Genomic DNA, 57,671 nt, shown 5'->3' with positions numbered 1-57,671 from the left:
CAAGGCTTGCATAAGTTCTTGTCTGAAAATGAGTATCCAATCCCACGGACTGAGCTCAACAAATATATCTCGCAATCTCGTTCTGAAATTGATCATGATCGTGTCTTTGCAGCGCAAGTACTTGGTGCAGCGAACAGTACAGTCTTTAGATCAGTTGTATTCCGTGATTATCGACAAATGTTGCGTAGTCAGTTTGCGATATGTGCACTCGACTTCATCAAAGAAAACAGCCCTAAACCATTGTCAGATGAACACTTAAAGTTAATTTCTTTAAGCTTACAGACGAACGATCGCTTAACATCAACTAATCAATCTCAGCTAAAAACTGATTTCTACAAAAATGCGATGGTATTAGAGGGCTTAACAAGTGCTAAGAAGCCGTATTGGACGACCGCACATGAAATGTTTGCCCGTAGTGGTGAGCAGTACTTACAAGTGACCTTAGCAGAAATGAACTTGCGTAATGATTGGCTTGTTTACCCATGTCCTGAAGGTGGTTCATCTTCTGTAACTCAACCGCATGGTATAGAAAAAGATGCAATCATGAAGGAGATTCGCGAATTTACGGTGAAAGGCCTGGACTATATTCAGGAAAATATTGCTGAACTGCGTTTTGCTGATCATCAGCAGTATGTCAGAAATGCAATGCACTTCTTCCAACCGGGTACAGATCAACATGAGAACCTAGTTAAATGGAATGAAGTCATTAATGAGATGTCACAAGCTGAATACGATGAATATTGGACTAAGCTCATGACCAACATTGAAGTACAAGCAGATCCAGAATTAAGCAAACAAAAGAATAGCGATCCTGAATTGGCACTATAAGCAATTTTGAGATCTTGGATGCTATCCCCTGTGGGTGGCATCTTTTTTTTATTTAAATCTTATAAATGGAATCAGGGGGCACTATGGCAATAGCAATTCCAAAGCAATTTGCTGGTTTTGGTCTAGCAGTTGCAATTATATCTGTGGCTAATCATTTCGGATTGGTCGATCTCTTTGCTCAAAGTGCTACACGGGCAATATCGAAACAAGCTCAATCAGTAGAGTCAGCCAATCCAGGCCAACCGAATGAACCTGAAAACGGTCTACAAATGGCAAAAGACTATGCTGAACATCAAAAAATGGTAGCCAATAGTGCAGCCATGCCATTTAAAAAAGAAGTGATTAATGTTTCCAGTATGGAAAACACACAACATTTTGGTCCTGTTTCAATGGAATCTCAAAATGTTGATACTGTGTTTATCATTCGAGATAAGGCCACTAAAAGGTTACGAGCCGTTGTTCAGGTACCCAAAAAGCAAACTGTCAATATATCTCTTCCAATTGGTCAATACACCATTCAATATGCCCAAAACAATTATATTAAGGATGCTCCATGGCAAGGATTAAATAAGTTTTGGGGATACGGCACTACCTTTTTAGAAAGTAACCTTGAGCATAATGTTACCTTGGTCCAATATCCGAATAATAGTGGCTACTTTATTCGTGGTACTGGAATTATTGTAGGTGTAGAAGATGGCACCCAACCAGACGAACTCGCTAAAAACGAATTTGTTAAAATGTAACCATCAGCTTTAAGCAAGATGTCACCTATACGGTGGCATTTTTATTTATAAAAAAAGAAAGAATAGTGCACGGTTTTAGATGGTTTTATTAAAAATGATAGGTATTTAAACAGTGCTATTTACTCGGTATATACTATTTTAAAGAATAACGCCTAAACCCTCCCTCAAAGTTAATTTTTTAGTTTAATATAAGCACATATAAGTACTCGTAAGAGTCGTTTTAAAGTCTTGGATCATGCTATGTGACCAAGTAGGAGACTATAAAGTGAATGAAGTTAAATGGCCTAATTTAACTGGTCTTGGTGCGCGTCTTGTAGTATCGCCAGCCAACAATTTTCGCCCAAAAACGGCGATGCTTGTTGTTAATGAATTTGAGCAATTCAAAAAATCTATTGAACAAAACAGTTCTAAGCAATTTGAACAAGTGTTAATGGATGCCCATTTTTATGAAGTGCAAAATGATGATGGTATTCATGCGTACTACTATAAGAACCCGGCAAAGTCTGGTATCGATCTAAACGATCTTCAGAAGGTCTTTCCAGCGTTTACCAACGATATGAAAGTACCGACTAAGCAAGAAGATATTTATCTCACCAATCTACCGTTTAAGAAGAACATTCCGAACTGGAAAAGTTACTTCGCATCAGCGACCGAACGCCTTTCTGCTTTCCCTGAAGTGTATGTCAGTAAGCTAAACAATGGATCTAATATCCTTGATACGCTGAAAACCAGTCTTCAGGAATCGAACAAATCCTACTTGGCTCAATTTCAGTCTTCAAAAATTCCTTTTAATCGTCTTCAAGATTATGGCTATGAAAATATCTTCTCTAAAGTCTATCTAGATGAAGAATCGGCGATGGCCAGTGGCGAAAGTCTAGATAATCTAGCCAAAATTAAGTTGTCTCCATTTGCAGTACCCGTCAATTACGAAAAAGATGGTTCGTTACTGATTATTGATGACTTGCGCCATATTCCTGAAATCTTTGCTCATGATCCGTATGAAGCATTGGGGTTAAATGACAATATTAACCTGGTGCATTTTGCTCATGAATACGAGTCCACTTTTAATCAGCTGATTGAGCATGGCCGTGGCAACAGAATGTTTAACATGAGCTTTAAAGATGTTGATGCTTATGTACAAAAATTAGCTTCTGATCTTGTTGTGATAGACCGTGTGTTTAATCAACAGCAATTGCCGTATCCAAAGCTATTAGAATCAGCTAAACAAGGTATTCCAGCTTTTTATAAAGATGAACACGGCACATGGATGGCGTCTAAACAAGGTATTGAAACACGCCTTGTAGATAAGATGGTGTATGACGCTGCCATGCTTCGCCATGATGTCTTACAACAAATGGTACGCCAGATGCCAACAGGTAAAGTTTTCTTTGCCGATCTGAGCCAAGAGTTCTCTGAATTCTCTGTAAACATCGTTCCTAAGTTTAATGCGCTCTATGATCACCAATCTGCTGAAATCAAACAGCGTAAACTAGAAGAACAACTCAATGAATCAAATGTTAACGAGATCTTGAATGACCTTGATGTTAATTTTGAGGCAACTGAGAAGGCATCTATTACTGAGTCTGATCTACTCAACATTGCAAATGACCTCCCTACTCCAGAAATTGATGATGTTGCCGTACTTAAAGAGCTCTTAAAGTTTCCTGAAGAATTATTGGATGCAAGAGGCAATGACAAGGTGCGTGATTTCGCGCCGTCTATGCTTGAAATTAGACAGATCTTGGATGTCTATGTCATTCCTAAGGCTACTGAACAAGCTCAACAAATTGAGAAGCAATATAGTGATTATCTAAATCAGAAATATGCTGAAATTCAAGATGTCGTGCGCTCAGCTACACAAACAAAAAACTTCAGCGTAGATGATATTCAAGCGATCTCTGACGAAATCGACACACACAATGTTGAGATCTCAAAACAGTACAATGAAGTTAAAAAAGTCTTATGGCAAAGTGAAACTTTGGTATCTGGCATTACGTCTGCAACAAATACCTTTTTGTTTAATAAAAACAGCTTCTACTACGCTAAAGATGAAAACGGCAAATTTGTAGGTTTTGAATCTGAAGTAGAAAGCAATCAACATAAAGCGGATCTGTTCAAATTACTATCTAAGCAATTCGACAATCAATTGGTTTCAATTAACACGCCTGAGCTTCAGGAATTTGTGAATAATGAAACTGCAGTTGATATGTTGATGTCACGCACGAACAATTATGTTGAGCAAAATATCAATGATTTTGTTGCTGGTGATTTTTCTGCGCCTTTAGAGCTAGAGCAAGATGTACAGCGTTTAGAGTTAAGCGATCTGTGCACGGCTGATCTTGCTAATAACGATAAATTAGCTTCAGCGTATTTTGAAGAGTTTACTCGGCTTCTTGATGAATCAAACTTTGATGAAGCATTTTTAAAACAATCTCTATCACAAACTAAAAGTGCGTCATTCTTAAAGAACGGTGTAAATGAGATTTTATTCCGTAATTTATTGGTGCCAAATGCAAGTGAAAACTTCAATCGTAAGACTAAATCTGATTCTGTTCCTGAGGATATTCTTGCTAAAACTTCATCACATACAGATGGGTTTAGTCTGGACCGTCAGTTCAATCGCTTTGTTGAAGTTCAAAGCTTCCAAAAGGCATTAACAGCCAAATATCCGCAACAAGACTGGTCATTTATCACAAAGGATGACCGTGGCGAAAACATCAAGTCGATTGCTGAAGATATGCAGTCTGACATGGAAGAAGACCGTAAAGATGCAAAGGATCTGTTGTCGAGTATCGAACGTCAGTTTTATTCTAAAAATTCGACCTTATTTGTCTCGAACATGGATCTCGCTGCAGATGAAATCTATGTTCAGATTAAACCAACGGGTGACATTGACGATTTAAAAGTTAAAACCGTTAAATCAAATGAATTTGATGAAAACAAACATTTTTCATTGTCTACCGATGGCTACAAAGCAACAAATCAAGCGTATGCGAACATTGCCAAGTATTTTGTTGAAAAAACCCTATATCTAGAAGATGGCGATTATGACAAGGCACAAAAACTAGCTGCCTTAGTGATTGCTGGTGAAGATAAAGAGCTCAAACAAGAAACTAAGAAAGTCTTTGGTGTAGAGCTGACTGCAGATGACTTGAAGCAAGTCCAAAGCATGCAGTTAGAAGATGGTAAGCTCCAGTTAAACAAAACTGCCCTACCGAACCACAACTACAACAACATTCAGCTATTCAACTATCTGAACCTGATTGATATTAATCAGCGTACAGTTTTTGGCAAATTTGATGTTGAAGTACAAAAAGAATTTGAGGTGATTAAGGATCTTCTCAAACCTAATGTAGCTTTTCAGAATAACGTTAAATATTTTTCTCTAACAGCTGAAGAAGAGAACGTACAGTTCAATAGTGAATCTGAATACTTTAACACTCAGCTAGAAAATGCTGTAAAGCACTATGAAGATCACCACGGCGCAATCAAGATCCCTGATCATGATTTGTTTATAACTGTGTTTCAAAAGAATGATCTTCAGTATATACGCCTCTACAATCATAAAGACAAAAATGCGCCGTTTATTGGGCATTCAGTTTCCCTAGATGCCAATATACATAAGGCTACTGGCTTTAATGATAGAGATGCGGTTAAAACGTCTGCGAATGCTTTGTTTAAGTTATCGACTTCACGCAACAGCATGACGTTTATGCCTCCAGCTAAGTTCACTTTTGAAAAATATTACGAGTCAGATCTCAACTTCTTCAAAGCTAAAGATAGTCAGCAAACTTTAATCAATAAAGTGTTTACGTCTTTACCAAACAAGATGTTCCAGTACATTTCTGATCATCCATCTAATTTCAACTCTAAATTAGATTTCATCAGCAATCTTAATTCTGCAACATACGAAAAGTTTGAGGATCTTAGCTACGATAAAAAACCGAATGAAGTCACTGAGCTTCTGAGCAACATCTCTCCAGCGTACACCTATGTTATCGCTCATGTAGATGGCCAGACAGCAATCATGCCTAAAAACTTAACCAAAGTTTTTGATGTTCAGGCATTTGAAGAAGTTCATCCGTTTGATTTGGTGAACTCTAAACTTCAGAAAAGTGATCTTAAAGAACTTTTTAGCAATGGTATCAATGGTGAACCTGATCCGTTCATTAATAAGCTCAAATTTAGTGTTGTATTAAACCGTGTAGGTAATCCAGAACTTGAGGATATTCAGCCTAGATTTATGTTAGAGCAGATCGCCGTGAATGAGGCGTTTGCAGAAAAATATAAAACCTTAACCGCTTTAAATGAAGTCAATGCCGTCATGCTTGAGCATGTCAAAGCATTACAAGATACGATTAAACAGGCTTATGCTGAGCATTTTGTAGGTTCCAACCCTAAAGTTCACCAATACAAGTTGCTAAACAAATCATCTCAACAAGATGAAACACCGCAATTGTTTATGGTTGATACGGACTATGAGCCTCAATTAACTGCCGTGCTTCTTCGTATACCGTCTCATGACTATCAGTATCAATTGATTACTGGTTTTGATGATGTAGACCAGTTTAGTCACGAAATCTTAAATGCTATCGAATCTAAGGTTAATTTCGGTACCACTTTAGAGCAATTAGCACTATCTAACTTGCCTGAAATTCAGATTAAACACAAAACTGACTTTGAGAATAAACAGTTAGCAAGTTTGCATTTCCAAACTTTGATTACGAATACGCTTGGTGCTCTATACGATCAAACCGCACACATAAAGCCGTATATCAAAACTGAAAATCACAAATTGTTTTTGGCCATCAAGCCATCGACCGACAATGAATATGCATCGGTTAAACTTTTTGGTGATAAGTCCGATATTCACGGTGATTACAAGTCTCTGTGCGTTTTTCCTGTTAAAAGTATGCGCTCAGTTGAAGATGTCTTACAACTTCAAAACCGTGTGTTTACTGACTTCACGTTTATCGATCAATTGGTACCAAAAGACAAATATGTGCCTGTTGATGTAAAGGTAGAGCCAAGTGACTCCCCTGCTATGTACTTAGGTGATGTAGGTGCCAAGTTTGGCGGTGCACATAAAGATCGCTACGGTGAATACATTTCATTGGAATATATTTCAGCGACATCAGCCGATCAAACAGCTACGGACTATCGAAAAGCAAAAATCGTTGCAAATAAAGAATTCCAAGCTTGGTACACCAATACGCCACTCGGTATTGATGACAAAATATTCGTAAAGGCAATGTATGACTACTGCCCAACTAAACCGTTATTCTCTAAAAATGCGTTGATGCTTGATAGCCAACGAGCGACAGAATTACGTGCGTATGTGGCTGTTGTTTCTAACATCAGAAATTTGATGGTAGATACTCAAGAAGAGTTGATTCATGCGGTAAGAAACAATAAAAGCTTATCTGCTGAAAGTCTTGGTATGACTGATCGCCAACGTAAAGACTATATCGGGCTTTATAGTAAAGGTACCAAGAACAACTACAAAAACTACTTCGAATTGCTTAGCAATTTGAATGAGTACTACATTATGCCAGAACATACAGGCGGTATCAGTGTTCAGCTTGAGAAAATCATCGAAAAAACGATTGATAAAGAACTCAGTGAGATTCTATCAACAGGTAAGATCTTTGATTTTTACGGTAAGTCGAAAGTCACTAAAGATGTGAGCGATGCGATCAGCAACATGCAACGTACTGGCTTATATTCAACTGTGCTTGAACCATACGTTCTGAAAAGTGCGATTGAAAGTGGTTTAGTTAAAGCTGAATCTGCACCTATTTATGTTAAAGATCCTGTTGCACCAGTTATAGAAGCAACGACTGAAGCTGTGAATACACCTAAAGCACCACGTTTGCCGTCATTTACCAGTGAAGTGAAAAAACTTGAAAATGGCTTTGTGACTGAAAAAGTCCAATCAAGTATTTACGGATTGTTAAATTACTCTCGTACTGGTCCTGATCATCGCCAAGGTGCCGATGTGGATTCATTCAAGCTTAAAGATGACTTTTCTATCCGTGGTGTTGAAGTAGGCAATAAAGTTAGTCCTGTGGCTCAACAGTTGGTTAATGCCGTGTATGACTCATTGGCTGACTTAAAACAACTCATGGGCTTTAAATCAAACAATGGTTTATTGAACTTGGGTGTTGCTTTGGCTTCACGCGGAATTAAAGGATCTGCAGCGCATTTTGAACTGTCTAAGAACGTGGTTAACTTAACTCGTGATAGCGGATCTGGAAGTTTGGCTCATGAGTATGGCCATGCGCTAGATGCACACTTGGGAATGTTGGAAAAAGCGGAAGTATATAAAAATCACGCTCAAATGAATCGTTCTGTACTTCAGGACTATTATGAAGACATCCCTAATTTTGAGATACCAGGTGCACGACACTTCTTATCAAATATGTTGGATGCTGGATACTCCCCTGTTACTGAGTCCGGTCGTGCTTTTGAAAAGGTACATCGTGCGATGATGAATGAGCCAGTTCAGCCAATGAAAAATTACGGTCAAGTACTTCATGAGAATGCTGAGACTGCAATCAAGGCGTACCACACTGTTGCTGATTCAATGCATGATGAAGTGATTAAGAATAAAGAGAATTATCCTAATTCTACGCGCAAAACCTTAAACAGCTTCTTTGACTGGTACCAAAAGCACTATGAAGATCTCATTCGCCGTCAGTTTGAGAAAATTGAAGAGTACTTGAAGAAGTATGAGCGTGAATATAAAGCTGATACAAACCTATCTTTCTTCAGTACAGTTCAAGACAAGGTGGATGTCATTGTCTCTAAAATTAACACTGACATTAATGCTATAAGCTTTAAGTCGTTTGAGCGCTATCAGCAAAAACTTAATGATATGCGCCAGCCAGAACATCATTTACCTACAACCGGTTTGGAAGAAAAAATTACAGGTGTTGCGAACGCAGCGAATGTGGATTTAAAAACACTATCGCAAAACCTATCTGAATACTTGATAGAGTCATCTAAATACAAGTTCTATAACCTGGTAGAGAAGTACATGCCTGAGGGAGTTAAAAATCCTCATACTCAAATGCAAAACTTCTTTGATAAGTCGCAAGACGTTGAAGTTAACGTAGGTGATATTCGTTTTAGTGACAATCTATCGCGTTATAAAAAGGACTGTTTAAATATCGACAGTGCTGAAAATCGTGCAACGCCGTATTACGCGACCAGTACCGAAATGTTTGCTCGTTATTTTGAGACTTATTTGTACTCTAAAGTTTCAAATGAAAATGAAATGAAAAACTCATTTTTAATTGACGGCTACCCTACCGTACAACCTAAAGGTTTAGAGTTTGAGATCTGCAGAAACTTGACTGAACAATTAGTCGAAACTTGTGTGAATGAAATATTTGATCAAGATCTGCAAAACGAAAATACCCAAAAAATTATTGCTGAAGTTTCGATTGAAAAAGAAAATGAAGCTGACCAATTAAGACTTGAGATGTGAGATAACTAAATGCAATACGAAAATATTCATGAAGCAAAAACGCCACTTAAAAGCATGATTACTCGTAGTCATGCCTATATTCGCCTGTTGGTAGAAAAAAGTATGGCTGATGGTATTAAGTTTAAATATCACAACGGTAGACGTTTAACTCAAATTGATGATCCTGAGCGTGTTGTTTCTCAAATCTTCCCTTATTTTTTCCGTTTAGTTTTCTTGGAAATATCAACTTATTACGGTCAAACATTTGATGGTCTTAAGTTTCATTCTAAGAAACGTGCAACAGGAACATTGCAATTAGAGGTCAGTATTCTTGAAGACAAAATACCGAACCAATTAGAGTTTTTCACCTTTATTAGTTACGTTTTTAACTATGGGTTTTTAAAAAATCAATTCCATGAAGACTTAACCCTTTTAACCAAAGCAACAAAGTTTGCCAGTTAAAAGTTAGATCCATTTTAAATCTTAGATTTAGGTATATACTAAAAATAATTTTTAAATATTTAAACTTTCAATGTGGCTTTATAATCAAATAAAGCCATATTGATTTAGAAACAAGTTAGATATTTCTGAATTAAAAGTGTGGCGAAAGTATCAGTTTTATAAGTCAAACAGTCTGCAGTCTTTTAAGTAACTGTTGTAACGAAATAGTCATAACTGAGTCGCTGTACATTTGATGTGTATGCCCTTTTATTAATCCCATTGGAGATGATCGAATGCAAAAACCATTGCATGAAAATCTTGAAAACTTTCTGCCTTACTTGAAAAGTGAACTCGCTGCCAAAGGTATTTTAAGTGCGTCACTCAAAACCATCTTTTTGAACTACATTGATCAGATCACAAAAGAGAATAGATTCGTCAGCCATACCAATACGACCGATCGACAAATTGTATATATAGAACGTGGCGATGATGCATTGATGTTGCGCTTTAAATATTTTGTTGAAAATAATGAGTACTTAGAAGTTGAGTTAATCATCACGGATACTCATGTAAAGTTGGTTTATGCTGAATCACCAGAATTACACTTGCTTTATGATGATGAAACACCAATTTGCTTAGATGCTGGCCAGTTAATCAAGTGTACCAATGACTATGGAACATCACTTGCTACTTTAATTAGCGCCCTATTCCAATGTTTACTCAGTGATGATCCACAAAAAAATATCCAAGACGTACTTAATCAAACTAATCTTTTTGACAAAGTTTCAGATGAAAATGCCGAATTAAACAAGGGTTCACATGATTTCGATAACCGACAAAATCAAGCAAATATCTGGGTTTTCTGATTCAGATTCAGAAGTTGTTAAGGATAGTGTTTTATCCTTATCTACTGCTTTGTGGATCATGAATATACTCATGTCTACAAATTTTGTTATTGGTTTAACCAAGAGAGATCAGAAGCTTTTTGATAATGCCAAAGAAACACTGATTACTGAAATGAAGCGGTTAAATTACAATCTTAGCGATTATAAAGTACTCCCTGTTTCAAAAAAGAATGAACCGCTTTTGCTTCAAATTAAACTTGAACAAAAATCAGATCGGATCATAGATTTAGTCAATGCCAATTTAAAGGATTTATCCAAAGACGAGTCCATGGTTATTGAAGTTCTTTATGCAAATTTAATGAATAGTAATAGTGGTGTTTGCATCACTATAAGCGATATTCATGATAAAACAGCGCTTCAAGTCAGTGAGATTCTTACTGACATTTCAAAAGAATTAAAGGTATCTACTTTATCCGATGTTCTTGATATTTATGCACGACCAATTGAACATAATAATGCCAAGGTGAGCTTTACCCTGGTGAACCCATGGGCATTATCAACCGATAGAAAAAAGACTCTTTGCATTGCTGCACCCATATTCAATGAATACAACAGTCCATTTAAATTAATTGCACTTCTTCAAAATATCATTTATCTAATTAATCAGAAGTGTACTAAAGAGACGGACCTTCTATTCGATTCCATTAACCTACCAAAATTTCAAAATAGACTTTTTGGCCAAAGCTTTTTTTATATTAATTAGGACTAACCATGAAAAACCAAACACGCCCATTTACTGTAGTGTTGTTGGCTCCTATTGCAGAACAACCTATTCATGCTTTAGTTGCGCCATCAGGTGATTCAATTCTGTTATCACAAGATACGAAAGTCTCTACTCTCGCAAATTGTCCAGATATGATCGAATCTGAGTTCGGTACATATGATGAATTTCTTATCGAACATCGCGATCAATTTATGCTGTTTAACCAAGTCGCATCTGATTTAGATCCTGATCTAATTTTTCCTAAAGTGCATTCAGACCTACTTGAAGATAGCTTATGTATTATTCGTTCTATTTTCGCTTTTGAACGTTTCAAATTAGAAGAAGAACAAAAGAATGCTACTCGTAAAGAGCCTAAAGAAATTAATCAAGAATATTTAATGAAACGTGCGATAGACCAGGCAATGACTTTAGAGCAAGATGTTTCTGACCTTTCATCAAATGTAGAGCGCTTACAAAGCCCCATGTCTTAAACTCCATTAAATATATTTAAAATTAACTTTAAACCCTCTCTTAAAACTTATATGCTTATTAGTAATAGTTTAAGGGTGTGGTTTAAAGTATTTTTAGATGGATACAAATTTAGTTTTTTTCGATGACTTTAACGCTACTTCTAACACCTCTTCTGGTGAAAATCACCGTTCTTTAAATAACGTACTATTCTTCTTTCTCAACTATCATAAAGGTACGTTTTTAGCTGATACGATATTTTTTGATACCCACTATCAAACAATTGACAACCGTAATATTGTCGGGGTTTTGCCTGTTCTTTTTAGTATCTGCCAGATTGACCGTTCAGAAGGTCACACCGGGCAAATAGTCGATATTCAACAGGATCTAAATAACGTAGATGAAGATGATTATGAACCTGTAATTGATATAGATGATACGCAAACATTTAACTTGTTCTACCACTTCCTTAAACCATCCAATGATGCACCTGTAAAACCACACCTTAATAAACTAAAAGTATTACCAGACAACTTAATCGATTCGATTAAACACCATGAGCTTTTAAATTACATTCTTGCTCTCATTGAGAATAAGATCTGGACCGATTCTGATGTATTTAAGTATGAGTACAAAAATAGGTTTTTGTTTTGCGTTTTTATCTATTTGTCCAAGACCGTAGATCTAAGTTTTAATAGCTCTCACGCTTCTTTCACGAGCTGGCTTGAACTGCGTAACCTATCTTGGTTTGGTGCTAATGAAGTTGATACCAGTAACTTTGCAACATTAGAGCTTTATATACATGCCCTATCCTACACGCTTAAACTGGCAAACCATATTGTAAAAGCAATCATCAATAATAATGTGACGCCGTTTAAAGTTGCACCGCAAGAAGAATTGTTTTACTTTTTTGCTGAACGTACAGACGCACGTTCTCCTAATGAAGAGACTACACCGCCGTATACGCCAGCGGAAGATGATGAAACTTTTTCCACTGAACTTTCTAGTGCTCCAGTACCAGCACCGTCAAATAAGGAAACACCAAAAGTAACCGATGCTTATTTATTGGTTGGTGCGGATCTTGAGGATTCTGAGTCCACAACATCAGAAAAGAATGTGATTACTCAAGACTTCAACTACCAAGCACGTTTAAATGAATTATATGAGCTGTCAAAATTCATCAAAGATGAAATTATAGATGCTCCAATCATTTCTATTAATCAAGCGTGGAATATAGTGCAAGATAAATGGAAGTTTTATCTCGATACTTTTTCAAGTAGCTACTTCAATATGAATGATTTTGAGAAGACGGCTATTCTTAAACAATTGAAATCACTCAAAGCCAGTATTTTTATGAACTGGTTTGATATTAAGTCGGGTGCTGGCCAGCAAGTATTTATTGATCTAGTGTCATACGACACGTTTAAGATTGAGTTTCTTTCTTCTGAAGCTAAGATGATCCAAACTTACATGAAGAACCGTATTAAAAATCAGATGTATTTTGAAACTACGGCGCCACAACCAAAGTTTTTGAGAAATCTAAACAACTTATTTAATGAACGTGTCGATACGCAAAAAATTAAAGACATAGAAAACACTGAACTTTTGTTGAAGGTGAATGGCATTCTTGACGGTGTTACCAAAGATCTCATTGACAATATCAATCTGCATTTATCAAATGACATTTATCTTGTGAACTACTTTTCTAATGTAGATAAGGAACTGGAACCGCCCAAATATCACTTATTAGATATTTTGCTTCGTACTTCAGTGCTTAACCTTATCTATGTTTGTCCTACAGCATCACTCAATGCAACCAAGGATCTTCTAAATGCAATCACTGATCCTGAAATTGAGGTTTCAGCTTTTGACACATTCGACCGCAAACAATATCAAAATCAAATTGTAAAAGAACTCGCATGTTCATTCCGTCAGCGCATAGATCCATCTGAACTTTTGAAGCTAGATATTACGTAGAGTAAGCGTCCGCTGAACCCCATGCCTATTTTTTAATTCGGTTCAGGTTTCCAGCGGTGTGGTAGCAATTCTTCAATCTGAGTCACTTTATGTGTCGGCAACCTTTTCAGCACATCACTTAAATAGGCATAGGGATCCAGCCCATTCAGCTTTGCTGACTGGATTAATGTCATAATATTGGCTGCTCGCTGACCGCTGCGCAGCGAACCTGCAAATAACCAGTTCTTACGTCCCAACGCCCAGGGGCGCATCTGGTTTTCCACCCAGTTATTGCAAATCGGTAGATTGCCATCATCCAGATAGCGGCTTAAGGCTGGCCAACGCTTCAGAGTGTAATTGATCGCCTTGGCGGTTGGAGAACTCGATGGCACAGTCAGTTGATGTTGGTTGAGCCATTCATACAGTTGTTGCATCACCGGTTGACTATGCTGTTGTCGGTATTCGCGGCGCTGTTCTGCTGTACCATCGGTCTTTTTCCTGAGTTCTGCTTCTATGGCATACAGTTTCTGAATCAGCACTAATGCCTGTTCAGCGACCTGACTTTTTTTGGTCACATGCAGTTCATGGAATTTACGACGCGCATGCGCCATGCAGCCCACCTGTCATTTCCAATGAACTATGCGACATTACAAAGAACTGTGCGACAAAATTAAAAAAGTTAATAACACCTAAAAGAAGAGTAAATTGCTTCAAAATAGTCAAATGTATTCCTAACTTTTAAAAAACTTCAGCCATATCTTTTGTATTTATATTTTTCATTAAATTTATTTTCTACTACGATTCCTCTATTACATGTTCTTGGGAAAGTTTGTTCAGATGCTGAACCATGAAGAAATACTGCCCATGTAAAGTGCGGGTAACTAAACTAGTTATTGGCTTACGCATAGTTGGATCTATTAACTTACGCAATTCATTACTATCATAAGTGCGTGTCTTAAGTAGGCCATCTGGCAGAATATTATTACTATTTAAGTTCTTAACCAATAAGCCTACATTTTTTTCATCACCATATACAGAAAGGCTAATTCCGTAATCTTCTCGTGCAGTCATTACAAACACACCAGATATATGTTTATATTCGTCCGATTGAAATCTATCTGTTGATACAGGGCTGCCATTATCTTTAAATACATCAGTTCTTGTATTCCATTTAAGTTGATAAGGCTCAGTTGGGGATTCTGGAGGCTGCCAATAAGGCCTGTCTAAACCTAATAAAGCTTCTATAACAAGTGGTAAACCACTTGACCCTTTTTGTACCTCTTCAGTTACCCCAACCATATAGACATCTAGTGGATAAAACAATGAGTCATTTACAACAATTACAACTGGCTCATCTTCAGGAATAATTTTCTTCTCAATATAACCTTTTATAATATTAGCCTTAGTTTCTATAACCCCTGTCATTTTCAACAATGCTAAAGAATTCTCTCGACAATTAGTTTCATGTTTTGGAAATAACCGTCCTTGCACATCTTCCAAGATTTGCACCATTTCATCATTTGGATTCGGAGTAACAACTTCAAACCAAACTGTTTTCCCGTTTTTTGTAGCTTTGAAATCAGGTCCGAAATCTTTACTACTCAATTCAAATCCATCTCTTAAAAGACGGTCAGCAACAATTAATTCACCCAATCTTTGATGATATTGTTGTTCTAATAAAATAGCCGTGTCGAATTGGGTATCATTAAGTTCATAACCATAAAAGCGTTCTGTTAATGCTTCAAGACTTTTAAGTGCTAATTCAATTAACTCTTCACAGCCAGGATAACGCCCAAGTAAAATTTTCTTCCACTTTTCCAACAGAATATCTAGAATCTTACATTTCGCATCTTCAGTCATTATCTCGCCTCAAACAATCAAAATTAACTTACCCAAAAAACCCAATCGCCCTTAAACCTGATTTTTATAAGAATAAATCACTTTAACATTCCCAAAAAATGATCAAAGATTTAATAAAGTGGCCTTTTCTAAATACTCAAAAGTTAAGCTACCTCTCACAAGAACACTGATCATTTTCTATCTTTGCCATAATATTCTCATGCTCAAATTTTGATATAAGATTTCAAGTAAATTTAAAAAAATCAAATAAAATGTAAAATCAAAAACACTATATATTGTGCCTGAATAAAAAACTACTACTACATAAAGCAAGATTAGATAAAAATGAAACATTTTAGGAATAATTTGAAGAAAAATTTGCATAAGGTTTTTTGTTCAGTTATCATTCGATTAACTTGATCTGTAAGTCAATGATCTTGGAGGTGAATATGACTCATTTCAATCCTGACATGCTTAGTATTGCACGAAACTTTCGTGGTCTTAGTCAAACTGAACTAATTGCTGAAATGGGACAGTCTATTACTCAGGCTTCATTATCTAAAATTGAAAGTGGGGACTTAAAACCCTCCGATGAAGTTATCCATAATCTATCCAATGCCCTACATTTCCCTATACGATTTTTCGAACATATTGAAAAGCTAAATGCACTGCCAATTAGTTTGCATGCATACAGAAAAAAAAGCTCTACCACAGCTAAAGCATTGAGCCGCATGAATGCTGAAATGATGTTAAAAATGGGCCATGTACAAACATTAGAATTATTCACAAATGTGCCAAAAAGAAAAAACTCCTTACCAACTTTTAAAATTGGCCTAGATGTAAACACTCCTCAAGAAGCGGCTAAAAAGCTTAGATCATTGTGGGCGTTAGGAAATGAACCTCTTGAAAACCTAACTGCCACTGTGGAAGATGCCGGGGTTTTAGTCTTTTTATGCGACTTTAAAGATAATAATGTTGATGGCGTATCCTTAAAAATGCATGGTGTGTCTCCATGCGTATTTCTAAATGCAAACCAGCCAAATGATAGAATACGCTTCACATTAGCACATGAGCTTGGGCATTTGGTCCTCCATGAAGAGCCATCTGAGTTTATGGAAAAAGAAGCAAATGACTTTGCTGCCGAATTCTTAATGCCAGAAGAAAAAATTATTGATCAATTAGTTTCAACCAATTTAGCTCATTATCTAAGACTTAAAAAGGAATGGAAAACCTCAATGGCGGCCTTAATCTATAGGGCGTCAGAGTTAGGAACTATAACTTCAAGTCAAAGTGCCAATTTATGGCGGCAAATGGCTATGCGTGGTTATCGTAAAGTTGAACCAAATGAATTGGATCGAGAAGCGACATATAGAGTAGCTTCAATGCTTTTTGACTACGCAATAGATGCAAAAAAAACATCAGCATCTGTCATTAGTGAGTTATCTCAATTATTTGACTTATATGAAGATGACTTTAAAAAACTATATTATTTTGACCTAGATTCAATGGAGACTATTGAGATGGTTTCGTAAATTAAAAAGCCGACTCTATTGGGTAGAGTCGGCTTGATAGATTTTCACACAGGAAAGGCATATGGCTCTAAGCCCTACGCATACCTCATGTTAGATCTGGCTGTCAGAACCCCATTCTAACATTTAGGCCCGTAAATCTCAAGATTTACCCGCTTATTTTGGTATGCGCCCTGAAAAACGAGCCGCCAAAATAGGAGGGCTAACAATGCCTACCGAAAATCAAGACTTCGTGTTTTGTAAATCTTATCGCCATAAATCTGGAAAAATTATTGTCCATCCAACTGGATATTTTAAATTTCCCAGAACTCGGCCATTGAAAGAAGAAAAGGATACTATCCGTAATAAAAAATCGGATGATCCTGATAACTCAAACTCAATATCGTAAACAAGGTTAAATAACCTACTGCTATGCAACAAAGTTCACAGTAGTAGGTTACTTAATTTTTCTGATCGCACTTAATTTTATGCCCCATTTTAGTACATGGGCTCAGAGAGAATTATGACAACTCAACAGCAGTTTCTTGACCTACTTTCCGATATTGAACCATCTACAACAACAGTTAATGATTGTTCAAGCGCACATAATACGCTTCGTAATGCTTTAAAAGTGCATAATGAATTCAGCAAAGTACATGTGCATACGTTCTTATCAGGTTCTTATAAAAGAAATACGGCAGTACGTCCGACTACTATAGGCGGTATCACACAAAGACCAGATGTAGATATTATTGCCCTTACAAATCACACAATTAACGATAATCCTCAAATTGTCCTTGATGCAGTACATACAGCATTAAAGGATATTGGATATACCGATCTCACCGTTAACCGTCGTTCAGTAAATGTTAAGTTGAAAAAAGTTGATATGGATGTTGTCCCTATCATTTCAGATGGATATGGTGGCTATCTGATTCCAGACATTCATCTTGAAGAATGGCTAGTTACCAACCCTCCAGCCCATACCGAGTGGACTGTTGAGGTGAATAAAAATGCAAATGGGCGATTTAAGCCTCTTGTGAAGCTATTTAAATGGTGGCGTCGTGAGAACTTGTCTGATTTAAAACGACCAAAAGGATTCATTTTAGAATGCCTGGTTGCCAAGCATATGAATTACTACGAATCCAACTATGAAAAGTTGTTTGTTTATCTTTTAGAAACAATCAGGGATTCTTATGGGATTTATGCGTCACTAGGCATAATTCCACATTTAGAAGATCCTGGTGTTGCAGGCAATAATGTTTTTTCTGCGGTCACAGCAGATGAGTTCAAAACCTTTTATGAAAAGGTAAAAGAACAAGCTGCTATTGCACGAAATGCCTTAAATGAAACAGATGATGATAAAGCATTAGCTCTATGGCGGCAGGTCTTGGGTAATCGTTTTCCACGTTCGGCATCACACAAAAGTGCAAATTCTGCTGATATGGCCAGCTCTTTAATCCGTTCAGCTTTAGGTGCAGGATTAACATTTCCATCAACCCCTGTTTATCCAAATAAACCAGGAGGCTTTGCGTAATGGAACTGCTAAAAACACCATTAGAACGCTTAATTCAAGAACGGCAGTTATTGACCGATCTTGAAAATGAGGAAAACAGTTTTAAGATTCAGGAGTGGAACTCAACAAACACTAATGAACTGCATTTAAACTTCTCTCTCAAGATAGGAACTATAGATTTTAATGGTGTTTTAGTATATCCAGAGCTTTTCCCAGAGCTACCAGCATATATACGTCCACAAAAATCTGGTGAAAGATGGAGTATCTTGCACCAGTACGGTGGTTCAGGAGTGCTGTGTCTAGAATACGGTCCAGATAATTGGAATACAAATATCAGTGGAGTGGAACTAATTAGAAGTGCCCGGATTCTTTTATTAACAGACGCAATGACTGTATTGGAGATGGATGTAGAACCTGTGCCATCTAGGCATTCTGAAACAATAGGTCAAAAATTAAGAGGTATTTCAGAAAGGTTCATTGAAACACCAATGTTACGTCACATACTCTTGGGTAGTGACCCTGAAAAAATGGACTTTAAGGTTGCCATCTCAAGCATTCGGGACAAGACCGTTATTGTTCCAACAAATATTCAAAACAAACCTCTACCTGACATCGTCCCATCATTTTCTAATGAAAGATTTGAATTGTCTGGATGGGCAATAAGAGTTGATTCTGTTCCTTTATTAAAGGAATCTGTAAATGATCGACTTTCGTTAGAATCCTCTTTAGGCAATTTATGGCCTACTCAGGAGGAATTCACAAGTTCCATAAAGCCTCTATTGTTATATGACTTAAATGGTAACTTGGAACTATTCTTAATTAATAATACAGCACCACTTTTCGTAAGTTATCCAGCTATTAATCTACATGATGATCAGAATCAAAGATTGCCAGCACAATTTAGCAATATCAATGATGCAAAGATAGTAATCGTTGGTCTTGGATCGTTAGGAAGTAAAATTGCAATTTCACTGGCGCGGTCTGGCTGTAAAAACTTTCTACTTATTGATGATGATATTCTGGCACCCCAGAATCTTGTCCGTAATGAACTCAACTGGTTAGATGTTGGCTTTGCTAAAACCCATGCTGTTGAAAGAGCATTAAAACGAACTGCATTAGACATGCAGATTGAAACGTATGAAATGCAAATTGGTGGCCAGGAAAATCCTCATTTAAATTCCAATATCGCTAATGCCATTGGTACATGTAATCTGATTATTGATGCGACAGCAAACTCACATACATTTCTAACCTTAGCTGCAATTGCTAAAAGAAAACATATACCAATGGTATGGGGTGAAATCTTTGGTGGCGGTGGTGGAGCAATGATGGCCCGTAGTCGCCCAACGTTAGATGCCTCACCTTTAGAGCTTCGCAATCATATTTATGGTGTCTTACAAACGTTGGAACCAATCCCAGAAGGCAAAGTTAATAATTACGGCTTTCAAACACAAAACCAAACATATATTGCATCAGATGCAGATGTAACGGCTCTTGCAGCGTCTATGACTCAGTTCACATTAGATACTTTATGTACAGTTGATGAGCAATCCTCTTATCCATATTCAGCATATTTAATAGGGTTCCGTAAATATTGGATATTTCAATGTCCTTTTGATACTCATCCTATCGATTGTTCAGGTGCGTTAGTAACAGAATCTCCTACGGATAAACAGATATCTGAAAGTGAAAATGGCAATTCTATTGAAGAGCCTGAACCGATGAAAGGTTAATACTAATGCTGAAAATATCCATTCCTACTGATATACAAATTTTACTGATAAAAGCCCTGTTGAAGTCTGGAACCCACGAATGTGGCGGTGTTTTAATGGGTGAGCATATAGGTACAAATCATTTTAGAGTTAGCTCATTAACTGTTCAAAAGAGTGGAACGATCGCATCCTTTGTACGTGGAATTACGGATGCTATTAAAGCAATTCGCCTTTTTCATAAATCAACAAACAATAATTATCAAAAATTTAACTATTTAGGTGAATGGCATAGCCATCCTCTCTTTAGTGTACAACCCAGCAGTAAAGACCATCACACCATGAGGGAATTGGTGTCCGATCCAAAAGTTGGGGCAAATTTTGTAGTCTTACTGATTTTTCATTTAAAAAACAATCATCTTGAGGGCAGTGCCCACACCTACCTACCAGATGGTTCCTGTTACCCATCCACCCTGGATTTAGAGAGATAATAATGAGTGCAAGTCTGTTAGAAAAACAATCAACTGGTGGTGCAATTGCACGAGTAGGGTTTGATTATCAGGATGCCTTTGTATTAAAGAACCTGCCACTATGGCTATCTGAAAGTGCTTTTAGTCACATTGTGAGTGAATCAATAGGTGATGTTGAGGTTTGCTACTTCTCTTCAGAGAAAGATTTCCAGCGTGTCATGTATGAAGCTAAAAATCATTCGCTGACTTCTACAGACTTCTGGAAAGAAATTAAGCGCTTCAAGGAGGCGTTTGATATTCCATCAAGTGAATATACTCGCTTTAGTTTAGTATGCCCACTCTATACCTCTACACTTCACCCATTTCTTGCCCAGATTGAGAGAATTAGAGGCGTTGGCTCTTCATACAGTGCCGATTCTGTGATTTTACAAAAAAGTCGTCAGGATATTATTCAGTGGTGTAGCGATAAGGGATTCGAAACCTCACTTGCTGAGTTTGCACTTGACCATGTTGATTTCCTGTCTTTCAATGCTGAAGATAGCGACTCTGTATTTATAGGCGAAATAGAAGAGAAATTATCCAATATCGAACTCACTACACGTAAAGCCAAACAGTTAAGAGATCAGTTTAAAAAATTGATTTCTCGTTCTTCTTTTGGTCCAATACATCGCAAAGACTTTGAAAATTTTATTTGCCATGCTCTTGAAGAAGATAGAAGCCAATGGCTATCAGATCCTATCAAAATTAACCTTTCTACTTCAACCAGTCAGTACCAAGACTTAAACTTAGATATTCGTGATTTCAATGGTCCTGATCGTGCCCAAAAAACCTCCAGCGACTGGAACAACCTAATCAAAAAAGCGGTATCGATTGGGGATTTCATTCATAGCAGTGGTGACCGTAGAACCCTCCTTATAGACGGTAAACAAAGAATGTCCACCGCATGTATGCTTGGCTATGTATTTAGTGCCACACGTAATTTCCTACTTGAAATAGAACATAATGGCCTCGCTTATCGCACTGATGACCATAAACAGAAAGAGGGACAATTTTTTAATAAAATCGCCCCTGTTGAGCTACAGGGAGAAACTGAAGCCATAGTTACTATCGGATTTCCTACAGCTATAGGTAAAGACATTGACTCTACAATAAATGAAGTAAAGAGCTTACCTAGACTGAATCTAGAAAGCTCTTATGCGATTGATAATATGGAAACTCTAAATCTTGCTGTGAGAGAGGCAAAATCCGCTTTAGTTTCATTCAAATCTGAAAATAAGTTATCTAAATTACACCTCTTTATTAAAGCACCCTCAGTTTTTGCAATGGTCTTGGGACATCGTTTGAATGGTGTTTGTGATATTCAGCTTTACGATTGGGTAGATGGGCAATATATCCCTACGGCCGAGCTGAGCATATAAGAAGAATTGACTAGTCGATAATATTACTAATAGAGAGGTTGACCATGAACAATCATTCTAATGAAAAAAATACTGATAACTCTCCAGATAAAACAAAATCACCGGCATTCAAAGTTCTTGAATCCAATGCTGAAAAGTTCTTAATGGTGTGGTGGTATGGAGCGTTAGCAAAAGCTGATCGTAGAAATGCTCAACCTAAAGTTCATGTGGCTTTTAGGGAACTTCTGGAAGATTACACACCCACAGATAATTTTATTTTTATTGATGCAAATATAACAGATTTGGTGTCTTGGCCTATTGGAACAGTTTGGCACCATGAACGATTAGTTGACTATCTTCCCTTTGAAATAAGGGAGTTTGATATTGACCATACGGATTTTACACATACCTATGTTCAAGCATATAAGCGAGACGAAAAGACAGGGAGAATAGATCATTTCTTCTCAGACAAGAATAAATTTTATATTAATCCAAGCCAACGTGAGAATTGCATTTCTTTCTCCTTAACGGATCAGGAATATAAGGAACTACTCGTACCTTGTTTTGAGTTTCTGGTGAGAGGATATGGTCTCTCTACAGAACTTCCTAGAATTCTGACAACATATGATGAGACCGAAAGACATGAACGGCTCTACACCCCTCATCCAGAAGAAGAAAACACCTGGACGATCCTTATAGGTGATAGCCTCACAACAGATGATCATGTATTTATTGCCTACTATAAATATAGCAAATATACCCAAGATGCCGTAAGAATCTTATTTAGCAGTATTGCAAAACATGATGATTTTATCCAAAGAAACCATATATACCCTAAAGTAATGCCATGGCATAAGGAAACGAGAAAAATTAGGGTTTCAGGTTTTTGTATTCCTGACACCAATGCTTTTTTAGCCTTGACAGTTCTTGGAATAGAACTACCTGATCAAACACTTATCAGACGTGTTCCAAAGGTAATTCACCGCATTAAGAAACCTGTAGATGTCAACTCACCTAATCCTCCTCAGTTGCAACTAGGTCCTGGTCAGATTAACGTATCTGAAGATCAAGGAGGGCGCAAACCATTATTACAATCGGTTATTTTAGGTCATGAATTTACATGGTTAGGTTCAGGCCCTATCGGGGAAAAAAGTAAAACAAAGTATGAAAGAACCATCACCCAGCCACAGAGAAAGAAAAATACTAAAGAAACCAATACAGTTGGTACAGGAGAACCTGATAGCTCTAAGGAAGTTCTAAATGTCCAAATTAACCCGACCACTAATGGAGATACAGAGTTTGAAGCTCCAGATCATGGAAGAATCATGGGCCTATGGAATGCATGTTTAAAGGCACGTTTGTTAAATCCCAGTATTGTCAATGCAGTCCACTATTATACTTTTGAGGAAGAGTTTGATTACAACGATAAACCCACTCTCATGGCCTTTTTCGTTAATTCAGAAACATTAAATAATAAAGATATTACAGATGGAGAAAAACAAGCTTATAAAAATTGGTGTTATGCAAACTCAAATAAAACAGCACTTCGTGGAGCATTGATCATCCGATTATCTCTTGTAAATTGCCCTCCAGTTTATCTTTTCGATATACAACCAGCGACTTACGTTTCCACTGTAGATGGGGATAGTGTTCTCAAGGAGCGTGGGCATGCTGGTCTAATATTTAGGTCAAGAACCGTAGAACAATTTGAGCAGTATATTTCTGGGCTCATGGAGAACCTGCCTTCGTCAGAGGGTTCTTATACGACAACTCTCCTAGGTTCCAATTTGGTTACTCAATTATTTGTTTTTAGACATTCAAAATCTGCTGGCTTGTCAGAGGGTGAATCAACGTTATTGAATGCTCTAAGAAAAATTGGAATTACGAATATCAAGTTAAAGGAGGAAAAGGAGGAAAAGGAGGAAAAATAATTTTCGAATCTTACAATTGTGACCATCTTCTTTTAGCCTAGTCCATAATTCTTTCCTATGGGTAATTTTTTACATATCAAATTGAATTATATATAGTTTAATGGCACTTTTAAGTGCCATTAAACTTGGGTACCACTTGTGTGACTAGATAAGCACCTATATTAGGAATATTTAACCTTTTTAAACTCAGTGTTCTGAATCCTTTGGTATATTTTCAATAATGCAATGATGAATATCATCGTGATTGTTGAGTGATGTTTCAGCCTGAATAGTGACATGCTCAATACCTAGATTTTGTATGACATTCTCCAGATCATGTAAGAGTATCTGCACTTCCTGCATACTCATTTCTTCACTCACAACAATATGGCAGGATAAAATATAACGTTTACTTGTCAGACTCCATATATGTAAATCATGTACACCCTGAATTCGCTGGCCTTGAAGAATGGTTTCTTTGATTTCTGCCAAGTCAAATTTTTCTGGTGTACCCTGCATTAAAACATGCGAAGCCTTTACTACAACTGAATATCCACTGCGAAGAACAAGTATTGCAACTAGAACACTGGCTAAAGTATCTGCCCAGGCCCATCCAAAGAAGTAGATACATAGCGCAGCAGCAATTGCGCCAATAGAACCTAACAAATCACTGAGTACATGCAGGTAAGCACCTCGCATATTCAAGTCGTGTTCGGTATCACTACCTTTAAAAATCATTACTGCAACAATGATATTAATCAGCAATCCAATACTAGCAACGATCAACATCCCTTGTACTTCAATATGTTGTGGTTGCTGAAACCGTAGAATTGCCTCAATAAAGATATACAGTGCGATACCAACCAGTGTAATACCATTCAATGCAGCAGCCAGTATTTCAAAGCGTTGATAGCCGTATGTTTTATTTTTGGTAATCTGTTTTTGACCGATGAAGACTGCTGCAAGTGCAATACCAAGTGCAACAGAGTCACTCAGCATGTGACCGGCATCTGAAATCAAGGCCAAACTATTGGTAATAAAACCACCTATAAATTCCACTACCATAAAAATGGTAATCAGTAAAAAGCTTATGGTCAGAATTTTTTTATTACTTGGGATATGGCTGTGGTCATGATCGTGGTCGTGATCATGACCACCATGACCATGATGGTGTCCTGAGTGATCATGGTTGTGCTTATGGGTGTTACCATGACTATGCTTATGCCCAGAATGATCATGGTTATGATCATGTTCAGAGTGGTTATGTTTGTGATCTTGTGTATGGTTGTGCGAAGACATTTTATAGCACTCCTGATTATGGCTCTAACTGACTACGCAATGGATGATTGTTGTAGTAATCACCGATGTATATAATCTTATTATTTTTAACCTCAAAAAATGAAGCACCTTTAAAAGTGATTACTTTTGCGTCTTTTTTACCAGACTGGTCTTTTTTATTGAGGGTTCCCTGAAGCTGCCATTCGACAGCAACCTTATCACCAACAATGAGTGGCGGGGATGTAAGCGTCATCTTCCGATCAGGAATGACTGTTAATAAAAACTTGGGTACCTCAATTACAGATGCTGTACCTTTACGGTTTTCTTCATTACTTGTATTGAAATACTCAACATTCGTGTCAAGAACTTTAGTCAGGTCATCTGGCTGCGTACCATTCCAGATATTAAGATAGCTCTCCACGGTTTCCAAAGCTGTATTGATCGGTGCTTTTGCATGCGAAATTGAAGCTAATCCTAACGTCATAAGAATGAGTAAGAATGTCATGAAAAAAGGCTTTGATTTTTTCCCTTGACCATCAACATCTTGCTTCAATTGATTGATATAAATAGTGTTCATCATATTCACCTTAGACTTGAATAAGTTCATCCACAATCCGTTCGGCGTCTTCCCTGGTATTGACGATTTCATAAGGAATGCCAAATGCCTTTACAGCCATTTCCGTCATCTTTCTGATGGCAACTCTTTTTTCCTGATCAGGTTCAATGCAGATAATTGCCTTACATAACTGATTAAGTTCATCTTTATGGTTTTTAAGCCAAAGACCACGTTGTTTAAAGTCTTCAGGTGTTTCTTGCATTGATAATTGATCATAAACAATCACAAACGGACTGCTCATTTCCAAGAATTCCTGCATTTCCAACTGCCATTGAGGTGAATAACCTGGAACTGCCTGATCTTGCTTAAACTCAACAAATGGGAAGTTTTCTATATCATGGATAATAAATTTCATTTATATGACCTCATATTCTGTTTCATCTTGTCAGGAATTCATCTCTTTCCATCAAAAGATGAACTCCATCGATGTGCTATTTCAAAGATTTACGTTCAATCTGTACGGTATGTTCATTCCAGCCTCCACCTAATGCCTTGTAGAGGTTGACCTGATTATTCAGGCGTTCCAGGCGGGTCTGTATAAGTGCCTGCTGAGATGCGTACAGTGTTCGTTGTGAGTCGAGGACTGCGAGATAATTATCTTCACCAGCATCAAAACGTAAGGTTGCCAACTTATGAGCATCCTGGCTGGCCGCAATCATTTGCTGCTGCGATTTGATCTGTTCATCTAGCGTAGATTTGCCAGCCAGCCCATCAGCAACTTCACGAAAAGCTGTTTGAATAGATTTGTCATAGTTGATGACTTCAATCTGCTTCATGATATGTGAGCGATCCAGATTTGCCTGATTTAAACCTGCACTAAATATGGGCAAGTTAATCTTGGGCATAAAACTCCATGCACCTGTACCTGCATTAAATAGATTATCCAGACTGGAACTTGCCGTACCCGCCGAACCCGTTAGGGTAATGGATGGAAAAAATGCTGCACGGGCTGCTCCAATGTTTGCATTCGCAGCCTGAAGCTTATGTTCTGCGGCACGAATGTCTGGACGACGTTGAAGTAGATCCGATGGTAAACCAACTGGTATATCCTGTATGACAACCTGATCAGGAATTTTTGGGGACTGGTCCAATTGGACCGCAAGTTCCTGTGTTAATGGCGAACCCAGAAGTAACACCAGAGCATTACGATCCTGTGCAGTAATACGCAAGAATTTTGCATAATTGATTTGTGCTGTGCGCAGTCCTATTTCAGCTTGACGTAAGTCAAATCGGGTTGCATTACCAACATCAACAAGTTTCCTGGTCAAGTCATAGGATTTCTGCTGTGTCGCCAAAGTCGCCTTGGTTAAACCTAACGTTTCCTGATCGGCCTTATAGACCAGATAAGCATTAGCAACTGCGGATACCAGACTTAACTGTGATGCTGTCTGGACCTCTTTAGAAGCCAAATAGTTCTGTAAAGCCTGATCACTCAGACTGCGTACTCGGCCCCATAAATCGATTTCCCATGCGACCGAAGTAACACCAACCTGATACATGCGGGGGTTATAAGCAAGATCAGACGGTAAACGCTGACTGGCTGACTCTGCGGTAACACTCACATGTGGTAAACGGTCAGCACGACGAATACGATACTGTGCTTCTATCGCCTCAACATTTAAAGCTGTCACCTTAAAATCATGATTGTTTTTCAATGCATGATCGATGAGTTGGAGCAAGACAGGATCGGTATAAAAGTCACGCCAGCCAATATCGGCTGCGACTGTTTGCTTTCCATTGTTCACTTGCAGCCCTGGATAAGCCTCTCCTGTTGGATAGTGTTCCGACACAGGAGAGACAGGTCGCTCATATATGGGTGCCATTGAACATCCTGCAAGAATAGTGGCAGTGGTTAGTACACTCATTTTCTTGAGGAAGGTGTATCGGTTTAAATGAAGTGTTAAATTTTTCATTTTGAACCCTCCTGTACCAGTGCTTTGGCCTGTTCTCTACGCAGAATAAAATTACGAATGACGACATAGAAAATGGGTGTAAACAGCAAACCAAAGATTGTCACGCCCAGCATTCCAGAGAAAACAGCGATACCCATGGCATGACGCATTTCTGCACCAGCACCTGTGGCTAATACCAGTGGTATCACACCAGCAATAAATGCAATTGAGGTCATTAGAATCGGGCGTAATCTTAATCGGGCTGCTTCAAGTACTGCATCAAAAGGATTCAAACCCTCATCCTCTTTGGCTCGGGCAAACTCCACAATTAAGATGGCATTTTTTGCAGCAAGTCCCACCAGAACAACAAAGCCAATCTGGGTAAAGATGTTGTTATCACTACCAGTTACCCAAACACCTACAATCGCAGATAACAAGGCCATTGGTGCAATAAGTAATACTGCAAAAGGCATTGACCAACTGTTGTATTGAGCTGCAAGGAAAAGGAACGCCAAAATAATTGCTAGAGCAAAAACCATGACCGCAGTATTGCCTGTATTCTTTTCCTGATAGACCAGATCGGTCCATTCATAGGTCATACCTTGTGGCAATGTTTCCTGCACAATTTTTTCAATTGCGGCAGTTGCCTGACCAGATGAATAACCTGATGCAGCGTTACCACTAATATCGGCTGATGGGAAACTGTTATAGTGCATAACACGATCAGGGCCAGAACTACGCTTAATCGTGACAAAGGTCGAAAGCGGAATCATGTCTCCCGCTGCATTTCTCACCTTTAACAGATTAATGTTCTCTGGTTGCATACGGAATGGGGAATCTGCCTGAGCAATTACACGATAAGTACGACCAAACCGATTAAAGTCATTGATATAGATTGACCCCAGATTGATTTGTAGTGTTTCAAAAATATCGGTCAGTGGTACACCTTGTGACTTCGCTTTTACACGGTCAATATCAACTTCAATCTGTGGAGCATTTGCCTGGAAACTCGCAAGCATACCGACAAGTTCAGGCGTCTGAGAGGCTTTCGCCATAATCTCGCCCTGTACACGTGCCAGTGTTTCAAAGCCTAAACCAGCCCGATCTTCAATTTGTAGCTTGAATCCGCCCATAGAACCTAAGCCAGGTACTGGTGGTGGTGGAAAGATGCCCGCAAATCCGTCAGGAATCTGACTGAATTTACCCATTAATTTTCCAGCAATTGCTCCTGCTGATAATGAGGGGTCCTGACGAGCCTCAAATGGATCAAGCATGGCAAACATCAAGGCAGAGTTTGGTACATTGACTGGACCACTTGGTGTAAAGCCTGGGAATGCCATGACGCTTTCCACACCAGGTTCATTCAGTGCAATTTCCGTCATCTGTTTAACTACAGCTTCTGTGCGGTCTAAAGATGCGCCTGTAGGTAACTGGGCGATACCAACTAGATAATACTTGTCCTGTGCAGGAACAAAGCCTTGCGGCACTTTGTTAAAACCTAACCAAGTTAGGCCAAGAAAACCTACATACAAAATCAGCATGATGGCACTTAAACGTACCCCCTTGCGGACTGCACCTACATATTTGTCCGATGCCTTATCAAAGAACCGATTGAATCCTCTAAAGAACCAACCAAATAAGCGTTCGGTTAAATCACGTTTTTTATTTCCAGCTTGATGTGGTTTAAGCAAGATACCTGCTAAAGCTGGTGAAAGTGTTAAAGAGTTGATTGCAGATAAGATGGTTGAAATCGCAATGGTCAAGGCAAATTGGCGATAGAACTCACCCTGCAATCCTGTAAGAAATGCCGATGGAATAAATACAGCAGATAAAACCGCAGTAATCGCGATAATTGGCCCTGTCACCTCAGACATTGCCTTACGGGCAGCTTCTTTTGGTGATTCGCCTAATGCAATATGCCGTTCTACGTTCTCCACCACCACAATTGCATCATCGACCACAATACCAATCGACAGTACCAGTCCAAATAAGGTCAATGTATTTAGGGAGAAGCCGAAATAATACATAATTGCAAACGTACCAATCAGTGAAACGGGAACGGCAATTAAAGGAATAATGGATGCACGCCATGTTTGCAGGAACAGGATGACAACAAGCACAACCAGTGCAATGGCTTCTAACAGAGTGGTAATGACTGATTTCAAAGAAGCTTTTACGAAAATATTTGGATCATAAGGAATTTTATAATCCACACCGTCAGGGAAGCTTTTCTTCAATTCTGCCATCGTTTCACGGACTTCACTTGAAACATCGAGTGCATTGGCACCTGGTGTCATAAAGATTTGTAAGGCAGATGTTGGCTTACCATCCAGTAAAGCTCGCATGGTATAAGCATCAGAACCCAGTTCAATTCGTGCAACATCTTTCAGGCGTGTGATTTGTCCAGTGTCACCAGCTTTAACCACGATTTCACTGAATTGCTCTTCAGTGGTTAAACGTCCCAGCGTATTAACAGTAACTTGATAGGCCGATGTTGTATTTGGTTGTTGACCAACAGAACCCGCAGCAACCTGCATGTTTTGTTCACGAATGGCTGCAACCACATCATTGGCGGTTAAACCACGGGCAGCCACTTTTTCAGGATCAATCCAGACACGCATCGAATATTCACCAGCACCACCAATCTCGATATTTCCAACACCTGGTAAACGTGCAAGCTCATCACGCACATTTAACAGTGCATAGTTGGACAAATATAGTGGATCATGATTCTTGTTGGATGACACCAAATTGATGACCATGAGAATATCGGGTGAGGTTTTTTCAGTGACCACACCAATGCGTTGAACTTCTTCAGGTAAGCGTGGCAATGCACGAGAAACCCTGTTTTGTACCTGTATCTGTGCTTTATCAGGGTCTGTACCCTGTTTAAAGGTGACGGTCAGTACCATCTTGCCATCGGCTGCGGTTTGAGAACTCATATACAACATGTTCTCAACACCGTTCACGGCTTGTTCCAGAGGGGAGGAAACCGTCTCGGCAATGATTTTGGGGTTGGCACCAGGATAACTTGCCATGACCTGTACAGTCGGTGGTGTAATGGCTGGATATTCACTCAATGGCAGTTTAAACAGTGATAAAGCACCGAGAATGACGATCAGCACAGAGATCACGACCGCAAATATTGGCCGATTAACAAAGAAATGAGGGAAATTCTTCATGGCTTATTTCCCCTGTGCGGCACTTTCAGTCGGAGTAGGCGTTTGCATTGGAACGATATTTGGCTTGACCTGCATTCCTGGGCGAACCAGCCCTTTAATAATGACTTTATCGCCAGTTTGCAGACCACTGCTAATAATCCGCAATCCATCAACGACCGAGCCAAGTGTTACAGGCCTAAATTCAACCGTATTATTCGAACCAAGAACCAGAACAAAATTATTGCCCTGATCTGTACCCACCGCCTGATCATCTATCAGAATGGTGGACTGTTTATTTCCAGTGGTCAGCTTAACTCTGGCAAACATACCTGGTGCTAATTCACCTGAATCATTGGTAATAGATGCCCTAACCCGTAGCGTCCCTGTACGCTGGTCAATTTGAGTACTTACAAAGTTTAATTTCCCTGTATAAGGATAAGTTTCTGTATTTGCCAATCCCATTTCGATTGGCAAGTTGAATTGTCCAGATTTATTTTGTCCCTTTAGATTGAGAAAGGTTTTTTCATCAAGGTCAAAATAAACATACAGCGGATTGACTGAAACGATGGTGGTTAAGGCTGTGGCATTGCCTGTATTTCCACCTGCAATCAAGTTACCACTGGTGACAAGAACACGGTCAATACGTCCTGAAATCGGTGCTGTAATATTGGTATAAGATAAATCCAGCTTCGCTGCACTGACGGCTGCCTGAGCCTCCTGTACTTGAGCCTGACGGTTATTTTTGGTTGCCAGTGCATCGTCATAAACCTTATTGGAGACGGCACCACTTTCGACCAGTTTATTTGCCCGGTTAAAATCCAGAACAGCCTGGCTATACTGAACCTCTGCTGCTTTCAGTCGTGCCTGGGCTGTCTTCAGAGCAACCTGAAAAGGTGCAGGATCAATTTTAAATAATACCTGTCCCTTACGAACATAACTGCCCTCAGGAACACTAACACTATTAATGACACCACCGACTCGGGACTTGATTTCAACGCTTTGTGGTGCCGATAAGTAGCCTGTATATTCGGCAGTTGGATTAAGTTCTTGTGTAATTACTTCCGCAACTGGAACCTGAGGAATAGGCATTTGAGCTGAACTAGCTTGTTGCTTGGGTTGATCCGATATATTTTTTGCTGTGTACAGCAGACCACCTGAGATAGCAATCACTACTGCTACAGCAACCGCTGTCATTCGTTTTTTCATGATATTCACCTTTTATGCAAAGCTACATCACTCTGGATAGGTTTCTGTAGCAGTTGCACACATGCTAATGTTTCCAATAATTGGAAGGTCAATAGGGTGATCTGAATAGATTATACAAATGAACATATATTTATATGAATTATTAAAAAGTGAATTTCTATAAGTTTAATAGTCCGTTTTTTCAGCTTTATAAAACATACCTCCGTCTATGGAAATTAAATTCATGCAATATCCCTCCAGTATTAGACTGTCAAATTATTCATTTTATCCTAAGTAGAAATTTCTCTTAGAATAAGTAAAAACAGTATTACTTTAGAAAATTTGATTCCCTATTAGCTCAAAAATGGCACATGCCATTGATTATATTAAAATTAATAAATTAAATTTGACAATTTTTACATATGAACATATATTCATATGTAAAAATATATACATGTTAGGTTTTTATACATGAGTAATCAACGCGATCACAATCATAAATGTCATGATCATTCGCATGAAGGTCATGATCATTCGCATGAAGGTCATGATCATTCACATGTTCCTGATGTGAGTAACGGAAACGAAAGAAAAATTCTGATTTCGTTTTTTATCATTTTCGGGTTCATGCTTGTAGAAGCCACTGGAGGAATCATCTCTGGTTCACTCGCACTTCTGGCTGATGCAGGGCATATGCTTACAGATGCCGTTGCCTTAGGTTTAGCTTATGCTGCCTTTCGTTTCGGTCGCCGCATTGCAGATAATTCAAAAACATTTGGATACATGCGATTCGAAGTTATTGCTGGCTTAATGAATTCTCTTACATTATTCGCAATCGTTGGATGGATTATTTATGAGGCTATTGAACGCTTTCAATCACCTCAACCTGTCATGGCAGGACCGATGTTTATCGTTGCTATTATAGGTATGCTCGTTAACTTATTTGTTTTATGGTACTTAACAAGAGGCGATACAGAACATGTCAATGTTAAAGGAGCTATTCTCCATGTAATGGGCGATTTACTCGGCTCTGTTGGAGCAATTATTGCTGCCATAGTGATTTGGTACACAGGCTGGACTCCTATCGATCCAATTTTATCTGTTCTAGTTTCTTTACTTGTACTACGCAGCGCATGGTCTTTATTTAAACGTACTCTTCATATTTTACTTGAGGGTGCTCCTGAGAATGCTAATGCCCAAGAGATCACTGAATATCTTTTGAAAAATGTAAGTGGTATTGAAAAAATTACCCATATACATATTTGGATGATTACATCAGGTAGATCTATGGCAACGTTGCATGTCAAACCCAAAGATGGAGTTGACCTCGCGACATTAACTCTCAACATTGAGAATGAGCTAAAATCCAAATTTTCTATTGAACATCCAACTATAGCCATTGATTGGCAAGGCAATAGTACTTGTAGCTTAGAAAACCCAACTCAAATTGATCCACACGCTGGACATAATCACTAACCTTAAATCTTTATTGTTATTCACTGATGAGGAGACTTTAATGTCTGATAAATACTACAATTTAGGAGATTACCAGCGTCAAATAACTACGTCATCTCCTGATACTCAACTTTGGTTTGATCGTGGCTTATTATGGACATATTGTTTCAATCCGAGTGAAGCCATAAATTGTTTTAAGAAAGCTCTAGAACATGATGCAAAATGCGCAATGGCTTATTGGGGCATCGCCTTTGCATCTGGTCCAAATTACAATAAAGCTTGGCATTTATTTGATCCTTCAGACTTACAGAATACCATTCCATATATTAATGAAATTATGGAACAAGCAAAGTTAGCAGCGACTCATAATGCGACACAATTTGAGAAAGATTTAATTGATGCCCTTGCTCCACGCTTTCCAAAACACGTGACTATAGATGAACAAGACTTTCATGAGCTGAATTTTGCATATGCTCAAGCTATGAGATCATTTTATGAAAAATATTCTAATGATCTTGATGCAGCTGCAATGTTTGCAGATGCACTCATGTGCTTGAGCCCTCGTAAATTGTGGGATTTAGATACCGGTGAAGCCATAGGTTTAGGTACAGTTGAAGCTAGAAACGTGCTTGAAGTTGCTTTCACTAAACCTGGGGCAAATCGTCATCCTGTAATTAATCATCTCTATATACATTTAATGGAAATGTCACCTTATCCTGAAGTTGCATTGCCAGCTGCTGATAACCTTCGTAATTTATCACCTGATGGGTCACATTTAGCCCATATGTCCACACATATTGATAATGCATGCGGAGATTGGCGTCGAGTGGTTTATTCTAATCTTGATGCAATCGCAGCCGATGAAAGATATTTTTCTAGAGAAAAGAATCCAGGTGGTTGGAATATCTTGTATCGCGTTCATAATTTAATGGTAGGTGCTTATGGTGCAATGATGGCAGGTAAATCACAGGAAGCGTTATTTATGGCTCATCGTATCAATGACATTTTAACACCCGAAGTACTACATATCACTACACCGCCAATGGCTAATTTAACTGAAAGCCATTGCACAACACTACCACATGTTATGATTAGATTTGGCATGTGGGAAGATATTCTGAAACTTGAGCTACCTAAAGATAAAGGTCTATATAGTTCCACAACCGCAATGATTCACTACGCAAAAGGCATAGCATTTGCTTCATTAAGAAGAGTTAAAGAGGCCGAAAAAGAAAGAGAGTCTTTTATAAAAGCAGTAGCTAATGTATCAGAAGAGCGCTTTAACTCTATACCTGTTAAAGAGGTCGAAGCTTTAAAAATTGCTGCCAAAATGATTCATGGCGAAATTGAGTATCGTAAAGGTAATACGAAAGAAGCATTCGCAATCTTGCGAGAAGGCATTAAATTAGAAGATGCTCTTCCTTATTGTGATCCTCCAGCTTGGTTACAACCAGTTCGGCATGCATTCTGCGCACTTAATATGGAACAAGGAAACTTTGAAGTAGCAGCCCAAGAATATCGGATTGAACTGGGGCTAGAAGGTGACCTTGGACGTCGCCGAATTCGCCCTAACAATGTATGGAGTCTTCATGGACTTTATGAGTGTTTAGCAAAACTAGGTCTAGAGAAAGAAGCTCGAGATATTTCGCTGCAACGTGATATAGCACTTGCCTCGGCTGATATTAATATTGAAGCATCCTGTTTCTGCCGATTAAGTGCATTTGAAGATAACACTACAAGTTGCTGTTAAAAACAGATAGCACTTTCCTCAAATAGATATCAAGGCATATAGCTAGACATTTCTTAATTATATGCCCTTGATCTTAACTTTTTGTAGATGATACTGATAACTTAAATAAATGCATGATATATTTCTTGTTTAGAGTAATAAAAATAAAGAATTCCTATAACCCTCTTTCCCCTTAAAGTTATTTAATTTAGATATTTTTGCAATACATTACGTACTACTATAAATTAGTGCTCCTCACTAATATGACTTGCCATATCTAATAAAACCTGACTAACATGTAAATCATCAATCTCATAAAATACTTGTTTAGATTGTCTTTCGCCTTTGACTAAACGAGCTGAACGCAATAAACGAAGATTATGACTGACTAAAGATTGGGATAAATCAAGAGCATCACTGATTTCACCTACTGAACTAGGCCCCCGCATACAAAAAAGTAGAATTTTAAGTCGTGAAGCATCACCTAATAGCCGAAATGTTTCAGCTAAAGACATAATCTCATCTTGAGATAATGGTATCGGGTGATTATTAAAATTCATACTAATACTTAAATTCCTATTATTTAGAAAATATATATGTTTACATATTCTACCCTTGACCTTCCCATAATGGCAAGGTTTATGCTCTTAATAATTGGGTAAGCACTATAGGTATATCTTATGGGAAAGGCAACAGATAAGCTTTCTAATAATATGAAAGTTACATTAAAAATTGAAGGGATGACATGTGCCAGCTGTGTTGGGCGTGTTGAAACAGCACTCAAAAAAGTTGATGGTGTACAGTCTGCCTCGGTCAATCTAGCGACAGAACGTGCAGATATTGTACTTGATCAGCCTGTGGATCGTCAGGTACTGGTTCATGCCATTGAACAATCAGGTTATGACGTGCCCGCAAATAATATTGAATTATCAATTAAAGGCATGACCTGTGCTAGTTGTGTAGGTCGTGTCGAAAAAGCCCTTAAAGCCGTTGCAGGTGTAAAAGAGGCCAATGTCAATCTTGCGACTGAGCGTGCAACGGTCAGTGGTTCAGCAAATGTCGATGACTTGATTACCGCAATTGATAAAGCTGGTTACGATGCCACAGAAATTCAAGCTTCTATTCCTGACCAGACAGAGCTGCTTGAGAAAAAAGATCAAGAACGTGCTGAACTTAAGCGTGATTTGATTCTTGCAACCCTATTGGCTTTGCCTGTATTTATTTTGGAAATGGGATCTCACCTTATCCCTGGTGTTCATCAACTGATTGATCAAACTATTGGGATGCAGAATAGCTGGTATTTACAATTCATCCTGACCACGTTGGTTTTAGTTATTCCAGGACGAAGATTCTATCTAAAAGGTTTGCCTGCATTACTCCGTTTAGCACCTGATATGAACTCGCTGGTTGCGGTTGGTACATTAGCAGCTTACCTATTTTCTATTGTTGCCACATTCATACCCAACATCCTTCCCACAGGAACGGTAAATGTATATTACGAAGCTGCTGCGGTGATTGTGGCATTAATCTTACTGGGTCGTTTTCTTGAAGCAAAAGCCAAAGGGCGAACATCTGAAGCAATCCAGCGTTTAGTCAGCTTACAGGCCAAAACTGCCCATGTTTTACGCGATGGCCAAATGGTAGATATTGCACTAGACCAAGTGGTTGCAGATGACATTATCATTGTGAAACCAGGTGAAAGAATCCCTGTCGATGGTCAAGTCACTGATGGAAAAAGTTTTGTTGATGAATCCATGATTACGGGTGAACCAATCCCTGTTGAGAAAGGCATCGGCAGTGATGTGGTAGGCGGCACCATTAACCAGAATGGCACGTTGACCTTTACCGCTGTGGCGGTGGGTGGCGAAACTATGCTGGCTCAAATCATTCGTTTGGTTGAGCAAGCACAGGGTTCTAAAATGCCGATTCAAGCTGTGGTGGATAAAGTTACCTTATGGTTTGTCCCTGCGGTGATGATTGCCGCAGTACTTACATTCCTAGTCTGGCTTATTTTTGGTCCATCACCAGCCTTAACCTTTGCGTTGGTTAATGCTGTGGCAGTGCTGATCATTGCCTGCCCGTGTGCAATGGGATTAGCGACACCAACCTCAATTATGGTGGGTACAGGTCGTGGTGCAGAGTTAGGAGTGTTGTTCCGTAAAGGTGAAGCCTTACAACTGTTAAAGGATGCCAAAGTTGTTGCAGTCGATAAAACAGGGACATTAACAGAGGGTCATCCCGTACTGACTGACTTTGAAGTGACCCAATTCTTTGAGCGTGATTATGTCCTAGGCATGGTTGCGGCTGTTGAATCCCGTTCTGAACATCCGATTGCTAAAGCAATTGTTGATGCGGCAAAAAGTGAAAACCTGACTTTACCTAAAGTTGATACGTTTGATTCAGTCACAGGCATGGGTGTCTGTGCAACCATCAATGGTAATGAAGAAATCAATATTGGTGCAGACCGTTATATGGTTCAACTTGGTATTGATGTTGCCCCATTTGCTGCCACAGCTCAGCGTCTGGGTGATGAGGGTAAATCACCACTTTATGTTGCTGTCGATGGTGAACTAGCAGGAATTATTGCAGTTGCTGACCCAATCAAAACCACAACGCCAGCAGCGATTAAGGCTCTACACCAATTAGGTCTTAAGGTAGCAATGGTGACGGGTGACAATGCTCGTACTGCTCGGGCAATTGCCAAACAATTGGGTATTGATGAAGTGATTGCTGAAGTTCTACCAGAGGGTAAAGTCAGTGCGGTTAAAGAGCTAAAAGCAAAATACGGCAATATCGCTTTTGTGGGTGATGGGATTAACGATGCACCCGCTTTGGCTGAAGCTGATGTCGGACTTGCGATTGGTACAGGTACAGATGTTGCAATTGAATCTGCCGATGTCGTATTAATGTCAGGAAACTTACAAGGTGTTGCCAATGCGATTGCCTTGTCCAAAGCAACGATTGGTAATATTCACCAGAACTTATTCTGGGCATTTGCCTATAATACTATGTTGATTCCTGTTGCTGCTGGTATATTGTACCCAGCCTATGGAATACTGATGTCCCCAATCTTTGCAGCAGGTGCAATGGCTTTGTCCAGTGTATTTGTGCTCGGCAATGCATTACGTTTACGTCGATTCCAGCCACCATCCGTCAGTCAGGGCTAAGGAGGATATGATGAACATTGGTAAAGTCTCTAAAGCTTCAGGGGTTACCGCAAAGATGATTCGTTATTACGAGCAGATTGGTCTGATTCCCGCTGCGGGACGTAATAATGCAGGATATCGCTCTTACTCAGCAAATGATGTTGAACGTTTAAAGTTTATCAAGCGAAGTCGTGAACTTGGTTTTTCAGTAGCGGAAATATCAGACCTACTTGATTTATGGAATGATCGCAGTAGACAAAGTGCTGATGTCAAACGTCTGGCTCAGGATCACATTGAGAAGCTGGAAGAACGTATCCATGACCTACAGCAAATGGAAAATATCCTCAAGGACTTAATCGACTGTTGTGCTGGTGACAATAGACCTGATTGTCCGATCCTTGAGGGATTGCAAGAACCTAGTAACGAAATAAAAGATGTTCACCATCATAACGATCTGCTTTCTGTTTCGCCTTTAAACCGAAGGAAATAGTAAAAAAACAAGGGTAAACTAATTTACCCTTGTTTTTTATTAATGTTTAGAACATGTTAGGGTTCTAGAATTTACTATATAAAAATATATTGATATATTTTTACTTGAGACATTAAGTTTCTTGAGAATTTTAAATAACTTTTATATATCTGTATTGATTTAACTACTTGACATCTGAGTTTTAATTTTTTGGATTTTTTCATATAACCATATATATTTTTTTAGAATACTTGGAGCAGTATCTGGTTTTAAATAAGGCTCAATAAAGCTCTCAATATGAGCAATAAAGTTAACATAGTTTTCAGGATTGTCCATTTCACCTGCAAATTTTTCTAAATAGTCTACATAATAATGTCCATCATTATCTTTAGTGAGTAAACCCTTGGGTTTAAATGTATAGTTTTTTTCATTTTCTAGATCGTAGATTCTTTCCTGATCATCAGTTGCTCTTACTTCAGCTAACCATTGTTCATAATCAGCCTCAATTTTATCATGTAAAATAATACGAGGAAATTCAGCAACCTTACTTTCAAGCTCGTAGGCTTCTACCATTGCAGGACCAAAAACCATGTTCTCATCATGATAAATTTCGCCTATGGTCAGTGCACCTCGTAATAATATATTGTGTTGCCATACTAGTATAGCTTGCAACCAAATAAGTGGTATCAAAGAAAAAAACAAATTATTGGTTTGACGTACTGGAAATGAAAAGACAATACAATCTGAAAAAGTAGAGTATTTGACTTGTTGGATTTGATCAGGATGATAGTGTTGTTTCAGTAAATCACCAATTAAATCAAAAGCCTCCTTGATATTATTAATTTTATCTTGATTATTTGGTAGTTCAGTTTCATCAATTATTGCTTTGAAACCTAATATGTCAATAAACGCAACTATGCGTTGTTCATATTATATAATACTCATCAAAAACCCCTTAAAAAATATCTATTTTAACTTAGTTTTACTAAATTGGATAAATTAATAAAGCTTGTTATTTTGTTAGCGATTCTATAATTATTAGTCATATTTGAAACAGTTGCTATTGTATACACGGAAAAATATGGGACAGCCACAATATAAAATTAATATTAGATAAAATCCATTACAAGAGTAGAGCACTATTGCAAATTAACTACAAGTAGATTTCTTTTACTTTAGTAATAAAGCGACTCCTTTGAGTCGCTTTATTATTTTGTTCACTCTTAGCGAGGAGGAAAACCAGCCTCTGTTAAAGCCTCAACCACTTGTTGCTGTGTTGCAGTTGTTTCAACTTTCACACTGCGACTTGGCGGATCAGTAATTACCTTTGCATTAGCATCAACCGCTTGAATTGCTCTGGTGACACCTCGTGCACAACCACCACAGGTCATACCTTCAACATGAAATTCCATATTTAACTCCACTATTATTCAGAATATATTTAATATAAACCTTATCATTATTGTAAGGTCAAGCATTAATATTAAAGTATCAATGTCCCTCAGAGACATAATTGATAGTGTACTTAGGTATTTCTACCTCCAAGTTTTCATCTTGGACTTTAACTTGGCAAGATAGTCTTGATTCGGCCGTGAGCCCCCAAGCACGGTCCAGTAAGTCCGCCTCTACATCATCCATTTCTTCTAAACTGTCGAACCCTTTTTTCAGGACAATATGGCATGTTGTACATGCACCTGATAAATCGCAGGCATGTTCGATGGGAATGCCATGATCCAATAAACTTCGACATAAATTACTTCCACTTTCAATTTCAAGTTCCGCACCCTGTGGACAAATCTTTTCATGCGGAAGAACTATAATTTTTGGCATATAACATAATCCTCAATTCATTAAATTTATAGATAAAACAAGGGGCTTTTAAAAGCCCCTCATTTAAAAGAACATCGAATAGAGAAGTATCTACTTATGTTTACTTAACCATTCATTCATCATCTTGATTTCTGATTCCTGGGCAGAGGTAACATCTTCAGCAAGCTGACGCACTTCTGGATCAGAACCGTATTGAAGAACTACTTTAGCCATATCAATTGCACCTTGATGATGAGGAATCATGCCTCTCATGAAATCAACATCAGCATTTCCTGTAAATGGAACCATCATATCTGCATGCATTTCATCATTGACCTTAATGTATGCTTGAGTTGATGGGCTATCTTCATTTTTGCTGTCAGAATGATTTTTGTTTTTTGCCAACCATTCATTCATCATCTTGATTTCTGATTCCTGGGCAGAGATAACATCTTCAGCAAGCTGACGCACTTTTGGATCAGAGCCATATTGAAGAACTACTTTTGCCATATCAACCGCACCCTGATGGTGAGGAATCATACCCAACATAAAGTCAGTATCTGCATTTCCCGTGAAATCAATACCCATTCCGCTGTGCATACGAGTATTTACTTCCATATAGGCATTTGTAGATGGATTATCTGTTTTAGCTGAACCATTCATATCATGGTGCATTGAATGGCTTTCATGTTTATTCTCACTCATTGAATTATCCTTTGGAGCGTCAGAAGAGGAACACCCCGCACTAAATACAATCGCACCGACCATTAACATTGGAACAAAGCGTTTCATGGAGCTATCCTCTTACTACAATTATGAAAAAATAATGGGTAATAAGCTCGGAAGTTATTCTTTCCTATCTGGTACATCATTACCCTTGATGTAGTAACTCTATTCTTTCCAATTATGGTAAGGTCAACACCTAATCAAATAAAAAATTAAAATACTTAAAAACAAATACTTAACAACAATTGACTCAGTAGTACGTCACAATAATCAATAGAATTAAATAAATCACCTCCAATCAAAAATAATATTTTTATATAAAAATCAATTTGATATGTTTCTTCATGGTTTCACAATTATTTATTTTACTATTGGATGCACTACAAAAGACTACAAACATTCTCAAACTTTATACTTAAAAAATTGGTGGTGTTTCAAAAAGTATGCTGAAAAAAACAATATGGCTTTTGATAAAATAGAGGTATGAAAATAACGCTACAAATCAAATGTCCTACCTGTCTAAGTAACAATATAAAGAGAAATGGCATCAAAGTAGATGGGAAACAAAACCATCAGTGCAAAGATTGCAAACGTCAATTTATTGGTGATCATGCATTAAGCTATCAAGGGTGTAACTCAGGTATTACCGGCAAGATATTACATTTAATGGTCAGAGGAAGCGGTGTAAGAGATATTGCTGAAGTCGAGCGTATCAGCATTGGCAAGGTATTACGAACCTTAAGTGAATCGATCTATCAGATTCAGCCTAAACAAAGCCACTACGAATGTCTTGAAGTCGATGAACTTTGGACTTTTGTAGGGAATAAGAAAAATAAACAATGGCTTATTTATGCCTACCATCGAGAATCTGGAGAAATTGTTGCTTATGTTTGGGGTAAGCGGGATTTAGCAACGGTTCAACGTCTTAAAGCTAGACTTAAAAAGCTTGGGGTTCAATATGCTCGAATTGCGAGTGATGACTGGGATAGTTTTATCACAGCATTTCAATGTTGCAAGCAAGTGATCGGTAAGTTTTTTACCGTCGGTATTGAAGGTAACAATTGTAGAATTCGTCATCGAATCAGGCGTGGATTTAGGAGAAGTTGCAACTTTTCTAAAAAGCTCGAAAATCATTTTAAAGCCTTTGATTTGACTTTCTTTTACCTTAATAACGGATTTGTTTAACGCCAGCATACTTTTTGAAACACCACCTAGGATCGCTTGGTAAGGCTGTGTTAGCCGGATGCTTACTACGTAGATATAAAAAATGCCCATCATTCGGGCATTTTCTTTTTAATGGTTAGGCTTACCAAGGTCTAGGCTCTGGTGGGCGTGATGTGTATTCATTATCCATATTGTTTTCAGATTCATTGTCTTGGTCCAATTCTGGATCTGTTTGTTTGTAGCGGTTTTGGTAATCTTGCTGCTCAATTAAATCTTCTAGAGCCATTTCTTTAAAGTGACCAACAAGTAATGAACGTGTTTCTTCTTGGTATTCTGGTTCTTGCGCTAATTGACGTCCAATTTCATTCGGTAGTTTATTGTCGTAGATATATTTTAGGTTGGTTCGTTGTGTTTGTAGTGTAGGTTGTGGGTTAAACTCGTCAGTAAGGGAAACTACTTTAGCTTCACTAAAACTAGTGCCACAATTAAAAACGGCTCTGGTCGCGTCTTGAAGTATATCTTCTTCGTTCTGTATGTTTTCCATTTGGCTTAAACCCTTTATTAAAGTCAGAATCTTAAAATTAAGAGATGTATTAAGATACCCAATTATACTTCAATAAATTTTCAATTTGTACCTTTAACGCTTCTTGCTCTAATCTGTCTAAACCTATTGTTGCGATGTTCTCTAAAAACTTGTCTTTATACTCGTTGTAACTTTCTATATCGTCTTTTTTAATGGTTTTGTCTAGATTTAACGTAAGCATGAGGTTTAATACTTTTAATATTTTTAGGTTCTTCCGTTTTTTGAGAACTTCAATAGGATCTAATTCAAAAGTATTTATTTTATCTAGTTTTTCTTTATAAGTTATTGCCATTAAAGGATTTATGCTTTGGTTGAGTATGTAGGATAACTCTAAAACAGTTATATCTTTCCCCATATCTTTAGATACAGATTTCTTAATTTCCGACAGTAAAATTAAGTGAGATGTAAACTTTGCTTTATCCATAATAGTCTCTTGTATTTAAACTAAATCATTAAAACAATTAGCAAGTCATGTTTAAACTTTCTGTATATACCAATAACAGTTTTGTGGTACATTATTGCTAATTTAAAAACCATTGTTATTTGTAATAAAATGGTTTTAATGATTCTTTGGTTAAAAGGTATTAAGCCTTTTAGTTAAACGTCTAACTTGTAATTTATAACACTTTGCTTTTAGTCGTCTTAAGTAAGCGATGTATAAGAAGCATTAAGAAAAACGGTGAGTTAGCTATGAGTTTATTTTGTCAATCGACAAATCCGAATTGTGATGGCGACCAAGCCGTTACTCTTCTCTCATCTATCTTTGGACACGACTTCATCAATGCGTTTATCAATGCGTCTGGACCAGCCTCGACAGTACCATCATCAGGTTTACTCACTAATATATTATTAGGCGGTGTAGCTAGTGTGGCAATGTCGTTGGTTTTGGTTTTTGCGATCGGTATTGGTTTAACAGCACTTTTGAAAAGCGCCCAGGACGGTGAAGCTTTCGGGAAAGATTCAAAAGTCACTACGATGTTTTCCCGAATATTATATTCGATTATTTTACTTTTACCTACGGCGTCCGGCTACTGTTTCATTCAAGTAGTCGTGCTAGGTATGGTGCTATGGTCAAATAATGTATCCAATACAATTAATAATAGAACGTTAGGCGAATCCTTAATGGCTTCGGCTAGTTTGTCAGATACGCACGATCATCAGCGTGACATCTTTGGATTTAGGAAAAATGCGCCTGTTATGCTTCGCCAGTTGCATTGTATTAACGTTCTAAACCAAGAGTTTTATACTCTACCGCCAGCATTCGGGCGCTATTTTAGTGATGGTGCTTATGGGGCGAATGCTAATCCTGGTGTTAGCATGACTGCAGTAGAGAAAAAGCAAAACTACATTGATAAAACCGCTAAAACTGCAAGTAACTGGACATCTGTTACTTATAACTTCGCTTACGCTGACAGCCGTTTAGAAGTTGGGGGCAAAAAAGAGCCGATCTGTGGCGGTGCTTCAATGAACGTTGTTAATCCAGCTGCGGTTAATGCTGAGTTAATGGACATTCCTGTTTATAAACTTCGCCAATCAGATCAAAACAAGATCAACGTTGCTTTGGCAAATGTTCAAGCTAAGTTACAACAAGAAAAGAACAATCTATATCGTCAATTCTTTATCGATTTAGAAAAGTGGTATATCGCATATCAAGTAAGCCCTAATGCCACTGAACAGGAAGGAACATTCCCGATTAGTAAAGCTGCTATGGATGCTTTCAATGCGCTAGTTGATAATTATGTGAATAAGAGTCATACCGTAACGAATAATGTTCTGACTTCTGAAAATGGCTATACTGCGGTTCAAACTGTTGTTAATACGCTAAATCAGCGCGGTTGGATGATGACGCCTGAAGCTCGTATTAAAGTAGGTCAATATCGCGCTATTGTTGAGAAGTATATTACTGAACCTTTGTGGACGTTCAGCCCTCCTACACTGAATTCAGCAATCATGAGCAACTCAAAAGGTGAAGCAATTTATAACACCGTTTATGTTGCAATGGATAATGCTGTTGGTAGCATTACATCCAACAATAATTGGGTGGCAAACGGCGATATTGCCGACTCTACCAACTTAATATCAATGTCTACCGATGGTGGTGACTCAAACAAAGTATCCAACATCGATCAAAAGTTTTCGGCATATGGTTCTGCTTGGGCAACAAACATTACTAAATCATTGGTAATGGGTGTATTGGTCGGTGAAAAAGGCGATGCGGAATTATTAAATAATAATTCGTCAAGCTCAAATATCAGCCCTACTACATTGCACCGCAATACGAATGTTATCCGTAATATTCAAGATACTGGTGAAGCAATCTTAGTCTATAAAGCTGTGGCTCAAGGTACTGTTGTCGGCATGAAATTAGTCGTGCTTACTGCTCGTTCTGGTTCTGCTCTTGTTCAATGGGTACCAGGGCTTAAGGGCGTAACTGAAGAAGGCACCAACGCTTTAGAATATGCCGTTGAAAATATCTTTGCTCCTATCCTTGGTCAGCTAGTAACGTATTTGACGATTCTTGGTGTGTGGATGGCGGTTGTTATTCCATATATGCCAATGATCTTCTTTGGTCTAGCTTGTGTAGGTTGGATCATCCATATCCTATACGCTGTGTGTGGTTTGCCTTTATGGGCGCTAATGCACATGATCCCTGAGCGTACTTTTGTCGGTAGCCAAACACAAGGTTATGTCACGGTATTAACGTTGTTCATGCGACCAATATTTATCATTGTTGGTTTCTGGATGGCTGAAATTATTATCGGGCCAGCTCTTGTTACGCTTACTGATATGTTCTTTAGCTACCAAGGTGCAATGAGCATCGCTTATTCATCTAATACGTTTACAGTTATCTTTACTGAGCTGATTACGTTTATCTGGAAGTTCTTCTTATATCTATTCTTGATGACTTCAGCGATCTACCTGATTTACGGGTTGGTATTTAGTGTTGCTGACCAAGTACAACAATGGATTGGTTCTGGATTGAATGGCGGTCAGTGGGGTGAAACAAACTCAAAAGAAGCTATTCAAAAGTTTGGTGGCGCTGCAAGTACGTTGTCTGGTCCATCTCCAGCATCTCGCCGTCCTTTACCGCCTGGTAGACGTCCTGATGGTGGTAAGGGTGGTCCAAATAATCCGAAAGGTGGTGGTGGTGGCAATGGTGGTACAGGTGGTAATACATTAGGCGGTACTGGTAGTACGACTGCATATAGCCCTGTAAACATGCCAGCTAGATCCGCTTCTTTTGGCGCTGCAACTGGTGGTACAGGTGGTATTACTCCAAGTGGTGTCACTGGTGGTACGGGTGGTAGAACTGGTCTTGGTGCTAAACCAACATCACCTACCCCAAGCCAAGGTCAATCTACATTCGGTATGGGTGCTACAAGTGTAAGTGGTACAAATAATACGCCTACTACTGGTGGTGGTCTATATGGTGCAAATGCTTACGGAAAAACAGCTTCTACGTTTAATCGTGGTGTAGCTAAAGCATCAGCATCTAAGACTGGTTCTACTTTCGGTAGTGTGAATGTTGCAAGTGGTACTGGCTATACGTATGGTACTGGTTCGACTCCTAATGCACGTTTTGGTGCTAGTTCTAGTGCAACCAAGAAATCTAATATTTCTGGCCGTAGCACTATGACTAATCGTGTGCGTTCAGGTTTAAGTTCAACTCTGTCTAAGTTTAAAGGTAAACCTTAAAATCTAGACAATAAAAAATGGTGCTTTATAAGCACCATTTTTTTTATCAAAATATTCATAATTAAAAGTTGATTTTCTGAATGTTGTTTTTGTTTGTAGAGTTAAAAATAAATCTACGAACGCCGATATTAACAAGTTGCTGTTGATCTTTCTCTAGCTGACCAACTGCATGACTGTAAGCACGGTTCAAATTGTTATATGAACGGTTTTGCACAAGTAAGTCAAAGTTGTTGATACGCTCTTCTTCTAACTCAATTTGCTTGTTATTAAGCTCGATGTCTTTTGCTTTCATTTGGGCGCAAACATTGTTGTACTTGTTCGCCAGCTCATTGTGCTTGCTTGTAACGTCATCAATGTGTGCGTTCGCTTCAGTAACCAATTCGTTGTACTGATTTGTAATACCTTTGATTCTGTTTTCTAGCATTTCAATGTGAGCTAACAAGGCATTTTCATTCTTCATGTGTACTTTGTTTTGGATTAAAAAGTCTAATCCCATTGAAGCACGGTCAATCGCTTGGTCGAAAGTAGCGCTTAAAACGTGTGCGTGATTTAACATATTTAGATACCTCACTACTTTTATTAAATTGAAATATTAAAACCATGTAACCTTATTCTTAAACCTATCAACAAGATTAACGCTATATGTATATACTATCTTAAAACAAAACCTAAAAACTTTTTTTAAAGTATAAAATAAGTATTTAATCGTATATACTTAATCCGTCCACTTAGCTATTAGGGACATTTAATAAGAAGTTAATTTATTTTAAGAACTTCCTTTAAGCCTGGCGATTCACTTATGAAATTTAAACCCTCATTTCAATTAAAGCCCTTGAGCTGTGGCATTAAAGTCGCAATTTTAGTGACTTGTTCGGCTTTTATTTATACCGCTAACGCCGATCCTATTTCTGAAAACGTAACCGCTACAAATGCTAATACGGCAAAAGTTCCTAACAACGCTCAAAAAATGATTTTCCATAAATATTCGATCATGCCGAATGATGGGCGCCGTAGTGCTGGTCGTTTTGGTGAATTTCGTTTGCGAGGGGGCGCTGCTGGTAGTCATAACGGTATTGATATTAGTCGTGCGAATCCTAATGACCTTACACTTAAAGCAATTGGTTCAGGTTCTATTGTCTCTTATGACACACGTTCATCTGGTGCAAGCAACCAATCAACCACTAACCCACTAATTATGCAGATGGATACTGGCGATCGAATCATGTATCGCCATACTGATCCATCGTATCAAAAAAAATATAACGCTTACCCTGGTCAACGTATTCAAGCTGGTCAAAACATCGCACACATGTCAAATAAAGGCTGTGGTTCATGTGCCGTGCATTTGCACATTGAATATGGTGTAAAGGCAAAACGTGGGCTAGATGTTTGGCTGAATAAAAACTTAGATCAAGTTTTTAAAAATCCATCCATTGCACTTCAGCAACGCGTTAAAGGATCTGCGCCATATGTGGGTAGTTCTGAATATAAGTTAACAGATCCTACGCCATATTTACCTCAAGACGTTGTGATTAGTGTCTCGCCACAAGGACAAGCATTAGAAAACAAATACACACCGTACTTGGGTAACACCATTAGGACTCAATGGAATGCCTTATATTCATCATCAACAGGAATCACCCTCCCCGTTTCTTCATCGGTAGATGGCATTGCAGTAAAACAAGGCAAAAAGCTTCCAGCACTTGCATTTAGTGGCGATGTTTCGATGGATGCTTATGGATCTGCACAAGTGCAAGTCGCTCAAATGATTGCTGACGGTACTATCTCACCTGAAGCAGCTGCAAGCGGTACCATTTATGCAAATGATGTTGCTCAATATGCACCGCCTAGAACTATTTTTGGTGGTACGGCTGATGATGTGGGTTTTGATATTGGTGCACTTAATTCTACGCCAGCAGAATTAATTGAAAACATTGGTACTGGACGTTATGGCAACTCTAAATGGTTTAATGAATTAGCAACTATGTCGATGATGGGGCTTTTGATTGAAAAGCTAAACATTATCAATGCACAAAACTATTTGACTAAAGAGATCCATAAACAAAATGAACGCTTAGAGGCTCTTTTGGCAGCTTATACAGCGTCAGAAACTCAACGCTATTCTGGCCGTGTAGATGAACTTTATACGAAAGCTGAACAACCAACTGTTATTCCTGAAGTAGCAGTAGTTGAAATGAAACAGCTTTTTGAGGAAGGTGGAAACGGGCAAGTTTATTCAGATGCACAAATCTTAAAAGGTGGACAAGGTACTCCAGATCGTAAATGTGGTTGGGGTATACCAGGTGCTTTTGGTGCGGTTAAAGATGGTATTAAACGTGTTTCTTTAAAACATGGTTATAACCCTAATGACGTTGCAGCTATTCTTGGTTTTGAATCTGCCGGTTTTAATCTTAAAATTGACAACAACGCTGGTGCATATGGTTTAAGTCAATGGACTAAAATTGGTATAACAGATATTAATGCTTCAGATTTAACAGCGAGAGGAATACCAGCTTCAATTAAATCAAACCCTAAGCAAATCACTACACTGAGTGCTCAACAACAAGTCGAATTATTAGATTTATATCTTGCAGTAAAAGCACGACAACGTAAAAGCGACTATAATAATAAAACAATAGCTGGGTTTTATGCTCTAGTTTTAGGTGGACCATATAAAAGCCCTAGTCGTGAATATAATGCGAACAGAAACCTCGATAGAAACCCTCGAGATGGTGTTGTGACTTTAGCTGAAGCCGTTACATTTGAAGGTATTGTTATGCGTTTATGCCCTTACTATTCTGAATACCCTTAATAGAGCAATTAAAGGAAATATTATGAAAAACAGATTTTTGTCTTTATTGGGTTTTAGCCTTTTAGCATGTGCATCTTTTAATGCTAGTGCTAATACTAGCTCAGACTCTATTCGTGCTGAACTTGAAAAACTGCGCTTAGTAAACGTTAAATGTGCTGCGGTTTCTAACGATCCATTTGATGCAAAACACCTAAATTGCTATACAAATGTTTATAACCGCGCAAGTCAGCTTGGTAGCCTTGCTTCTAAATATATTAATAATGAAGAAGCTCCGCGTGTTCTAGCTGATCACAATCGAAACTTTACTCAGTTACTTGCTAACTGCGATCAGTTATACGCTGGCCAGACTGCAAAGTACAAAACACTAAGCATGCAATGTAAAGCGACCAATAAATTAGGTTGGGCAATGTTTATTCCGGCATTAATGAAGTAATAAAGGATCAGGTTATGAAAAAGTTTTTAAGTTTAGCTTTGTTATGTGCTGCTACCATTATTACGTCATCTGCCAACGCTGGTTATAAGACCAAAGCTGAAGCTATTCAAGCTTATAACAAGGTACAAGCTGAGTATCAAAAATGCGTGTTTAATTATAATGAAGCGCGTGATTCTGAGTACGGTTCACCAGAACTTAAGTGCAATACACCATACAACCAATCATTAACACGTTTCATCAAAGACGTTCGTGCGGAAAGTCAAAAGAATGCTGCAGCTTGGCAAGCAATCAATACACAACATATTAAATTTAGCCAAAACTGTGATAGTCAAACTATGGTGAGCTCATACAATCCATCGTTTTTTATTCGTCAATCTTTTATGTGTGAATCCTCTGCTTTTACATCTTTAGCACAAGTGGCAATCGACCTTTCTTATTAATTTCAAAACATAAAAAGGGCATCTATAAGATGCCCTTTTTTGTCGTTTGGTTTTAGACTTTTTCTATAATTGTTTCGGTATCTGGTGTTTCAACTTCAAACCCAAAGTGAAGATTACCGTATTCAATTGCTTCTTCTACCCAATGCAAGCCCATGTTTTGCTCATTTCCTACTTTGCTTGAATCATAAGCCTCAAGGGGCATCACCCTCTTAATATCATTTTCGATGAAAAAATATGTATAACAGTGAGGGTGCACATATATTCCATCAAAATAAAATGGAATTAAATATCTCCCCTTTAATTCCTTAAACTGCTCAATTGTATGTTTACTTGAAGCAATTCCACCGCCTGAATCTATGACAATGCTTCTAAAAGATCCTGAAGGAATATCAACGATAGCCAGGCCATCGAACGTTTCTACACCATTTAATATCTCTTTAGTTTTGAGATAAACACCTGGTTCAAAATGGCGTTGCTTGAAATTAAAATCTTCCGTGAAACTAAAGATTGACTTTGTTTCCTTTTCAATTAGATGAAACATTTCAAGAAGTGGTGTGATTATATCTGCGACCTGTGAGCCCTTTTTCTTAACAAGCTCCATGATATACGGTTCGTGATGAAACTCTCCGCGAATATAACTAGCATTGTGACATGCCTGAAACACTCTATTTTGCAGAACTTCAACTTGATTAGGCATTTGAAATCTCCGTATTTTTTGAATTTAAGTGTTCCAATAAATCATTAATGCCATCTGTAAATAATATGTTTTTGGCTCGTGTTACGGTCACATACAACAGCCGTTTTTCATCTGCAGAAATCATTAGCTTTTTATCGAGAATTTTATAGTTAAAGCCTTTTGCGATTAGGACATTATCCCACTCTAAACCTTTACTCTTGTGTGATGTGCTAATGACCAAAGTGTTTTTTGGGTCAGTTTCATCATCAGCCATACTATTTTCTAACGCCCACTCAATCACTTGCCATGAGTATTGGTTTGTTAGATCCAGAAAGGTTTTTAATTCTGTAGTTGCCCCCTCCACTTCTCCAAACACTTGTATATGGTCCACAAGCTCTTGGTAGGAAGAAAAGTTTTGAAGCTCTTTACACGTTGGCCGTTTATTTGCTCTCAGTTGAAAAATCCCACTGAAAATATCTTTACTGCGCTTTCCATCAACCTCAAGACGTATTTTCTTTTCGCCATTAAGGTAGCCATGAAACTTAAAAAAGTATTCAAAAGCCGTAGCATTTGTTCTACAAATAATCGCGTTCAATGAAGATGGTGCATAACTTGATGTACTGAAAGTGGTAACTTTTGACGTTTTACTTGGTAAACCTTTTAACTGTCTGGTTTCACCAAAAAGTTTATTGAGAAGTAGATTAGCTATATCTGCAACTGCATTACCAAACCGAAACGACTGTTCTAAGTACAATGCTTCAAGATCTAGGTTCTGTAAAATATCTTTCGCACCCCTAAAGCCATATATGCTTTGGTATGGATCTCCAACAAAAATAACTTTTGCTTTTTGACGTTTGAGTACGTCTAGTATTAATTGGTCACTATCTTGGCTTTCATCTACCATCACGTAATCAAAATCAAGTTGTGGTTTTTGCAGTACCCACCACTTGAGATAGTAATCGTGTGTAATACCATAATCACCGTTTGGATCAACTACATCATTCCAGATCATTTTCGCAATTGAAGTGATTTTATCTTCAAGAACGTCATTGCGCTTAATTGATGTTTGTTCTTTTAAAGCTATGTAAGCATGATCATTGGTAACAGTCTGATCCACTGTCATACAAAAATAACGTAATGTATTAAGGATAATCAGCGCTAATGTTAGATCGGTGAGTTGTCGGTTTTTCCCGTTGTACTGAAATCGAATGTTTTCAAGCTTAAACTTTTGAACAATATCTTTAGGAAGTAACGTAGGTTTGTTAATCTTATTTTTCAGCCAACCAGGTATATTTCTGTAAGCTAGAGAATGGAATGTAGAACATGTGACTGAATTCAGCCCATATTCAGCGAATTTTTGATTAGCTTCATCTGCCATCTTTTTATTAAATGATAGATATAGTCCAAGCTTACCTAGTTGTTGCAAAGCACTACTACAATGGATCAATGTCGTAGTCTTACCAGTACCAGCAAAAGCAATCAATTTAAAACTGGTTTTTAGTCGTGTTGCTTTATCAATTGCTCGTTGCTGTTCACTGGTAGGTTTTTGAGTAATTTTCTTCACAACCATTGCTTAATTTCGTGCTAAAAAAGAACTTGGTTTTTTGTTTTTCATTACAAGCACATCGCTTTCAACAATTTGCATCTGGCTTGCTAAAAAGTTAACTTGTTGCTTCAGTTCGTTTATATCGCTTTTTAGTTCAACTACTTGCACTTGCATCTCAAGGTTTGAATATTTGAGCTTGTTATTCTCAGTTTCTTTCTCTTTTAGTGCTGCCTGTAATCTTTTGATTTCCTGTTGGCTCTCTATGTTAGCCACATTAATATTGCTCTTGCTTTGAATATTTTGTGCTTGAGAAGATGTACTCTCAATTGCAACAGGTGTTGGCTTTGGTTGTACTGTGCCATTATATTTGGTTGTCTCTGAGATCTTATCCCATAGTGAATATGTGCGTAATGGCGCTGGTATATTTTGATTTGGTGTTGAAAAACTGGTGCGTAAAGCATTTGCACTGTCTTTAGATACAATGTCTCCAGAACTATTAATTTCAGTAAAGCCAGCATAAGCAAGTGAAACAACTGTTGAAACTGCTATTGCACCAATTACCTTAAAATAGTTTGATTTCTTCATTAGAATGCCCCTTTCAAGCGCTTATTTTTTGCCGTTTGATTTGATGATTTTCGAGTGATTGTGTTGTTTTCTAAATTGATAGAAACACCTACATTCATGACCTGATTTTTCTGTGGGTTGTATTGAATAAAGACCAGTTCTTTTGCATATTTCTTTGCGTGTGTTAAACGTTCAGCATGAATTTCATCAAGATTAAATCTGATTTGCATTCGCGATATATACAGCTTGAATAACTGATCATTTACTTCAGCTAAATTTAAAACTAAGCCTTTTTCATCTATAGAAGCAGACTCGAAAGTTAAATCATTTAAAAACCAATTTTCGGGTTGTATTAGTAAATAAAACTTTTCAACTTCGCTTGTGATTGCATATGAAAAACAAAACTCATTCACCTGATAGGTGCTTAAGCAAATGGTTTCATTGTTATAGCCACGTTTCATGTTTCGGTCATATGAGCTCAACCACCAAACTAAATAGTGTCGTGCTTCCAACTCTTTAACGGTTATTTGTGCTATTTCTGAGGCCTTTAGCTGTAATGCTTCAAGGTTTTCTATTCGTCTAGCTCTCATAGATATTTCACCTTATTTTTCTTGAAAGCATGAGTTATCAAAAGCCATTGAGTTAGGATCTAACCCCATGTTTTTAAGAGCCAAGGCTTTACCGTCAAGTTCAGGGTTATCAGATGTGCTTAGTTGTTGCGAACTTGTTTCTGAAGATGCATTTTTCTCATTAGTACCTGAACCTAAAAAGTAACCGCCTCCAGCAAAAACAACTACTGCAGCTACAATGCCCATAGCTGGCCAAGACGTTTTAAAACTAGAGAATCTATCTGCTAAAGATAAGCTGTATTTTTCTTCATTAGAACGTATAGGGCTGTCTGTAACATCAGCCTTATATTCATTTAGAGCTTGATGCCAAACTTCCTTTATGTAGCTCTGAAGTTCATATGTACTGAAACGAACCTTGCTTTTGTTTAAGTAATAGCATGGCTCACTTATAAGAATTTCTGTGTTTTCGTCAGACTTTAAGAAAACTTGTCCTCTAAACAAATTATTCTCGACCTGATCAAATCCTTTGATCGTTAATAGTAGATCCGTGGCCTTTGCATCTATATTGAAGATGCTCACCTGGCGATTTCTATCCGTATCTCCAGAAAGGTCAGAATCTAAAAACATAGACTCATTGTTTATCTTAGAGAAATAAGGTGAAAAGTTTCCGACAATCGATTGGAAAGCTTTCAATTGAGTTTTGTTCATCTCAATTCCCTCTTATTTGAAAATATAGTCAAGAGTGGCTGTTTCTGAAGTTCCTCTACGAGCTTCAACTTTTCCAGTCTTTTTATTTACAAAGATAGCAACTGGTACACCAGCAGTTAGTGGCTGTGGCTTTTGTCCAGCGCTACGAATTGCTTCTCGCTGTTCACGATCTTCTTTTGGCATTGCAACAATATCTTCGTGATAGAAGAAGATAGATTGAAGAGCGCCTAAGTGTTTATCCAACTCAGCAAGTTCCTGTGGTGTAGGAATCACTTTAATTGAGTTAATTTCTTCATCTGTTCCATTAAAGGTTTTATTAATAGTATCTTCAGATGGTTTACGAAGAATTCCAGCTGCTAATTGTTTTCCGTTTTCACTTTGGTTTAGAACTAAAGCTGGAATCCATTTAATAGTTGCACCGCTTTTAACGTATGAGCGAGAAAGGTTGAATGTTTCGTGACAATATTTACAGCGTGGATCGTAAATGATGTAAACAGTGTTGTTATCATTCGCTTTCCCCTCTTTAAACCCTGAAAGCGTTTTTACAGCTTTAAAGACTGGATGATTGTATGCACTGGCCAAATTCCCAACGGAAGCTGTTGGTTGTCGTGCTGGTGTATTCATTTTTTTTGCAGTTAATTTAAGAGGCTCAGATATATTTTTTTTAGTAGCAGAATCCCAAGCTGTACCATGTAAGATGACTTTTTCATCGGATGTTGTAAAAAACACCGCATTTTTCCCATTAGGTGCCTCAAGAATCCAAGAAGTTAAACCTCCACTAAAGGGTTTAACTTCTTTTACTTTGCCCATTTTTTGCATCTTAGAAGTAAGGTCCTGAGATGGTGCAGCGTAAGTAGAGATTGTAATAATACTAATAGCGCAACTTGCTACTATTTTAGTGAAATTATTTAAAAGCATTTTAGAGTATTACCTTTTAAGCCATGTTTTAGCAGTATAGTTAAAATATGGTTTTAAAAAAATAGTTAAATAAAAAAGACCGGTGTTTTAATACCGGTCAATTATAACTTATAAGTTTAAGACTAAAACCCTTTTTGCTTGTTTTTTTGTATTTCATCCTGTGGTATTTCTACGCTCACCATATCAAAAACATGATCGTCACTATACTTAAAATCATCTTTATCATTGTTTTTAGAGTTATAAGATCCGTTGTTTAATTCCTTGTCCGTAAACTCTACTACTCGAATAATACTGTTCACATCTTCAGCAGCTTTTTGTCTAGCTTCAGTCATGGCAAAACTCAATAATTCGTATTCAAAACCAACAAGGCCAATGTTAAAGTCTGGCTCTTCTAATGGCTTCCCTAATTTCACCTCAATTAGATAATGCGAGATTGGACCTAAACCCTCACTAAACAAAGACGGTCTACCAATATTCTGTATGAATGCGTATGCAGTTCGATTGTATAGTTTTAACCAGCGTATATCTGTTGGTGGCATTACACCTAGTTGTCTTGCTGTTAATACAACCTCACACAAAATAGTTCTTACATATGCATGGTTTTTAAAAATCTTAGTAGCAACGGGATGTTTAATGTATTTGTGAATTCTTTTTCTAAGGAAATCAAAATTAAACCCTACAAGCTTACGATCGCCCTCAACATACTGATTTTCAATTGCAAACAATGGGTTGTTAGGTATATTTTTTGTGCAAATATCCCAATAGTAATTAATTAATGTTGTTGAATCTTTTTTGATTTTACGGAACTCTTCATCATCCATAGATTCATCGGTTGCACATGCTACTGGTAAATACAAAGCTAGCAAAATTGTATCAACATCGGATAAATACGATAATTCATCGGGTGATGTTTCTTTTGAATTATCAAGGGTTATCCAAAGATCCCCTAGTTGTTCACGTAAGACATTTAAAAACTTCTCTTCATCTATGATAGGTACTGTTTCACTTTTATCATTATATTCTTTCGTTACTCCGTTGATTGTAATGTTCACAAGGCGCTCTTTAGTTCCTGTAATTAACTCATGCCTATTTGCAAACTCATAAGTTGAATCTAGCGCTTTAAAATGACCATTGTTCGTATCATATTTTGACAAGTCTAATGGACCAAAAACCTGTAAGTGTCTTTGGTTTGGAATTTGTTCCTCTATGAACTCTTCTAGGTTCATGCTTTTGATAAAGCCCCGTGCTGGATGCTCGCTGTTGAAGCGGTCATAAGCTTTCTTTATCCAAGGTGTTGCCAGCAAAAATATTAATAAATTCCATGCTTGACTGGCTTTTGAAATTTGAAAAATAGTGACTTCGCTAAACTTATTTTGACAAAATAATGGAAGCCAATTGTTTGTTGGTTTACATAGGTGTTCTGTTGAATACACCAACTCACTTAGTAAAGGCACGTAGTTAAGCCCGATAGCTTTGAATATGCTATGTATCCACCATAGAGGAATAATTAAAATGCCTTTTGTGTATACTAAAAACCCTACAATTTGAGGTTTATAAGCAAACCATACAGCCAAAAAAGCCACTAAAACCATAACAACAGTAAATATATAAATATGATTCTCATGTACAAGCTTATCTTTTGGATCTGCCATTTTATAGCCTATTAATATGTGTATTGTTGGGTATTATATAGTTAATATTGGTTTTAATCTAATTCCCCTTAAACCTTTTAAGGATTTTAAGTCTGGTTTTAAGCTCTTGACTAAAGTGGCATTTAATACCTTTTAAAGCTTAAATCAGGTCAATCTCAACACTAAGCCAGTATTCTTGGTCAAATACTAAAAAGAATGAATAAGAAGCCCTCCCCTACTAGACATTTAAGTGGATTAACCGCCTATATAATAAATTTCTCTATAAATATTGTTGGTAGTCTTTTTATTGAATAGGGCACTCCCCTACTCAGCTAATATAGATCATTTTCAGTTGTGCATTTCACAACGTCTACTCATTTATTTAACTGTAAGTAGTAGTAAGCCCTCCCCTCTTCTTGGCAACTCCATTTTTATCAGTCTGATAATGAATAAATCAACGATTTAGAATCGAAAAACCGTTATCAGCCTGATAATGAAAAAACCACGCCAAGGGATCTAAAGCTGTTATCAGTCTGATAATGAAAAAAACCATGCCAAGGAATCTAAAGCTGTTATCAGTCTGATAATGAAAAAAACCACG

The 57,671-nt window shown here is 37.8% G+C and carries 46 protein-coding genes and 1 pseudogene (1 of these 47 running past the window's edge); 24 read left to right on the top strand and 23 right to left on the bottom strand.

Annotated features, from left to right (window positions below):
- The 8 genes from EXE29_RS09055 to EXE29_RS09020 all read left to right on the top strand — a co-directional run.
- Positions 1–828, top strand: partial view of an LPD1 domain-containing protein gene (locus EXE29_RS09055; RefSeq protein WP_120364231.1) — the final stretch only. Its footprint begins 6,459 nt before the window's first position; the window shows 828 of its 7,287 coding nt (coding positions 6,460–7,287); the start codon falls outside the window, past its left edge; its stop codon occupies positions 826–828.
- 83 nt (positions 829–911) lie between these two features.
- On the top strand, positions 912–1,571 hold the full coding sequence (locus EXE29_RS09050; protein WP_005028677.1) for a hypothetical protein: 660 nt from the start codon (positions 912–914) through the stop codon (positions 1,569–1,571).
- A 265-nt stretch (positions 1,572–1,836) separates the two neighbouring features.
- On the top strand, positions 1,837–9,063 hold the full coding sequence (locus EXE29_RS09045) for an LPD1 domain-containing protein (RefSeq protein ID WP_228198722.1): 7,227 nt from the start codon (positions 1,837–1,839) through the stop codon (positions 9,061–9,063).
- A gap of 9 nt (positions 9,064–9,072) precedes the next feature.
- Positions 9,073–9,504, top strand: coding sequence for a hypothetical protein (locus EXE29_RS09040; RefSeq protein ID WP_005005806.1), 432 nt, complete (start codon positions 9,073–9,075; stop codon positions 9,502–9,504).
- 272 nt (positions 9,505–9,776) lie between these two features.
- A complete protein-coding gene (locus EXE29_RS09035) occupies positions 9,777–10,349 on the top strand; it encodes a hypothetical protein (protein WP_005028673.1) in 573 nt (190 codons plus the stop codon).
- On the top strand, positions 10,303–11,091 hold the full coding sequence (locus EXE29_RS09030; RefSeq protein WP_005028672.1) for a hypothetical protein: 789 nt from the start codon (positions 10,303–10,305) through the stop codon (positions 11,089–11,091). The genes EXE29_RS09035 and EXE29_RS09030 overlap by 47 nt, the downstream gene beginning before the upstream one ends.
- Before the next feature lie 8 nt (positions 11,092–11,099).
- Positions 11,100–11,582 (top strand): hypothetical protein, encoded by a 483-nt coding sequence (locus EXE29_RS09025; RefSeq protein WP_005028671.1) that lies wholly within the window; start codon positions 11,100–11,102, stop codon positions 11,580–11,582.
- 97 nt (positions 11,583–11,679) lie between these two features.
- Positions 11,680–13,536, top strand: coding sequence for a phosphohexomutase domain-containing protein (locus tag EXE29_RS09020; RefSeq protein WP_005028670.1), 1,857 nt, complete (start codon positions 11,680–11,682; stop codon positions 13,534–13,536).
- Between the two features lie 32 nt (positions 13,537–13,568).
- Here the strand turns inward: EXE29_RS09020 and tnpC are convergent.
- Both tnpC and EXE29_RS09010 read right to left on the bottom strand, forming a co-directional pair.
- Positions 13,569–14,138 (bottom strand): annotated as a pseudogene (gene tnpC, locus EXE29_RS09015) (IS66 family transposase); the annotation flags it as partial.
- A gap of 172 nt (positions 14,139–14,310) precedes the next feature.
- The gene (locus EXE29_RS09010) at positions 14,311–15,375 is read right to left on the bottom strand and encodes a hypothetical protein (protein WP_087527703.1); all 1,065 of its coding nucleotides are present in this window, start codon (positions 15,373–15,375) and stop codon (positions 14,311–14,313) included.
- Positions 15,376–15,803: 428 nt separating this feature from the next.
- Between EXE29_RS09010 and EXE29_RS09005 the strand changes: the two genes are divergently transcribed.
- The 7 genes from EXE29_RS09005 to EXE29_RS08975 all read left to right on the top strand — a co-directional run bounded on the left by EXE29_RS09005 (position 15,804) and on the right by EXE29_RS08975 (position 23,885).
- Complete coding sequence (locus EXE29_RS09005; protein WP_023187979.1) at positions 15,804–16,886, top strand: helix-turn-helix domain-containing protein; 1,083 nt, start codon at positions 15,804–15,806, stop codon at positions 16,884–16,886.
- Positions 16,887–17,091: 205 nt separating this feature from the next.
- On the top strand, positions 17,092–17,271 hold the full coding sequence (locus EXE29_RS17875) for a hypothetical protein (RefSeq protein ID WP_001141891.1): 180 nt from the start codon (positions 17,092–17,094) through the stop codon (positions 17,269–17,271).
- Positions 17,272–17,367: 96 nt separating this feature from the next.
- Positions 17,368–18,399: a cyclic AMP-AMP-AMP synthase gene (locus EXE29_RS08995; RefSeq protein WP_498494778.1), complete on the top strand. Its 1,032-nt coding sequence runs from the start codon at positions 17,368–17,370 to the stop codon at positions 18,397–18,399.
- Positions 18,399–20,111: a ThiF family adenylyltransferase gene (locus EXE29_RS08990; protein WP_023187981.1), complete on the top strand. Its 1,713-nt coding sequence runs from the start codon at positions 18,399–18,401 to the stop codon at positions 20,109–20,111. The genes EXE29_RS08995 and EXE29_RS08990 overlap by 1 nt, the downstream gene beginning before the upstream one ends.
- A 5-nt stretch (positions 20,112–20,116) precedes the next feature.
- A complete protein-coding gene (locus EXE29_RS08985; RefSeq protein ID WP_005314752.1) occupies positions 20,117–20,578 on the top strand; it encodes a Mov34/MPN/PAD-1 family protein in 462 nt (153 codons plus the stop codon).
- A 2-nt stretch (positions 20,579–20,580) separates the two neighbouring features.
- Positions 20,581–21,975, top strand: coding sequence for a CD-NTase-associated endodeoxyribonuclease Cap4 (gene cap4 / locus EXE29_RS08980; protein ID WP_023187982.1), 1,395 nt, complete (start codon positions 20,581–20,583; stop codon positions 21,973–21,975).
- 44 nt (positions 21,976–22,019) lie between these two features.
- A complete protein-coding gene (locus EXE29_RS08975) occupies positions 22,020–23,885 on the top strand; it encodes a hypothetical protein (protein ID WP_120364229.1) in 1,866 nt (621 codons plus the stop codon).
- Between the two features lie 186 nt (positions 23,886–24,071).
- Here EXE29_RS08975 and EXE29_RS08970 read toward each other — a convergent pair whose 3' ends face one another.
- The 6 genes from EXE29_RS08970 to EXE29_RS08945 all read right to left on the bottom strand — a co-directional run bounded on the left by EXE29_RS08970 (position 24,072) and on the right by EXE29_RS08945 (position 32,017).
- Complete coding sequence (locus tag EXE29_RS08970; protein WP_023187984.1) at positions 24,072–25,163, bottom strand: cation diffusion facilitator family transporter; 1,092 nt, start codon at positions 25,161–25,163, stop codon at positions 24,072–24,074.
- A gap of 16 nt (positions 25,164–25,179) precedes the next feature.
- Positions 25,180–25,719, bottom strand: a complete 540-nt coding sequence (locus EXE29_RS08965) for a nuclear transport factor 2 family protein (RefSeq protein WP_017396455.1) — start codon at positions 25,717–25,719, stop codon at positions 25,180–25,182.
- Positions 25,720–25,729: 10 nt separating this feature from the next.
- Positions 25,730–26,113, bottom strand: coding sequence for a hypothetical protein (locus EXE29_RS08960; protein WP_008942232.1), 384 nt, complete (start codon positions 26,111–26,113; stop codon positions 25,730–25,732).
- A 76-nt stretch (positions 26,114–26,189) separates the two neighbouring features.
- Entirely contained in the window at positions 26,190–27,671 is a 1,482-nt protein-coding gene (locus tag EXE29_RS08955; protein WP_120364228.1) for an efflux transporter outer membrane subunit, read from the bottom strand.
- The gene (locus EXE29_RS08950) at positions 27,668–30,832 is read right to left on the bottom strand and encodes an efflux RND transporter permease subunit (protein WP_008942230.1); all 3,165 of its coding nucleotides are present in this window, start codon (positions 30,830–30,832) and stop codon (positions 27,668–27,670) included. Before EXE29_RS08950 ends, EXE29_RS08955 begins: the two co-directional genes overlap by 4 nt.
- Positions 30,833–30,835: 3 nt before the next feature.
- Complete coding sequence (locus EXE29_RS08945) at positions 30,836–32,017, bottom strand: efflux RND transporter periplasmic adaptor subunit (protein ID WP_023187985.1); 1,182 nt, start codon at positions 32,015–32,017, stop codon at positions 30,836–30,838.
- Between the two features lie 450 nt (positions 32,018–32,467).
- Here EXE29_RS08945 and EXE29_RS08940 point away from each other — a divergent pair, with 450 nt between their 5' ends.
- A complete protein-coding gene (locus EXE29_RS08940) occupies positions 32,468–33,472 on the top strand; it encodes a cation diffusion facilitator family transporter (protein WP_023187986.1) in 1,005 nt (334 codons plus the stop codon).
- A gap of 40 nt (positions 33,473–33,512) precedes the next feature.
- The gene (locus tag EXE29_RS08935; protein ID WP_023187987.1) at positions 33,513–35,201 is read left to right on the top strand and encodes a hypothetical protein; all 1,689 of its coding nucleotides are present in this window, start codon (positions 33,513–33,515) and stop codon (positions 35,199–35,201) included.
- A gap of 224 nt (positions 35,202–35,425) precedes the next feature.
- Here the strand turns inward: EXE29_RS08935 and EXE29_RS08930 are convergent, their stop codons facing one another.
- On the bottom strand, positions 35,426–35,695 hold the full coding sequence (locus tag EXE29_RS08930) for an ArsR/SmtB family transcription factor (RefSeq protein WP_086222489.1): 270 nt from the start codon (positions 35,693–35,695) through the stop codon (positions 35,426–35,428).
- A gap of 165 nt (positions 35,696–35,860) precedes the next feature.
- Here EXE29_RS08930 and EXE29_RS08925 point away from each other — a divergent pair, with 165 nt between their 5' ends.
- Complete coding sequence (locus EXE29_RS08925; protein ID WP_087527710.1) at positions 35,861–38,347, top strand: heavy metal translocating P-type ATPase; 2,487 nt, start codon at positions 35,861–35,863, stop codon at positions 38,345–38,347.
- 10 nt (positions 38,348–38,357) lie between these two features.
- The gene (gene cueR / locus EXE29_RS08920) at positions 38,358–38,816 is read left to right on the top strand and encodes a Cu(I)-responsive transcriptional regulator (RefSeq protein ID WP_087527711.1); all 459 of its coding nucleotides are present in this window, start codon (positions 38,358–38,360) and stop codon (positions 38,814–38,816) included.
- Positions 38,817–38,975: 159 nt separating this feature from the next.
- Here cueR and EXE29_RS08915 read toward each other — a convergent pair whose 3' ends face one another.
- The 4 genes from EXE29_RS08915 to copM all read right to left on the bottom strand — a co-directional run bounded on the left by EXE29_RS08915 (position 38,976) and on the right by copM (position 41,396).
- On the bottom strand, positions 38,976–39,386 hold the full coding sequence (locus EXE29_RS08915) for a hypothetical protein (protein WP_087527712.1): 411 nt from the start codon (positions 39,384–39,386) through the stop codon (positions 38,976–38,978).
- A 632-nt stretch (positions 39,387–40,018) separates the two neighbouring features.
- Positions 40,019–40,207, bottom strand: coding sequence for a heavy-metal-associated domain-containing protein (locus EXE29_RS08910; RefSeq protein ID WP_087528920.1), 189 nt, complete (start codon positions 40,205–40,207; stop codon positions 40,019–40,021).
- A 79-nt stretch (positions 40,208–40,286) separates the two neighbouring features.
- Entirely contained in the window at positions 40,287–40,625 is a 339-nt protein-coding gene (gene fdx / locus EXE29_RS08905) for an ISC system 2Fe-2S type ferredoxin (RefSeq protein WP_087528921.1), read from the bottom strand.
- Positions 40,626–40,715: 90 nt separating this feature from the next.
- A complete protein-coding gene (gene copM / locus EXE29_RS08900; RefSeq protein WP_087528922.1) occupies positions 40,716–41,396 on the bottom strand; it encodes a CopM family metallochaperone in 681 nt (226 codons plus the stop codon).
- 417 nt (positions 41,397–41,813) lie between these two features.
- Between copM and EXE29_RS08895 the strand changes: the two genes are divergently transcribed.
- Positions 41,814–42,515 (top strand): IS1 family transposase, encoded by a 702-nt coding sequence (locus tag EXE29_RS08895; RefSeq protein WP_087528928.1) that lies wholly within the window; start codon positions 41,814–41,816, stop codon positions 42,513–42,515.
- 121 nt (positions 42,516–42,636) lie between these two features.
- On the opposite strand, the gene EXE29_RS08890 is transcribed toward EXE29_RS08895, so the two are convergent.
- On the bottom strand, positions 42,637–43,038 hold the full coding sequence (locus tag EXE29_RS08890) for a hypothetical protein (protein WP_005028669.1): 402 nt from the start codon (positions 43,036–43,038) through the stop codon (positions 42,637–42,639).
- 49 nt (positions 43,039–43,087) lie between these two features.
- The gene (locus EXE29_RS08885) at positions 43,088–43,501 is read right to left on the bottom strand and encodes a hypothetical protein (RefSeq protein WP_005028668.1); all 414 of its coding nucleotides are present in this window, start codon (positions 43,499–43,501) and stop codon (positions 43,088–43,090) included.
- Between the two features lie 266 nt (positions 43,502–43,767).
- On the opposite strand from EXE29_RS08885, the gene EXE29_RS08880 reads away from it, so the two are divergent.
- On the top strand, positions 43,768–46,773 hold the full coding sequence (locus EXE29_RS08880; RefSeq protein WP_005028667.1) for a DotA/TraY family protein: 3,006 nt from the start codon (positions 43,768–43,770) through the stop codon (positions 46,771–46,773).
- Between the two features lie 61 nt (positions 46,774–46,834).
- Here the strand turns inward: EXE29_RS08880 and EXE29_RS08875 are convergent, their stop codons facing one another.
- The gene (locus EXE29_RS08875) at positions 46,835–47,329 is read right to left on the bottom strand and encodes a spectrin repeat-containing protein (protein ID WP_005028665.1); all 495 of its coding nucleotides are present in this window, start codon (positions 47,327–47,329) and stop codon (positions 46,835–46,837) included.
- Positions 47,330–47,572: 243 nt separating this feature from the next.
- On the opposite strand from EXE29_RS08875, the gene EXE29_RS08870 reads away from it, so the two are divergent.
- From EXE29_RS08870 to EXE29_RS08860, 3 genes are read left to right on the top strand one after another with little or no spacing between them, the layout of a single operon-like run.
- Positions 47,573–49,585 carry a peptidoglycan DD-metalloendopeptidase family protein gene (locus tag EXE29_RS08870; RefSeq protein ID WP_005028664.1) on the top strand — a complete coding sequence of 671 codons (2,013 nt, stop codon included), beginning with the start codon at positions 47,573–47,575 and terminating at the stop codon, positions 49,583–49,585.
- A gap of 22 nt (positions 49,586–49,607) precedes the next feature.
- Entirely contained in the window at positions 49,608–50,018 is a 411-nt protein-coding gene (locus EXE29_RS08865) for a hypothetical protein (RefSeq protein ID WP_005005820.1), read from the top strand.
- Between the two features lie 14 nt (positions 50,019–50,032).
- Positions 50,033–50,458, top strand: a complete 426-nt coding sequence (locus EXE29_RS08860; protein WP_005028662.1) for a hypothetical protein — start codon at positions 50,033–50,035, stop codon at positions 50,456–50,458.
- Between the two features lie 52 nt (positions 50,459–50,510).
- Here EXE29_RS08860 and EXE29_RS08855 read toward each other — a convergent pair whose 3' ends face one another.
- The 7 genes from EXE29_RS08855 to EXE29_RS17740 all read right to left on the bottom strand — a co-directional run bounded on the left by EXE29_RS08855 (position 50,511) and on the right by EXE29_RS17740 (position 57,091).
- The gene (locus EXE29_RS08855) at positions 50,511–51,155 is read right to left on the bottom strand and encodes a hypothetical protein (RefSeq protein WP_005028658.1); all 645 of its coding nucleotides are present in this window, start codon (positions 51,153–51,155) and stop codon (positions 50,511–50,513) included.
- Positions 51,148–52,704, bottom strand: a complete 1,557-nt coding sequence (locus EXE29_RS08850; protein ID WP_005028656.1) for a UvrD-helicase domain-containing protein — start codon at positions 52,702–52,704, stop codon at positions 51,148–51,150. Before EXE29_RS08850 ends, EXE29_RS08855 begins: the two co-directional genes overlap by 8 nt.
- 3 nt (positions 52,705–52,707) lie before the next feature.
- Positions 52,708–53,265: a hypothetical protein gene (locus tag EXE29_RS08845; protein WP_005028652.1), complete on the bottom strand. Its 558-nt coding sequence runs from the start codon at positions 53,263–53,265 to the stop codon at positions 52,708–52,710.
- Positions 53,265–53,834 (bottom strand): hypothetical protein, encoded by a 570-nt coding sequence (locus EXE29_RS08840; RefSeq protein ID WP_005028650.1) that lies wholly within the window; start codon positions 53,832–53,834, stop codon positions 53,265–53,267. The genes EXE29_RS08845 and EXE29_RS08840 overlap by 1 nt, the downstream gene beginning before the upstream one ends.
- 12 nt (positions 53,835–53,846) lie before the next feature.
- Positions 53,847–54,521, bottom strand: coding sequence for a hypothetical protein (locus tag EXE29_RS08835; protein WP_005028648.1), 675 nt, complete (start codon positions 54,519–54,521; stop codon positions 53,847–53,849).
- A 12-nt stretch (positions 54,522–54,533) separates the two neighbouring features.
- The gene (locus EXE29_RS08830; RefSeq protein WP_005028646.1) at positions 54,534–55,439 is read right to left on the bottom strand and encodes a hypothetical protein; all 906 of its coding nucleotides are present in this window, start codon (positions 55,437–55,439) and stop codon (positions 54,534–54,536) included.
- Between the two features lie 122 nt (positions 55,440–55,561).
- Complete coding sequence (locus tag EXE29_RS17740; RefSeq protein WP_024160802.1) at positions 55,562–57,091, bottom strand: secretion/conjugation apparatus DotM-related subunit; 1,530 nt, start codon at positions 57,089–57,091, stop codon at positions 55,562–55,564.
- Between the last annotated feature and the right edge of the window lie 580 nt (positions 57,092–57,671).

This window comes from Acinetobacter sp. WCHAc060006 (assembly GCF_004209135.1).
Classification (GTDB): Bacteria; Pseudomonadota; Gammaproteobacteria; order Pseudomonadales; family Moraxellaceae; genus Acinetobacter; species Acinetobacter cumulans.
Note: the sequence above shows the minus strand (reverse complement) of the source record. Positions and strands in the feature narration are given on the sequence as shown.

What these genes read in the sequence shown, in the direction of transcription:
- EXE29_RS08895 (WP_087528928.1), top strand. Translation starts at nt 41,814, where the DNA reads ATGAAAATAACGCTACAAATCAAATGTCCTACCTGTCTAAGTAACAAT.
- EXE29_RS08835 (WP_005028648.1), bottom strand. Translation starts at nt 54,521, where the DNA reads ATGAACAAAACTCAATTGAAAGCTTTCCAATCGATTGTCGGAAACTTT.
- EXE29_RS08995 (WP_498494778.1), top strand. Translation starts at nt 17,368, where the DNA reads ATGGGCTCAGAGAGAATTATGACAACTCAACAGCAGTTTCTTGACCTA.
- EXE29_RS09035 (WP_005028673.1), top strand. Translation starts at nt 9,777, where the DNA reads ATGCAAAAACCATTGCATGAAAATCTTGAAAACTTTCTGCCTTACTTG.
- copM (WP_087528922.1), bottom strand. Translation starts at nt 41,396, where the DNA reads ATGAAACGCTTTGTTCCAATGTTAATGGTCGGTGCGATTGTATTTAGT.
- EXE29_RS08925 (WP_087527710.1), top strand. Translation starts at nt 35,861, where the DNA reads ATGGGAAAGGCAACAGATAAGCTTTCTAATAATATGAAAGTTACATTA.
- EXE29_RS09025 (WP_005028671.1), top strand. Translation starts at nt 11,100, where the DNA reads ATGAAAAACCAAACACGCCCATTTACTGTAGTGTTGTTGGCTCCTATT.
- EXE29_RS08915 (WP_087527712.1), bottom strand. Translation starts at nt 39,386, where the DNA reads ATGGTTTTTGGTCCTGCAATGGTAGAAGCCTACGAGCTTGAAAGTAAG.
- EXE29_RS08880 (WP_005028667.1), top strand. Translation starts at nt 43,768, where the DNA reads ATGAGTTTATTTTGTCAATCGACAAATCCGAATTGTGATGGCGACCAA.
- EXE29_RS09050 (WP_005028677.1), top strand. Translation starts at nt 912, where the DNA reads ATGGCAATAGCAATTCCAAAGCAATTTGCTGGTTTTGGTCTAGCAGTT.
- EXE29_RS08840 (WP_005028650.1), bottom strand. Translation starts at nt 53,834, where the DNA reads ATGAGAGCTAGACGAATAGAAAACCTTGAAGCATTACAGCTAAAGGCC.
- EXE29_RS08845 (WP_005028652.1), bottom strand. Translation starts at nt 53,265, where the DNA reads ATGAAGAAATCAAACTATTTTAAGGTAATTGGTGCAATAGCAGTTTCA.
- EXE29_RS08855 (WP_005028658.1), bottom strand. Translation starts at nt 51,155, where the DNA reads ATGCCTAATCAAGTTGAAGTTCTGCAAAATAGAGTGTTTCAGGCATGT.
- EXE29_RS08990 (WP_023187981.1), top strand. Translation starts at nt 18,399, where the DNA reads ATGGAACTGCTAAAAACACCATTAGAACGCTTAATTCAAGAACGGCAG.
- EXE29_RS08960 (WP_008942232.1), bottom strand. Translation starts at nt 26,113, where the DNA reads ATGAAATTTATTATCCATGATATAGAAAACTTCCCATTTGTTGAGTTT.
- EXE29_RS09010 (WP_087527703.1), bottom strand. Translation starts at nt 15,375, where the DNA reads ATGACTGAAGATGCGAAATGTAAGATTCTAGATATTCTGTTGGAAAAG.
- cueR (WP_087527711.1), top strand. Translation starts at nt 38,358, where the DNA reads ATGAACATTGGTAAAGTCTCTAAAGCTTCAGGGGTTACCGCAAAGATG.
- cap4 (WP_023187982.1), top strand. Translation starts at nt 20,581, where the DNA reads ATGAGTGCAAGTCTGTTAGAAAAACAATCAACTGGTGGTGCAATTGCA.
- EXE29_RS09005 (WP_023187979.1), top strand. Translation starts at nt 15,804, where the DNA reads ATGACTCATTTCAATCCTGACATGCTTAGTATTGCACGAAACTTTCGT.
- EXE29_RS08955 (WP_120364228.1), bottom strand. Translation starts at nt 27,671, where the DNA reads ATGAAAAATTTAACACTTCATTTAAACCGATACACCTTCCTCAAGAAA.
- EXE29_RS08870 (WP_005028664.1), top strand. Translation starts at nt 47,573, where the DNA reads ATGAAATTTAAACCCTCATTTCAATTAAAGCCCTTGAGCTGTGGCATT.
- EXE29_RS09030 (WP_005028672.1), top strand. Translation starts at nt 10,303, where the DNA reads ATGATTTCGATAACCGACAAAATCAAGCAAATATCTGGGTTTTCTGAT.
- EXE29_RS08975 (WP_120364229.1), top strand. Translation starts at nt 22,020, where the DNA reads ATGAACAATCATTCTAATGAAAAAAATACTGATAACTCTCCAGATAAA.
- EXE29_RS08830 (WP_005028646.1), bottom strand. Translation starts at nt 55,439, where the DNA reads ATGCTTTTAAATAATTTCACTAAAATAGTAGCAAGTTGCGCTATTAGT.
- EXE29_RS17875 (WP_001141891.1), top strand. Translation starts at nt 17,092, where the DNA reads ATGCCTACCGAAAATCAAGACTTCGTGTTTTGTAAATCTTATCGCCAT.
- EXE29_RS08930 (WP_086222489.1), bottom strand. Translation starts at nt 35,695, where the DNA reads ATGTCTTTAGCTGAAACATTTCGGCTATTAGGTGATGCTTCACGACTT.
- EXE29_RS09020 (WP_005028670.1), top strand. Translation starts at nt 11,680, where the DNA reads ATGGATACAAATTTAGTTTTTTTCGATGACTTTAACGCTACTTCTAAC.
- EXE29_RS08890 (WP_005028669.1), bottom strand. Translation starts at nt 43,038, where the DNA reads ATGGAAAACATACAGAACGAAGAAGATATACTTCAAGACGCGACCAGA.
- EXE29_RS09040 (WP_005005806.1), top strand. Translation starts at nt 9,073, where the DNA reads ATGCAATACGAAAATATTCATGAAGCAAAAACGCCACTTAAAAGCATG.
- EXE29_RS08985 (WP_005314752.1), top strand. Translation starts at nt 20,117, where the DNA reads ATGCTGAAAATATCCATTCCTACTGATATACAAATTTTACTGATAAAA.
- EXE29_RS08885 (WP_005028668.1), bottom strand. Translation starts at nt 43,501, where the DNA reads ATGGATAAAGCAAAGTTTACATCTCACTTAATTTTACTGTCGGAAATT.
- fdx (WP_087528921.1), bottom strand. Translation starts at nt 40,625, where the DNA reads ATGCCAAAAATTATAGTTCTTCCGCATGAAAAGATTTGTCCACAGGGT.
- EXE29_RS08950 (WP_008942230.1), bottom strand. Translation starts at nt 30,832, where the DNA reads ATGAAGAATTTCCCTCATTTCTTTGTTAATCGGCCAATATTTGCGGTC.
- EXE29_RS08875 (WP_005028665.1), bottom strand. Translation starts at nt 47,329, where the DNA reads ATGTTAAATCACGCACACGTTTTAAGCGCTACTTTCGACCAAGCGATT.
- EXE29_RS08910 (WP_087528920.1), bottom strand. Translation starts at nt 40,207, where the DNA reads ATGGAATTTCATGTTGAAGGTATGACCTGTGGTGGTTGTGCACGAGGT.
- EXE29_RS17740 (WP_024160802.1), bottom strand. Translation starts at nt 57,091, where the DNA reads ATGGCAGATCCAAAAGATAAGCTTGTACATGAGAATCATATTTATATA.
- EXE29_RS08970 (WP_023187984.1), bottom strand. Translation starts at nt 25,163, where the DNA reads ATGTCTTCGCACAACCATACACAAGATCACAAACATAACCACTCTGAA.
- EXE29_RS08965 (WP_017396455.1), bottom strand. Translation starts at nt 25,719, where the DNA reads ATGAACACTATTTATATCAATCAATTGAAGCAAGATGTTGATGGTCAA.
- EXE29_RS08935 (WP_023187987.1), top strand. Translation starts at nt 33,513, where the DNA reads ATGTCTGATAAATACTACAATTTAGGAGATTACCAGCGTCAAATAACT.
- EXE29_RS08940 (WP_023187986.1), top strand. Translation starts at nt 32,468, where the DNA reads ATGAGTAATCAACGCGATCACAATCATAAATGTCATGATCATTCGCAT.
- EXE29_RS08865 (WP_005005820.1), top strand. Translation starts at nt 49,608, where the DNA reads ATGAAAAACAGATTTTTGTCTTTATTGGGTTTTAGCCTTTTAGCATGT.
- EXE29_RS08945 (WP_023187985.1), bottom strand. Translation starts at nt 32,017, where the DNA reads ATGAAAAAACGAATGACAGCGGTTGCTGTAGCAGTAGTGATTGCTATC.
- EXE29_RS08860 (WP_005028662.1), top strand. Translation starts at nt 50,033, where the DNA reads ATGAAAAAGTTTTTAAGTTTAGCTTTGTTATGTGCTGCTACCATTATT.
- EXE29_RS08850 (WP_005028656.1), bottom strand. Translation starts at nt 52,704, where the DNA reads ATGGTTGTGAAGAAAATTACTCAAAAACCTACCAGTGAACAGCAACGA.